Below are 56,282 nucleotides of genomic sequence, written 5' to 3'. Positions count from 1 at the left end.
GATTCCGCCCCAGGGCCCTAACGCGCCAGGTTCCGACCCTCTAAACTGGCGGCTTGGAGCCTTCCATGCTGGACGCGGGCCGACCCTTTCCCGATTTCGAACTCCAAGACCAAGACGGGCGGACCGTCACGAAGCAGGACCTCTTGGGTTCGGCGACCGTGGTCTACTTCTATCCCAAGGACGATACGTCCGGCTGCACCGTCGAAGCCTGTGCGTTCCAAGAGTCGGTCCCAAAGTTCACGGGCGTCAAGGTCGTCGGCGTTTCGCCGGACGGCGTGAAATCCCACCGAAAGTTCGCGGACAAGTACGGCCTGACCTTCACCCTGCTCGCCGACACGGACAAGGCCTTATGCGAGGCCGTCGGCGTCTGGGTCGAGAAGAGCATGTACGGACGGACGTACATGGGGGTCGAACGCACGACGTTCCTGCTCGATGCCGAAGGGAACGTGGTCAAAGTGTGGAACAAGGTCAAGCCCCAGGGCCATGCGGACGAGGTCGGGGCCGCTCTGGCGGGGCGATGAGGGTCACGGCACCGGCGCTCCGGGCGATGAAGGCACAAGGCCGCAAGGTCGTGTGCGTCACGGCGTACGACACACCGACCGGTCGCACCGCCGACGGTGCCGGCGTCGACGTCGTCCTTGTCGGAGATTCCTTGGGCTCCGTCCTGATGGGCCGGTCCACGACCGTCGGCGTCACTCTCGAGGCCATGGCGCACCATGTCCGGGCGACCCGACCGGGCGTCGGACGCGCCTTATTGGTCGCCGACCTCCCGTTCGGGTCGTATGGGGCGTCCGTTGCCCAGGCCGTCGAGTCGGCCGCGGTGCTGGTCCAGGCGGGTGCCGACGCGGTCAAACTCGAAGGCCGCTACACGGCCGAGGTCGAGGCGATCGCCAAGACCGGCGTGCCCGTCATGGGGCACGTGGGAATGACACCGCAATCGGTGAACGCGTTCGGCGGACACCGGGTCCAGGGTCGGGACGGAGGCGCCGACATCGTCGACGACGCGGTCGCTTTGGACCAGGCCGGGGTCTTCGCGCTCGTCATCGAACTCGTGACGGCCGAAGCTGCGGCCGCCGTCACGCAGGCCGTGGCATGCCCGACCATCGGCATCGGGGCGGGCCCGCACTGCGACGGTCAGATCCAGGTCTACCACGACCTCTTCGGCCTGTCCGAAAGGACGTTCAAGCACGCCAAGCTCTACGGCGACGCGGGATCCGTGATGTCAGAAGGGATGAAGGCGTACGTGGACGAGGTCCGGAACGGGGTCTTCCCCGGACCGGAGAACACGTTTTGAAAGTCCTGCGCACGGTCGAGGAAGCACGGACGTACCGCAAGTCCGTTGGCGACGTCGCGTTCGTCCCGACGATGGGCGCGTTCCATGAGGGCCACTACGAGTTGATGCGGGAAGCGAAACGGCTCTGCCCGACGACGGTCGTGTCCCTGTTCGTCAACCCGATGCAGTTCAACGACCCGACCGACCTGGATCGCTATCCTCGCCAAGAAGAGCGGGACTTCTCCGGGGCTCAAGCGGCAGGCGTCGACGCCGTCTTCGCCCCCTTGGCCGAAGACTTGGTCTCTACGGATTCCGTACGGGTCCGGGTCTCAGGCGTCGCCGATCGATGGGAAGGAGAGTCCCGTCCAGGCCATTTCGAGGGCGTCGCGACGATCGTCCTTAAACTATTCAATATTATTAGTGCATCTACGGCGGTCTTCGGATTGAAAGACCTTCAGCAGTGCGCGGTCGTCAGGACCATGGTCGAAAGCCTGAACGTTCCGGTCAAGGTCCATACGGTCGAAACCGTACGGTCGCCGGACGGGCTCGCACTTTCGAGCCGGAACGCCCTTCTCACGGAAGTCGAGAGAGCGACAGCCCCGAGACTCTACGGGTTTTTGACCGAATGTGCCGAATCGCTACGGACGGGGAACACGGACGTCGCCTCGGCGGTCGCGACCGCACGCGAACGGTTAGAGACGTCAGGTTTTGTCGTCGGCTATGTCGCTTTGGTCGATCCGAAGACCATGACGGAACTCGGAGCTCCCCGTCCCGGATGCCGGTTGATCGCAGCCGCAAGCCTAGGTAACGTGCGACTAATAGACAACATTGACGTCAAGTATTGTTAGGCCCTATTGTCTTTTTTCGGAGATCGTCGGCATAATCGGGCCCTAACGGTCAATTGTGGCCGCGAACCTATCGGAGTCCATCGGATGGCAAAATCGCTACAAAAAATCAAATCCTCTCTGAAGCTGCGGACACAAGAGAAGAGCGGCGCTCTCACTCTCCGGCTTGGCGTGAAGAAATACGTCCTCCCGTTCGAAGTCCGATTGTTGACTTCAAACGACTTCGTGTTCGTCCACGTGCCGCCCAGCGCAGAGATCATGAAAGTCACGAAGAGCGGCCTGGAGGTCGTCACCGACGCGGATTCGGCCGAGCAGGCCGCCAAGAGCTTCCGGCGCAGCCGAAAGCGCACGTCGGCGAAAGCGTCCAAGTCGGTCGAAATGCCGACCGAGCTCGCCAACGCGCTGAACAAGGTCCCGGCCGGCTACAAGCTCGCCTACGGGCCTGACGGCCAGCCCAGGCTCGTCAAGACGCGGCGTCGCCGCAAGAAACAGGGCTGAAGTCCTGACACGCGCCGTCCGAGAAGCACGTCCGATTTTGTCGGACGTGCTTCTCGGCGTGTGCGGTAGAGTTCCATGTCCGCCGCGTTAGCTCAGTGGTAGAGCAACCGCCTTGTAAGCGGTAGGTCGTCAGTTCGAATCTGTCACGCGGCTCCGAACACCGGTTCTTTGATGTTCCGTGACGCCCGCCAGCCCCACGCTGCTACGGCGACCAGGCAGGCGCCCCCGGTCATCAGGGACACGTGCGTCCCCCAGACTTCAGAGACTTGGCCGAACAGCAAGACACCGAGGGGGGCGACGCCCGAAATCGCCCACATATGCATCGAGATCACCCGGCCACGAAGCGCGGGCGGTGCGATCAACTGGAACAGCGTATTCGTCGTGTTGAACTGCATGATCATGCAGACGCCCATGACGAGCAAGAGGGCGAACGCAGGCAGGGTCGAGCGCGTGAGGCCTAACAAGAACGTGGAAACGGCCATGACCGACATGGACACTCGGATCAGCGTCGGCTTGAACGGCTTCGCGCTCAACGACGCTGTCGTGAACAGCCCTAGGAGGGCTCCCACCCCACCGATCGCGAACGCCGTGGCCAGACCCGCTTCGTTCGACTTTAACTGCTGGTAGACGATGGCCGACATCTGGGCCAGATAGAAAGCACCGAAGACCGACGTGGCCGACTCCATCAGGAAGAGCGTCCGCAGGTCCGGACTGCGCAACGTGTACAAGAAGCCTTCGGCGACGAGGTCGCGGACGGGCTCGACCCTTCGCTCCACGGGCCTCAAGTCGGCCTTGATCACGAACGCGGCGAAAGCCAAAGCGAAAAAGCTGATCCCGTTAAGCCAGAAGCAAGACGCCGGGCCGAACCGAAGGACAAGCGGGCCCGCCACGGCGGGCCCCAGGATTTTGGCCAGGTTGAACGTCGAAGCTTGTGCCGGGATCGCCGCGGCCAGATCGGATTCGTCCACGACCGCCCTGACCACGGATTGCCGGGTCGGCACCTCGACACATTGGACGAACCCGGCCACGAACCCGACGAGCAAGAACATCCAATACGCGTGGGACTTGACCGACATCGTGGTCCCAAGAACGATGGGGCCGATCGCGCTCACGAGCATGCAGGCGATCAGGACCTTGCGCTTGTCGTACATGTCGGCGACGACTCCGAGGAACGGGCCGAAAAGGGACACCGGAAGCATGATGGAGAACGAGACCATCGAGAGCATGAACGGACTGCCCGTCGACTTGATGATCAGGTCTTGCTGGGCGACGTTCTGGATCTGAGAGCCGGTGAACGAGAAGAACGCGCCCAGCCAGAGCCACCGGAAGTCGCGGTGCCGCATGGCGCGGAGGGCGGGCACGCGCTCCAGTCCTCGACGCTCCATAAGACTGAGTATGACGATGCCGTCCGGGGGTCACTGGTACACTCTTGTCCTGATTCCGACCGGATCAGACAGTCGTGAACGGACGGTCGTTGCGCATTCTTCAAGTCGTGTCGAGTTCGGCCACGTCCGGGGCCGAGCACCATACGCTCGTGCTTGCCAGGCGCTTGGCCGCCCATGGCCATTCGGTCGAAGTGGCGTGCCCTCCGATCCCATGGATGCTCGACGCGTTGCGCCAATCCGGCATCCCGTGCCATCCGCTGGATTTTAAGGAGAAGGGCGGCTTGACCGGACAGGCCAAGATCCTAAAGATCGTCAAGGAGGGCCGATTCGACCTCGTCCACGCGCATCTGAGCCGGGCGACGTACACCAGTTTCGTCGCGGCCGGTCTGTACCGGATCCCGCTCGTCAGCACGGTCCACGTCGAGACGCGGGAACCGATCTACAAGTGGATCGGCCGGGGCCGGAACAGGCTCGTAGCGGTCAGCAACTACATCCATGGCGTGCTCAAGGGCCGTGGAGCCCGCGCCGATGCGATCGACGTCGTCTACAACGGCACCGACTTCGCCGACGTCGAAGTCGAGGAGGCCCATGAAGTCCACGGAGAGTTCGGCATTCCACACGAGCGGCGCCTCGTGGGGCTCGTAGGCAGGGTGGCACCGGAGAAAGGCCACCACATCGCCCTCCAAGCGCTGCCCAACGTCCTGAAGACACAACCGGACACCCAACTCTTGTTCGTCGGCCGGACGGACGGGGGTTTCCACGAGAAGCTGATCGCCGAGGCGGGCCAACTCGGAGTCCGCGACCACGTCACGTTCACGGGCAACCGCGAGGACGTCCCACGGTTGTTCGACGCGATGGCGTTTTCGGTCCTTCCTAGCGTCATGGAGTCGTTCGGCCTGGCCGTCATCGAATGTATGGCGAGGGGCCGGCCCGTCGTCGCTTCGAACGTCGGTGCTTTGACCGAACTGGTCGTCCACGAAGAGACCGGTCTCCTGGTCGAGCAGACGCCCGAGGCGTTCTCCTCAGCCATGGAGCTCCTGCTGTCCCGACCTGAATGGTGTCAGACTTTGGGCAGGAACGCGAGGATGGTCATCCAAGAGAAGTTCACGGTGGCTCAAATGGTCGAACGCCTCGAAGCGGTCTACGTGAAGACGATCGACACGGCCCGATGAAACTCCTTCTCTGCAAACTCTGCGAATACGCGACGCAGCAACAGAACGGCCGCCACTCGATGATCGGACTGTTCGATAACATCGTGGCCCCGTCGTTCCCGGTGGACCATCCTCCGATGTTCCTTTGCCTTCAGTTCGAATTCGACCCTTCGGAAGCAGGAGAACCGATGGACGTGACGATCAAGCTGATCGACGCCGACGCCAAACCGCTCCTGGACTTTTCTGCAAGCGGCGAGATCCCACGGGACGTAGGCGGCGGCCGCATCCGCCTCTTCATGCAGTTCCACGTCCCGCCCGTAAGGCTGGAACGACCAGGCGACTATCGGTTGGACGTCCACTTCAACGGCAAACTCTTCGGTGAAGAACTGTTGCCCGTCCTGAAGGCTTAGACCTGTTCGGAACGCCCGATCGCACGGGCCCAGGCGACCCAGTCGGTGTCCTCAAAGTCGTCCCAGCCCTCCGTTTCGGCGATACCACGGAGATGGCCCCTATGGTACGTCCCGTGGTTGACGACATGGCGGACGACGTCGCTCAGGACGGTGGAATACCGAGTGCCGTCGAAACGCGCGAACGTCATGCGGCTGTCCAAGTCCGCCGTCGGCAACCATGCGAGCCAACGGTCGCACGACTCCTGGAACAAGTCCAGCGAGGGCACGGGAACATGGTCGGGGCCAGGATAGGTCAAGTCGCGGCCCTCGATCCTATCGAGCCAGACCGTCTCCGCGAAGAGGACGTGGCCCAAGACGCGTTCGGCCCGGGGCCGGTCCTGGAACAGCGGGAGCGCTTCGAGCCACTTCGTGTTGGCCCAGAGACCGTACAGAAAACCGTCGGACGACCAAGTGTTCACGGAACGATTGTGGACGATGCCGTCAGAGTTCGAACTTCTTGTCGACGGGAGGCACGGGCCGCTCGAACTTCTTGGGTTGGACCCTCTTCGCTTTGGCGCTCGCTTCGGCGATGCCCACGATCCATGCTGCCGCCATGAGGAACAACGGGACCATGACCGCACCGTTGAAGTCCACCGTGCCTCCGCGGAAGAGGAAAGGGATCTTGCTCAATCCGTTCGGAACCGACACGGCCCAGGCGAGCGCTAACGCCCAGATTCCGAGAAGGACACCGCCGAACACGGTCGATCCGCTCGCCAATTGACCGAGCCCCGGGATCAGGAACGACAGGATGGCCGAGGCCTTCCCACTGGCGAACGAGCCGTCGTCCGGGGCCAAAGCGAAGGCCGGGTCGAGGGCGATCTGGATCGCGAGGACGGCTTCTCCGTACTTGCGCTCAGCGGAAGCGTTCGAGGGGTCGAGCCGGACGGCGGCGTGGTACGCCTCCTTGGCCTTGCGCACTTGCCGGCGCTCGGAGTAGGCGTCGCCCAACGCTTCTTGGACGGTGCTCGATCCCGGGGCCACGGAGGCTGCCTGCTCCAAAAGCCTTTGGAACCCGTCCTTGTCGCCTCGGATCTTAGCCAAGTTCGCCTGTCGGACCAGGTTTTCTGCCTCTTCCGCTTCGGCCGGAGTCGGCGGATCCGGCAACGGTTCCGGCTCAGCGTCCGCGTTTTCGGGCCCTCCCTCCGGACTTAGTCCAGTAGGGTCGGGTCGGGCGGCGTCGTCTTCCATAGGGTCTCCAGGTCGTAGAACTGCCTCTTCTCCTCAAGCATGACGTGGAACACGACGTCCCCGAAATCGTAATAGATCCATCCACCGCTGTTGGGGCCGGCGTTCGTCCTCATCGGCTTGATGCCGAGGTCGCGCAGACGATCGGCGACTTTGTCCGCGATGGCGCCGACATGGGTGTCGCTGTTGCCGGAACAGACGACGAGAAAGTCGGTGACGGGCGTTTTCGAACGGACGTCGATCACGTCGATACGTTCCGCCTTGATGTCGTCCGCGAACTCACGGACGAGCTCCGCCTTTTCGGCGGCAGGGGCGTTCTTCTTACTCTCTGTAGAGGCCAATGTTTTCGATGTACTCCCGAACGGCCTGTGACAGCCACTTGGTCGCGACGAGTCCGCGTGCGAACTCCTCTCTGATCTTAGACGATGAAACGGGGACTTCTGTCATGGGAACCTTGTCGACCGAGTACTGAAAATCGGGCCCGAGCCCGGCGATCGTCGTGTCCAACGCGACGTCCTCACGGGCCACGGCCGCGATCCGGCACAGGCCGGCGAGCTTGCGAGGCTCCCGCCATTCCGGCAACGTGTGCAGGGCGTCCGCGCCCAGGATCAGCCAGTAGTCCCCTGGCCGAACCATCTTCAACTCTTCGATCGTGTCGACCATGTAGCTCGGCCCGCCCCTGGTGATCTCGATGTCGGAGACGGTCAGACCTTCCTCTCCCGCCACGAGGAGCGAGCACATTTTGAGCCGGTGAGTCGCGGAGGTGGCCCTGCGCGTCTTGAGGGGGTTCCGGTTGGCGGGAACGATCACGACCTCGTCCAGGCCTAAGGCGGCCCGCACGGCCTTGGCCGCTTCGAGATGTCCGAGGTGTGGCGGGTCGAACGTGCCTCCGAAGACGCCGTATTTCACCGGCCCTCCATAAACGTGAACTCGAAACCGCCGACCCTGACGTTGTCGCCGTCTTCGGCACCGGCCTCTCGGAGCTTGTCGATGACCCCCATGCGATGAAGCCTGCGGTGCAAATGGCGGAGGGACTCGGAGTTCGAGAGCCGCGTCATCTCCACGGCGCGCTCGATCCGCTTGCCCTTGACGATAAACGTCCCGCCTTCGGACACGATCTCCCATGCATCGTCTAGCCGGTCGACGGCTTTGGGCCGGACGACCGTCGTCTTCGGCTTGGCGTCCTCCCGGGCCAGAGCCTCGGCCGCGGCGTACAGCAAGGGCTGAAGCCCTTGGCCCGTCGCGGCGGAGACGACGAAGACCGGATGCCCGGACCCGGTCAGCGACTCTGCGAGCGGATCCGTCGAACCCGGCGGCCCTAAGTCCGATTTGTTCAACGCGATCAGACGGGGCGCCGAGGCCAAATCTTCGGAATACTTCGCGAGCTCGGACTCGACGGTCTTGTAGTTCTCGACCGGATCCGTCCCGTCCAACGGGAAGGCGTCCACGACGTGGACGAGCACGCGCGTCCGTTCGACGTGTTTGAGGAACTGTACGCCGAGTCCGACACCTTCACTGGCCCCTTCGATCAGGCCGGGCATGTCGGCCATGACAAACGTGACGTCGCCGATGCTGACGACTCCGAGGTTCGGGACGATCGTGGTGAACGGATACGCTCCGATCTTCGCTTTGGACGCCGTGCATGCGCTGACGATGGTCGACTTCCCAGCGTTCGGAAGTCCGATCAACCCGACGTCGGCCAGAAGCTTCAGTTCGAGCCGGACGGCGACCGTCTCGGCAGGCTCACCGTTCTCGGCGATGGTCGGAGCCTGCCGGACGCTGTTCGTGAAGTGCAGGTTCCCCCGTCCACCACGACCGCCCTTGGCGACGACGAACGAGGCGCCGTCGGTGTCGAGGTCGACCATCGTCTCGCCGTCTTCTTCGAAGACGACGGTGCCGACAGGGACGCGGATGGTGAGGTCGTTCCCGTCCTTGCCGCTCTTGTTACCGTGGGCGTCGGTCCCGTTGGGGGCCTCGTAATGGTCGCGGAGTTTGAAATCATAGAGGGTCCGGGCGCCGCGGTCGGCCACGAACACGATGTCGCCGCCGCGTCCGCCGTCCGCACCGTTCGGCCCACCTCGGGGGACGTGCTTCTCCCGGTGGAAGCTGGCCGCCCCGTTTCCTCCCTTGCCCGAAGTCAACCGGACGATCGCAGAGTCAATGAACTGACTCACCGGACTTCGACCGCCTCTTCTCCGGGAAGCATGCCCTCGACAGGGTCGACGACGATTTTCCGTTCCTTCACGTCGATGTCCAGAACGAACTCTTTGATCGCCGGAATCAAGACGTCACCGATGCGGAAAAGGTCGTGGGCGGGCGACGCCACGACTTCGTCCAAGGTGCCGATCTTCCGTCCGTCCGGTGTTTCGACGGCCATCCCGATGAGGTCGGACGCGAGGTATTCGCCATCGTCCAATTCAGGAAGGTCTTCGATGGGGACCGAAAGGGATTCACCACGGACCGCTTCGGCGGTGGTCACGTCGGAAATCCCTTCGAGCTCGATACGGGCCTGACCTTTGTGCCAACCGCAGGCTCGGATCTTCCGGGCTTGACCAAGGAGGTAGACGACGGAACCGGGGTCGAACCGTTCGACGAAGTCGGTCAAGGGACGGACTTTCAGACCGCCTTTGAGGCCGTGGGTCCCGACGACCTTGCCGACCGGCCGGAAGGACCCGGAGGGTGCCATAGGGTCAGTCCGCGAGGATCTTGACCGCCGTCCGCTGATGGGCTTTGGCCCCGACCGCCGAAACGAGCTGGCGGATGCAGGAAATGACGCGGCCGTCCTTTCCGATCACCCGTCCGACGTCGTTCGGGGCGACCGTGACCGAGAACAGCTTCGTGCCTCGGTCGTTGCGCTCGTCCACCTTGACGACGTCCGGCTCGAACACGGTCATCCGGACGAGCTCTTCCACGAACCGCTTGAGGTCCATCAGGCTTCCTCGGCCGGAGCCTCGGCAGGAACTTCGGCAGGAACTTCGGCAGCGGCCTCAGGTGCCGGCGCCTCTGCGGCTGCTTCGACCGGGGCGGCCTCTTCGACCGCAGCCGGGGCTTCCGTCGCGGCAGGGGCTTCCGGAGCAGGCGCGGCGGCTTCGGTCTTCGGAGCGTCCTTGACGACCGACTCCTTGCTCATCATCGCCGTGCGCTTGTCGAGGAACTTGTAGTCGCCCTTGGCGTTCGGTCGCGCTTCAAAAAATTTGTCGAGCACGCCCTCCTTGCGCAGGATGTAAGCGACGGTCTCCGTCGGCTGGGCCCCGTTCATGAGCCACTCGAGCGAGCGCTCGCCGTTCAATGTGACCGTGGACGGCTTGGAGACGGGGTTGTACGTTCCAAGGATCTCGATAAAGCTGCCACCGCGACCGGCCGTGCTCTTGGCCACCACGATCCTATAGAACGGGCGGTGCTTCTGCCCCATCCTTCGAAGTCGAATCTTCACCATGTGTCTTGTTCTCTTCGCCTGTCCGCCCCACGGCGTGCGGCCCGGTCGGCGTACCAGGCCTTACCGTCGGCGGAACCGCTTCATCCGCTTCTCCATGTGGGAGAGCTGCTTCATTCCTTTGCGCATCTGGTGAAGCTGTTCGATCAGTCGGTTGACTTCTTCCTGACTGGTCCCCGAGCCTCGGGCGATGCGCCGCCTACGGGAGCCGTTCAGTATATCCGGATTCGAACGCTCGTGTGGCGTCATGCTGAGGACGATGGCCTGGACCCGGTCCATCTGCTTCTCGTCGATCTGGTCCAGCGCCCCCTCAGGAAGCGCCGTCGCCATTCCCGGCATCAGTTTCATGACGTTCTTGATCGGGCCCATCTTCCGGAGCATCCGGAACTGCTGGAGCAGGTCGTTGAAGTCCATCCTCCCCGTCCGCATCTTCGTCTGGAGGTCCAGCATCTCCGTCGGGTCTTCCCCTTGGAACGCCTCCTCGGCCTTGGCGATGATCCCCATGACGTCGCCCATCCCGATGATCCGCTCGGCCATGCGGTCCGGATGGAACACGTCCAGGGCTTCGACCTGCTCGCCGACGCCGATGAACCGGACCGGCACCTCCGTTGCGGACTTGACGCTGAGGACGGCCCCACCGCGGGCGTCTCCGTCGAGCTTGGTGAAGACGGCGCCGGTCAGGGTCAGCCTCTCGTGGAACGCTTGGGCGACGTTCACGGCTTCTTGGCCCGCCGTCGCATCAAGGACGAGGAACGTCTCCGAAGGCCGCACGGCCGCCGAAACCGACTTCAACTCGGCCATCAACGGTTCGTCGATGCTCAGCCGGCCGGCCGTGTCGACGATGACCACGTCCAGGAAGTAGTGCCGGGCATAGTCCATGGCCCGTTTGGCGACGGCCACGGGATCGGTCGACCCGCCCACAGCAGCCGAGGTCGGGCCCTCGCTGACGCCGTTCGGACCGAAGACCGGGACTCCGACCTGCTCGCCCAAGACCTCGAGTTGTTTGACCGCAGCCGGACGTTGAAGGTCGCAAGCCACGAGCAGAGGCTTCTTGCCTTGCTTCAAGAGCCACTTCGCGAGCTTCGCGCACGTCGTCGTCTTGCCCGAGCCCTGCAATCCCGCCATCAGGACGACGGTCGGAGGCGACGGGCTCCACTGGAACGGCACGTCGTGGCCCCCGAGCAGGTCCACCAGCTCGTCTCGGACGATCTTAAGGAGCGTCTGGTCAGCGGTCAAGCTACCGAAGACCTCTTCACCGATGGCCTTGTCCTTGACCTTGGCGACGAAGTCCTTGGCCACTGCGAAATTGACGTCGGCCTCGAGCAACGCGACCCGGACCTCACGGAGCATCGCCGTGACGTCGTCCTCGTTGAGCCGGCCCTTCTTCCGCAGTCCGGCGAAGACACCGGCAAGGCGCCGGGTCAAGTTGTCGAGCATGGGCCGGGAGTGTACCGGCGGCCCTTCGAGGCGCCACCGACCGGCGCGCCCGTCCAACCGCTATACTCGCGGCGATGAAGAGGTTCACCCATCCGGCCGTCATCGGACTGGCCCTCTTCCTCGTCGCTTTTTTGATCCGGTCGGCCGGCGTCGGTTGGGGACTGCCCGACGACCGCCATGACTGGAGCTACCACCCGGACGAGCCGGTCATCTGGTCTTATAGCCGGCAGGTCAAGCCTGCTGAAGGCAAGTTCGCTCCTGGTTTTTACAACTATGGAACCCTTTACCTTACGTTATTGAGCGTTTCGACGGACTTTGTGAACGTCTATGGCGGAGCACCGGATCCGAAAGACCCTGAAGCTCAGGTCCGTGCGCTCGGTAAGTACCACCTGGCAGGGAGGGTTCTGGGTTGCCTGGCCGGGGCCGGCATAGCCTGGGTCGTGTTCTTGATCCTATGGAGCCGCACACATTGGGTCGGTGCCGTGTTCGGCGGCCTTGCGACGGCGGTAGCGCCGGGACTGGTCGTCCACTCCCGGTTCCAGACCGTCGACGTCCCTGCCGTCTTCTTCCTGACCCTCGGACTTCTCTGGTGCTTGCGCATCCAAGGTGCGGACAAGGTCCGTGCTGCCGTTTTGGCGGGCCTGTTCTTTGGCTTGAGCGCAGGGACGAAGTACACGGGGTTGCTGGGGCTCTTGCCGCTCGCCGTTGTCTGCGGGATGGAGCGTAAGTGGCGCGACCTTGTGGCCGGGGCCGGGGTCTGCTTGGTCGCGTTCGTCGTCACGACGCCGGGAATTCTCATTGATAACGCTAAGTTCATGAGGGATTTCCTATACGAAATGGCGCACACATCGGAAGGCCATGGACTCGTTTTCGCCGGAACAGCCCCAGGCTTCCTGTATCACCTCACGAACCTCTTCATAGGGTTCGGGCTCATCCTTACGGGCCTGGGCTTGGCCGGTCTGGGCCGGGCGGCCGTCAAAAGGCACGTGTGGGCCGTGGCGCTCGCCGTCTTCTTCGTCGCTTACTTTGTTTTGATCGCGCGTGCGGAAGTCAAGTTCCTGCGCTATGCGCTGCCTCTGGTCCCTGTTCTCGCCGTCGGTGCGGGCTGGATCGTCGGACGGGCGCACGTCCATCCGAACCGAAGGTGGGTCGGTCTCGGTGCCTTGGGGGTGATCGGACTTGGCGGGATACCCGGCGGTGGGCTGCTCACGACGGCGCAGGCCACGATGGCGATGGTCGGTAAAGATCCACGCGACGTCGTCGTCGATACGTTCATCGAGAGATTCAAGGCTGGTGACGACAGGACGATCGGCCTCGTCAGCGACCCTTGGTTCTATACGCCGCCCTTCTACAGGCAGGTCGGACTGCCGCGCGCCGTGCCGTTCGACAGTCGGCGCCAGACCATGATCGAGGAGTTTGGGCCCGGCCTCGTCCAATACTTGCCCGAAGACCACTCCCAGCGCAAGAACTGGGACGTCCGACTGCTCGACCTCAAGCCCGGTTACGTCGTGTTCTCCAGCTTCGAGACCGAGGGGCTTGACCGGGTCGCGGCGTCCGGACGGGATCCGGGCCCCTTCACGGCACAGGTCGCCGACTACAAGGCCTTCGTCCAGAAGTTGCAGGCCGAATACGACCTCGATCTGAAGGAGCCGTACCTGCCTGCGGCGTGGGCCGAGGTGCACGACATGATGTACGTCCGTCCTACGATATGGGTATGGAAGCGCAAGACGGGTTCGCCGACGCCGCCGAGTGGTTCCTCGACCACCTCCGGGGCCAGCGTGACGCCAGTCCCCACACGGTGACGGCCTACCGGAACGACCTGGAGTCGGCCGCGTCGTTCTTCCGCGGTCTTGGCCTCTCGGACTGGAGCGAAGTCGACCCGGCGGTCCTGGCCCGTTACCGTTCGTCGCTCGGACCGCCGCTCAAAGTGACGACGCTCCGAAGGAGGGTCTCGAGCCTTCGCTCGCTTCTCAAATTCCTCAAGCACCGACACCAGGGACCCGAATGCGAGCTGCCGTCGGTCAGCGGGACGCGCTTGCCGAAGCGCCTTCCCAAGGCGCTGCCTCTGGAACTCCTCGAGCGGCTCTTGGACGCCCCCGATCTCAAAACGCCCCAGGGGTTGCGCGACCGTGCGCTGATGGAAACGGTGTTCGGAGCCGGATTGCGGGTGAGCGAGGCTTGCGGCCTGCGGTTCGAAGAACTCAGTCTGGACACGGCCGCGCTCCGGGTCACGGGAAAGCGGGGCAAGACCCGATGGATCCCTCTTCCCGCCCTGACTTTGCCCTGGATCGAGCGGTATCTGGTCGAAGGGCGCCCGCACTTGGTCAAACGCCCGGTCGGGGAGGTCTTCGTCGACGGGCACGGCCGGGCCCTGAGCCGCTCGATGGCCTACAGGATTCTGGAGAAGCACGCGAAGGCGGCCGGGATCGAGCGACACGTCGGGCCTCACGTCCTGCGGCACACCTACGCCGTTCAACTTCTCAAAGGCGGGGCCGACCTCCGCACCGTACAAGAACTACTCGGGCACGCGAGCGTCAGCACGACCCAGGTCTACACGCAGCTCGACACCGAAGAAGTCCGCCGCAAGTACACGGCCGCCCATCCGCGCCGATAGCTCAGCGCTCGCCGTTCAGGATCCGTCTCCAAACGCGCTCGATCTCCCTTCTCAGTTCGGGCGAGGCGAGAGCCATTTGTTCCTCGACGTACGGCCAGGCGTCCTTGCCCATCACCAGCAAATCGCGTTCGGCCATTTTGCGGACGATCGGGTTCTTGTCGAGCAACAGGGTGCACTGACAGATAGGGCGGACACCAGGCTTGATCGTGTCCGACTCCCGGACGGCGGTCAGTTTCGCCTTGCCTCCTTGGGCGACGGCGAACGTCAGCGTCGAGACCAGTGAGCCCGTGTCGCCACCCTTTTCAACGACGGGAACCTTGGCGGTGACGGTCAAGGAGCCTGACGCCGATTTGACGATGACGTTTTCGGGCTGGACCGTGAACTTGAAGAACCCGTCCTGGCTGAATTCGGCCGAAGCACGGGCGTAACCGAGGGCCAAGTCGCGGGCCTGCCCCTCCGACCCGACCGGTGCGACACGGGCGACGAAGGCTTTGGCGAAGTCTTCCCTCTTCGTGAAGAGAGCGACCTTTCCGGATTTGTCGACGAGGAAGACGCTCCGGACGGCCATCGGGCTCTTCGGAACGGCTTGCACCGGGAACTCGCGATAGTGGACCGCTTGCACCGAGACGCCCGGCATCAGAGCTTTCAACCCCTCGGTCATCACGACAGAGGGCGTCGGGTTCTGGCTCGAACCCGTCGTCTTCTTCATCCACTCGACGATTTTTTGTGTCGAAGCGTCCATTTGCTGCTCCTTCGATAAGCTTTGACAGCCCAACAGGGATGTGACCAGAAGCGCGGCGACGATGCTCATACGTTTCAGACGCGTCAAAGAAGCTGCTGCATCACGGAGCAAGGCGCTCTATGACCCACTGGCCACCGGTCAGTCGGTAATGAAACCTGTCGTGGAGTCTCGCAGGTTGCCCTTGCCAGAATTCGAACCTGTCAGGCGTCAAAACGAAGCCGCCCCAGTTGGCCGGTCTCGGCACATGGTCTGGAAACTCAGATTTGAGGCGGACGATCGTCTCTTCGACTTCGCCGGGATCACTAATGACGCGACTTTGCGGGCTGGCAGCCGATGCCAGTCGGTTTTGATACGGCCTTCCCGCAAAATAGGCGTCGGAGTCCTTTGCCGAGGCTCGTTCTACGCTGCCCTCGACGCGGACCTGACGGTGCAGGGCGGGCCAATAGAAGGTCAAGGCGGCCCACGGCGCGGTCGAGAGTTCGAGGGCTTTACGGCTTTCGTAGTTAGTGAAGAAGGTCAGCAAGCCAGGATCTAGAAGTCGAATCAATACCATGCGGCCGCTGGGTCGGCCGTTCGGACCGACTGTCGAGAGGCAAGCCGCATGGGGTTCGGTGACGCCCGCCGCGAACGCCCCGTCCAGCCAGGTCTTCCATTGGGCCGCGGGGTCGGGATCTAGGTCGCTCAACTGGAGATGCGGTGCGACGTAATCGGTCCTTATGTGTGCATGACGGTTTGTCAATTTCCCAGGAACCATTTGAATCGGTCGAATCGCGCCCGCCACATGTTCAGAGGCGCGACCTGGTTCGCCTTCGAAGCAAAACGCACTTTGATCTCCCCTGTAAGAGAATTCACGAATTGGTCGACAGGCCCACTGGGCGTAATCGTGAACACCTGATCAATATCGCTTAACATTAGCTGCTTGATCGTGACCCATGTACCTGCAACGTAATCATAAAGGCTAACATCAGTCTGCAATCCGATTCCAGGCGCAGAACCTTCAATAGCTAACGAAAGGTACTTAGGCGTTAGAACGAATGAAGTGCCTTTCAGTATGAATTGAACAGGAGCCTCACCTTGAAAGGCGACGAAACCATTTTGAACCTCAAACCTGTCATCGTCACTAGAGACTAGAGACTCCAGAGTCCCCCTCTTATGAATACCTCTCTGGATCGAGTAGGACTCGGCGAGCGAACCGATGGCTTCTATGATTTGCAATCCATCGACCAGTTCGGCTCCTGAACCTCCGCTCGAGGCTGCGACGATTTCTAGGTAGGGGTAGTCCGGCCCAAAGAACGGGTCAGACCTGACGTCAGTCCAATGATCTGTGTTCACGAGTCGTGACGGTATGATCTTTACTCCATTAAACCGGAATTCGACCGGAATCCCGTTCGTTCCGATGGTCGAACGCATCATCAAGCAACGCAACGCATAGGTTTTGCCAGTATCCAGAGGGCCGATGAGCTGAGCAATTTTCCCGGACTTCTGCAAGAACGAATATTGGGTTCCTTCCCCAGCTCCATTACCCCATTGCGTCAAACCGTTCGCAAGGCCAGAACTAGCGGAAAACTGCCACGAGAGGCTCAAAGAAGTGGGTTGCAGCTTCCATTCGCCTTCGGCCATCACTGGAAGCTCGAATCCAGGGTTTGGCACCGATTCTACTGGTGGAGGTGGCGGCCAACTCTCCAAGACGATATCGTCCAGTTCGGTCGTCAGGAAGCTTCGGTCATCGTTAACCGACCAAGTAAACGTCTGATCGGATGCTCCAGCAAAAAACCAGTCCGTAGCAAATTCGATCCAGTTCCTACTGAACGGCCTCAAAGCGGTAAAGACGTCCAAGGACCCGTCCTTAGTGACTAGTATCGGAGTTCCGATCTCACCCGGTCTTTGCCTGAGCCAAAACCGGAGTCTGTACTTGTTCCCTGGGGTCAGGCCATGGAGCGTTTGGGTCACAGATCCAGGTGTCCAAGTACTTTGCAGGAGGGCGAACTGTTCGCTCGAATGTCCGCCGTTTCCCCAGACCGTATTGCCGTTGGCTAATCCAGAACTTCCGTTCAGCGTCCAACCTGGAACGTCCGGAGTGTTGAACGACCAGTTACCTGAGCCAAGGCCAGGTATCTCGAAGTTACCGTTAGTGACATCGGCGTTTGCAGGGAACAACAGTGCAGAACACACGCAGAGAGCCGTCAACCGCGCGGACATGGTTCAGTCTAACACAAGTTTCGGCACCTATCGTCCGGGGATGCCAGGTTCGGTCAGCAAGGCCGGATCAAGGGCTTTAGCCAACGTCTCTTCGTCGAGCAGTCCCTTTTCCCGGACGACCTGTGGGATCGGCTTCTTTTCCTTGAGCGCGGTCTTGACCACGTCCGCCGCGGCCTTGTACCCGATGAACACGTTCAGGGCCGTCGCCAACGAGGGCGACGTCTCAGCGTAATGCCGGCACACGTCTTCGTTGGCGGTGATCCCGACGATGCAGTTGTCGACGTACGTGTGGAGCGCGTTCGTCAGGATCTGGATCCCGAACTGCGCGGAGAACGCCATGCCCGGCATCATCACGTTGAGTTCGAGCTGTCCGGCGCGGACGCACTCGTCGATCGACTGGCACTGTCCGAGAACCTGGAACAGGACGATGTTCATGTTCTCGGCCATGCTCGGATTGACCTTGCCGGGCATGATGCTCGAACCGGGTTGGACTGGCGGCAGAACGATCTCGGCCAGACCCGTGAGCGGCCCGGAGCAGAGGATTCGCAGGTCGTTGGTGATGCGGGTCAGTTCGTTGCAGAAAAGCCTCAGGCCGGCGGCGAGGGCGCCCATGCAGAACTGCGACTGCATCGCCTCGCGCATGTCGTCGGTCGCCCGGAACGGAATGCCGGTGTACTCCTGCAACCGCTTGACGACGATGAAACGGTAGCGGGGATGCGTGTTGAGCCCGGTTCCTGCGGCACTGCCGCCGATCCCCAGCTCTTCCAGCCCGCGGGCCGCGTCTTCCAGCCACTTCTTGGCCCTCCGGACGGCGACCGCGTACGCCGTGAACTCCTGGCCCAAGCGGATCGGAACGGCGTCCTGCAAGTGCGTCCGGCCGCTCTTCAGGACGTGGTCGAACTCCTTGCCCTTCGCTTCGAACGCCTCGGCCAGTTTGTCGACGGCGGGAAGGAGGTCGGCGAGCATGAGACGGGCCATGACCCTCATGGCCGTCGGGAACGTGTCGTTCGTCGATTGTCCGTAGTTGACGTGGTCGTTGGGGTTGACCTTCTCGTACCGACCGAGGTTGCCGCCGAGGATCTCTTCGGCCCGGTTGGCCAAGACCTCGTTCACGTTCATGTTGAAACTCGTGCCCGCGCCCATGTGGAACACGTCGACCGGAAACTGGTCCCGGAGCTTGCCTTCCAACACTTCGTTCGCCGCCTGGACGATCGCGCTGCCCTGCTCGGTGCTGATCAGGTCGAGCTCGGTATTGGCTTCGGCGCACGCCTTCTTCAGCATCACGAAGGCGTCGATCATCTTCGGATGCTCGGTGAGCCCGGAGATGCGGAAGAGGTTGCGGGTCCGCTCGGCCTGGCTGCCCCAGTAGGCGCCCTCGGGCACCTGCACGTCGCCAAGCGAGTCCTTCTCGATGCGGAAACTCATGCTGACCCGAGGTTACCGGGCGTAGTCGGAGGGCGGAGGGTAGTTAGGGGGCGGGGAGGTCGATGGTCTGAAGTTGGCAGTTGGCAGTTGTCAGTTGGCAGCCGGCAGACAGCAGATAGCAGATAGCAGGCCTAAGAGGCTGATGGTAGTCGGCACTTTGGCACCCTAGCCGCCGGTCTGCTTCCAGCGTTTGCCGTCGAACTCCCAGGTATCGCCGAGGACGTCCGTCCGCGTCGCGCCGCCGAAGAGGACGGCGACTCCCCGGGCTTCATCGAACGCAAAGCCGTGCACCATGCGCCCCGGGGGCCCCTCCTTGGCCACGACTTTCCACGCCTTCCCGTCCCACGCCCAGGTGTCCGAAGCAAACGTCCAGTCCTTCGAGCCGCCGAACAGCAGGACGCGCTTCGCCTTGGTGTCCCAGCACATGCGGACGGACGTGCGGTCGGCAGGAGCACCCTCCGCAAGCCGACGCCAGGACTTACCGTTCCAGCCCCAGGTCGCGGAGTCCGGCCCGGCGCCGACCATCAGTGTGAGCTTGCGCAGGGGGTCGTAGACCATGGCACAGTGCGCCCGGGGGGCGGGCCCGGCGTCGGCCGCTTTCGTCCAATGATCGTCGGCCCATTCCCACGTGTCGCCGAACAGGGTCGTGCGCCCGGTGGGATCGGCGTCGCTGCCGCCGTAGAGGACGAAGACCTTCCGGGCCGCGTCATAGGCGACGGCATGGTGGTCGCGGAACGCAGGCCCGTCGCTCGCGACCTTGCGCCACCCTTCTCCGTTCCACCACCAAGTCCCGCCCGTCACGTGGAAGCGGCTGCTCCCGTCGGCCTCCTTCGAGCCGTTCGCGCCGCCATGGACGAGGAGGTTGCCCTCCGTGTCACAGGCCGCCGCGGCCAAGGAGCGCGCGGGCAGGTCGCTCCCTTCGACCGTGTCCCAGTCGTGCCCCGTCCACTTCATGAGCGGGGTGACGCCGAACTCCTCGCCCCCGACCCGGACGACGGCTTTGAGGCGGGCGCTGTAGACCATCGCATGCCCCGCGACGCCCTTCGGTGGATCTTGGAGCGAAAGCGCGGCGACAGGCCAAAAAAGCACGCTGAAGGTTAGCATCGGCCCCCGCGGACCTGGAAGGAGGCGGGGGATTTGGGACTAGCACTCATGTCAAGAGCCGATGAGCGCCAGATCTGTAACTCGGTCGCACACCCTTGCTAGACCGCTCGAAGACCGATCAACGTCCGGTCAATGTCCGGTCAACGACCGAAAACGACCGGATCTCGGCCTGGCTTCGCCTGGAGTCCGGGCCCCGGACGTCCGATGATTCATAGAAGTGCGGACGGTGGACCAGGCATGTCCTGTAAGGCGCAGTTAGGCCGGTTCGGAAGTCCGGAAGTTCGGCTAGTTCGGGAGTTCGGAGGTTCGGGTGGTTCGGGTAGTTCGGCGGGCAGCCGCAGGAAGTGACACATGGCAATCTTGAAGACAAGCGGCGGGTTGGGTTCGATGTCGGGACGGGTGGGCAACGTGGTCTACGCCAACACCGACTGCGGGGTCGTCATCCGCGACCTTCCAAGTCGGCACGGACAGATATCGGACGCCCAGCGGGGTTCGGTCGACGCCCTGCGCCGGGCCAACTTCCTTTGGCAAGGGCTCAGCCTGGCCCAGGTCGAAGCTTGGAACGCCTATGCCCTCCGGCACGCCGAACGGAACCCCCACACCGGGTTGCTGCGTGTGCCGAGATCGGTCAACCTCTTCGTCGGACTCGCGGCCAAGTACCTGCAGGTACACGGCGGGTTCGACGCGCCCTCCGACCCTCCGACCGGGGTGTTCGTCGGTGACGGCGTCGGGGTCGGACTCGGCGTGGGGGAGGAAGGAGGACTTGTCTTTACGGCGGATGCGGCCAACCGGCCGGGGGTGCTGACCGAGTTGCTCGCCCAGAGGCTCCGGAACGCGAACAACCGCCCCCAACCCAAGGCCTACAAGAGCTTGGGTTTCGTCGCGTTCACCGGGCCGGGCGGTTCCGCCGCCTTCGACGGTTTGCTCAAAGGCACGTACGTCGGTGCCACGCGGTTCGTGGAAACGGCGACGGGCCGGGCGACCGGGCTCGTCGAGATCGGCCGAGTGACGACCATAGGCCGCTGAGCGGGGACAAGAGCGTGCATCACGCAAACGAGTCGGCCCCATGGACAACCGTTGGGGCCGACGGTCTGTAGAGCTTTACGCCTTATGTCTTAGCGACAGACGATCCGGTCGATCTTGGCGTGCCAGAGTTGCTCAGAAGCCGAATCCTCCTCGTACCAAGTGAACCGGAACTTGGCTGTCCCGGAACTCAGGTAGTTCGCGACGTTCGTGGAGATCGAAACGGTCACGGTCGAGTCGGTGCTCGTCGCCGTCCGGAGATCCTTCTGTTCCCATGCGGACGTGCTCCAGTTGTAGATCTCGATCTTCTGTTTGACGTCGGATCCGGACGCTACTTCCGGCACTTGGGCCTCGAGTTTGCACGTGAAGGCGGCCCAAGTTTCGACGTACGTGTTCACGACGAACTGGACGCCCGTCCCATAAGCCGGCGGATCATGCTTGATGACGAGCCTTTGCTCGTCGCTCACGGTCGTCTCGTCGACCCAGCCGTCGATGACGTTGCCGTACCAGGGCTCGAAGTAGTAGATCGGGAAATCCCCTTTGGCGAACGTTCCCGACTTGACGCCCGCGATCCACAGCTTGCTTTTGCTCACCCGAGCGTCGCCGAAGAACGAGCCGGTCCCGCCTCCACCCGAAGAGTGGATGCCGGCGACTTTGGGCGAGCCGTCCGTGTCGTAGATGAAGGTCGGCCCCCCCGAATCTCCGACAGCGACACCACATTCGTCATAGGTCGGGCCACCGTCGTTCAAAGTATCGATCAGTTTCCCGGCGCAGGTGTAGCCGTCGAAGTCCCCGCCGATCGAAGACCTTTGTACATAGCTGATCGTGTTCGTACCGTCGCGGTTGACACCATATGTGCCACCGAGGTCTTCCCATCGGCAAGAGTTGGTGTTGTACTGGCCACGGATCCCGTAACCCTGAAGGAAACACAATTGGCCAAGCTCGTCCGAGCCTTCATAGATGTCGTGGTAGTCCGTTACTCCAGGCTGTTCGCCGTCCAGCTCGATCAGGCTCAGGTCGGCCCATCGGTGCCTGTAGAGCCAGACTCCGTTGTACGTGGATCCTCCGTCGAGTTGGTACTTGGGATGGTCGGAACTCGTCCCGTGGCTGGAACTGAGCACCCAGTGTTCGCCGATCGCGACGCCGCTCACGGTGTAGGTGGTCGGGGTGAAGAACCCCAGCTTGCCGACTCCGCTCCAAGTCCCTGTGGTCGTACCCGGGTTGATGGCACGGACTGCCGCAAGCGAGCTTGCCAACACCGTGCCGACGATCAGAAGGCTGTGCGTTTTTCGCATATTCGTCTCACTTAAGGACGCTGTCAACGCAAACAGACCAAGCCCGCAATGGTGGCCCTCGTCCGCTCCGAGGTGGACAGGAGGAGGAGCAACCTCAAATTCTACAGAACAGGGAACATTCCCTGATGGAGTGTAACCGATGTTCGCGCCAGGGAGCCCACTTCGGTTTCGCAGGAAATCGACCCTCCAGCCGTCTGCCCGCGGCCTGTCCCCCAAACCGACGACCGCCTCTTGCGGCGAAGCGTCCCTTCCCGCGTGCGCGGCTCGGTAAACTGCCTGCCGTGAACGTCCCCTCCGACCTGCGGTACACGAAGTCGCACGAATGGGTCCGCCTTGACGGCGACACGGCCACGATCGGCATCACGGACCACGCCCAGTCCGAACTCGGCGACATCGTCTTCCTCGATCTGCCGGCCCCGGGCCGCGCGTTGAACGCCGAAGAGACCTTCGGCACGGTCGAAAGCGTGAAGACCGTTTCCGACGTTTATTCGCCCGTGAGCGGCGAAGTGACCGCGGTCAACGAGAGCCTGGGAGCGCAAAGCGAACTGGTCAACTCCGATCCCTATGGGAGCGGATGGCTCGTGAAGGTCAAGCTGAGCGACCCGGGTCAGGTGGACGCCCTCATGGACGCGGACGCCTATACGGCGTCCCTCGGCTGACGACATGCCTTACATCCCCCATACCGAAGCCGACCGCCAGGCGATGCTCGAGACCATCGGCGTCGCGACGATCGACGAACTGTTCCGGGAGATCCCGGACGACTTGAAACTCAAGCGGCCTCTCGACGTGCCCGAAGGCATGGACGAGTACGCCCTGTACCGACACTTGAAGGTCCTGAGCGAGAAGAACTCCGATCTCAGCGAGGTCGCGTGCTTCCTCGGCGCGGGCATCTATGACCGGTACATCCCGGCGACGGTCGGTGCCGTCATCTCGCGCGGCGAGTTCCTCACCGCCTACACGCCGTACCAGCCGGAGCTGAGCCAAGGCTATCTGCAGTCCATCTACGAGTTCCAGACGATGGTCGCGGACCTCTACGGCATGGACGTCGCGAACGCCTCGATGTACGACGGCGCGACGGCCCTGGCCGAGGCCGCGCTCATGGCCTGCAGCCTGACGAAGCGCAAGGTCGTGGCGGTGAGCCAAGCCGTGCATCCGAACTATCGGCAAGTCCTCGACACGTACTGCTGGTCGATGGGGATCGAGGTGAGGACGTTGCCGCTGAACGACGGCGCGTCGCACGATTACGGCATGCTCGACGGTGACACGGCCTGCGTACTGCTCCAGCAACCGAACTTTTTCGGGATCATCGAAGACCTCGGTAAGGCCCGCGCGGAGTCGTCGTCGCACGGAGCGATGTTCGTCGTCAGCGGAGACCCGACCGCCTTCGGAGTCTTGCCCCCTCCGGGCGAAGCCGGTGCGGACATCGTGACGGGCGAAGGCCAGCCTCTCGGGATCCCGATGGGGTTCGGCGGGCCGATGCTCGGCCTCTTCACGTGCAAGCGCGAGTTCGTACGCAGCATCCCTGGCCGCATCGTCGGCCGCACCACGGACCACGACGGCCGCTCAGGCTATGTGATGACCCTGCGGACCCGCGAACAGGACATCCGGCGCGAAAAGGCGACTTCCAACATTTGTACCAACCAGGCACTGATGGCCCTGGCCGCGACGGTCTACATGATCGCGGTCGGCAAGAACGGGATCCGTTCGGTCGCCGAATCGACGGTCAAGAACACTCAGTACGCGATCAAGAAGCTCACCGAAGCCGGTGGCAACCTGAGGTTCCATGGCAAAGTGTTCGGCGAGTTCGTGCTCGACCTGCCAAAGCCGGCTGAACACGTCCGCGATGCCCTGTTGAAAGACCACGTATTGGCGGGACTTCCGCTCGGCGGTTACTATTCGGATATGGACCATAGCCTCTTGGTCGCGGTCACCGAAGTCCGGACCAAGGCGGAGATCGACCGCTACGCCGAGTTGCTCAAAGCCGCGTTGGCCTAGCCATTGCCCGTAAAACGGACGACTTGGCCGAGACCTTTCTCGGCCAAGTCGCCGTCCCTCACGGCGAACCGACCGCCGACGAGCGTGTGGACGACCCGTCCCGTCAACGTCCGCCCCTCGTACGGCGACCAGCCACATTTGCTTTGGAGCCATTGGGGCGTGACCACAAAGGATGCGGCAGCGTCGACCAGGGCGAGGTCGGCGTCGAAGCCCTCCCGCACCTCGCCCTTGCCGACGACGCCGAAAAGCTTGGCCGGATTGGAAGCCGTCAGCCGCACGATGTCGGCCCATCCGATCCGCCCCTCTCGTGCGCTCCAATCGAGCAACATGGGCAGGAGGGTCTGGACACCGGGCATCCCGCTCGGGGACTGTGGATACGGCTTGGCCTTCTCTTCCAGCGTGTGCGGGGCGTGGTCGCTGCCGACGACGTCGAAGAGGCCGTCGACGACGGCGTCCCACAGCGCTCGCCTGTGCTCCTCGCTCCGGATCGGCGTGTTCTGCTGAATACGCGTCCCGAAGGCTTCGTAGTCGTCGCTCGTGAAGGTCAAGTGTTGAGGCGTGACCTCGCACGTCGTCCCGAGGCCGTCGGCCTTCGCCTGGGCGAGCATCGGGAGTTCGACCGCGGTCGACACATGGAGGACATGGACGGGCCGTCCTGTCTCAGCGCTCAAGCGGAGAATGCGCTCAGTGGCCAGTCGAGACGATTCGACATCGCGTAGGTTCGGGTGTTCCCGGACGTGGGGCTCGGCGCTGAGCAGCGCCTTGCGCTCGCGCAGACGGAACTCGTCTTCGGCATGGACCGCGACGCGGCGCTTCCCGTTTTCAAGGACACGTCGAAGGGACGGATCATCGGGCACGAGAAGGTTCCCGGTAGAGCTGCCCATGAAGACCTCGCCGATCCCGGGGGTTCCGGGGAGGCTTTCTAAACGGGCGAGGTCGTCAAGGTTGTCCTGAGAAGCTCCGACCCAGAACGCGAAATGGGCCCACGAACGCCCCTCGGCCCGCAGGACCTTGTCGGCCAGGGCCTCGGCCGTCGTCGTGGTGGGATCGACGTTCGGTTCGTCGAAATACGTCGTGACGCCGCCCATGACAGCGGCCCTGGAACCCGATTCGAGGTCTTCCTTGTGGGTGAGCCCAGGCTCGCGGAAGTGGACCTGGCTGTCGATCACGCCAGGCAGGACGTGGAGGCCCCGGACGTTCACGGTCTCGACGGCCGTCGCTCCGCTCAGGTCACCGACCGCTGCGATCTTTCCGTCTCTGATCCCGACGTCGCCAACGGCCATGGCCGGAACGAGCGTCCCTCCGGAGAGCACAAGTTCGAAAGGTCGCTCCATGCCGTACCGAGTTTACGCGCGGCCCGGTATCCTTCGCGGGCAGATGCCCCAAGGAGAGGCGCCAGACGTCACCGTCCTGATCCCGGCCAAGAACGAGGAGGACACGATCACGGAAGTGGTCGAGCGGGTCCTGGCCGTCCCCTTCTCCAAACAGGTCATCGTGATCGAAGACGGAAGCACCGATTCGACTTCCGAGAAGCTCAAAGCGTTCGGTGACCGAATCGTCGTCCTCCACAACGAAGCTTCGATCGGCAAAGGCGCGGCGATCCGGAAGGGGCTCACGGTGGCGACGGGAAAGGTCGTCGTCATCCAGGACGCCGACCTCGAATACGTGCCCGAAGAGCTGCCGGCGCTCGTCGGCCCGATCTTGGACGGCACTTACGGCGTGGTCTACGGCACCCGGTTCCATCACGGGTTCCCCCCGGGCATGGCGTTGCCGAACAAGATCGTCAACCGGTTGCTGGTCTGGGCGGTACGGCTCCTCTACGGCCATCGCATCACGGACGAAGCCACGTGTTACAAGGCCTTGAAGCGGTCGTTGCTCGAAGAGATGTCGCTACGGTCCGAACGGTTCGAGTTCTGTCCCGAGGTCACGGCGAAGGCCGTCCGGCTCGGTGAACACATCCACGAAGTTCCGATCCGGTACGAGCCGCGGTCGAAGGCGGCCGGTAAGAAGATCCGGTGGACGGACGCCCCGGAAGCGTTCTTGACCCTTTGGAAGTACCGTCATTGGCGGCCTTGACCCTGGCCGCACGGGGATGCGCGTCCTGCCCGTCGCGGTCAGGACGCCGTCGCGAAGTTCCAGTTTTTCGACCTTGACCGCGCCATAGAGCCCCAGGTCGGAGTCGAAGTCCACGACCGGGTTCAGGGTCTTGAGCAACGTTTCGGCCGCGAACGGATCGGCCCGACGCCCGTCGAACCAAACGGTGGCCTCTCGCAGTTCGAGCCTCTCTCCATCGACGGGGACCAAGGACGCGATCACCGTGAAGTCCGTCTTGACGATGAGGAACTCGCCATAGCCGTCCACCCGTACGATGCCGCTCCGCACTTGGACTCTGGCCGTCTTGATCTCGGCGTACTTGGCCTCCACGAACGCCGACAGGTCGTCTTGCAGGATCCGAACGGTCCCGGATCCGGTTCCCGAGCGGCTCAAGCGGAACGTCTTCGATTTCAGGGCCAAGGACCGGTCATAGCGGCAGGCCGGAATGCTCGCGTCCAGCGATTCGACGCGGAGCCCCTTCAACTTAAAGTCATGCAGCCTTAATGTCAGGTTTCCACATCGTCCAGCTTGAGAACGCTCCGGTTCCACGAAGAGAGGGAGCTCGTCCACCGAGAATCCCGAGGCCGTGATGGTCGCACGGTCGAGCGCGCCCCAAAGGACGCCCAGTCCGTCGGGCTCGGCCTCCACCTTGACGCGGGCCGCTTCGCCTTGTAGCTTGGACCGGATTTCTTTCGCGGCCGCGCGCTCGAAGACCTTGACCTCCCGGTCGACGAGACCGAGCGAACCTCCCAGAACGGCGAAGACGAGCAACGGGCCCATCGTGAGCGGCGCAGGTGGGACAATCCCACTGCGGATGCGAGGATACACGGACCTGACCGGACGGGGCGCCGTCGTGCGGATCGAAGGAGCGCTCGTGCGGTTGTCCGGCGCCGATGTGGAGACATGGTTGCAGGGCCAAGTGACGAACGACCTTCGGCGGCTCGTCGGCCGGTCGTTCCTCGACGCCTGCCTGACGAAGGCGACGGGGCAACTCGAGGCCGTCGTCCGTGTCTGGAAGGACGACGTCGCCTGGATCCTCCAGACGTCAGACCTTGCCGTCCTCGAACGGCGCATCTCGGACTTCGTGATTTTGGAAGACGTGGTGCTCGACGTCCTGTCGACCGAAGTCTGGACCTGGCAGTCGCCAGTCCCTGTACCCGGCGACCGACCGTCTCCCCGAACCGGACCCTTCGGATCCGACCTTGCGACAAGGCCCGCCGACGTTCCCGAAGCCGACGTGGAAGCGTGGCGGACGGTCTGCCTCGAACAGGGCCTGCCCGTCGTCGGGTCCGATACGGACTCAAAGACGCTACCACCCGAGCTCGGCGTCCGTTTCGAGAAGGCCCACGTCGCTTACGACAAGGGATGTTACGTCGGACAGGAAGTGCTACAGCGCATCCATAGTCGAGGCCACACGAACCGGACATGGGTCGTGCTGTCTTGCGGCGCCGACGTCCTGCCTGGTTCCGACGTCGTCCAAGACGGTGCGAAGGTCGGTAACGTCACGAGGTCGTGCACAAGCCCCCGGTTCGGCGCTTTGGCCGGGGCGATGCTCGCGAACCGGGCCACCGAGACGGGTACGGTCCTGTCGGTCGGCGATGTCCCGGCGCGCGTCGTCGATCCGCCTGGCTTAGTACTTTGAAGCGTCGGGCCGTAGCCGATGGTAGCCGCCCATCGATTGGATGCGGTGCGCCACGGCGGCCATGACGCCCTCACCGTACAGCCTTCCGATCACGGAGACGCTTCGAGGCTGGCTGCCGTTCAGGCCCCATGGCACGATCGCTTGTGGATGGCCCGTCCCGTTGCAGACCGTGAACGCGCTGTCCCAGAACTTGTCGGTCACGACGACGTCGAAGTCGCCGAACTCCTCTTCGAAGGTCTTGGCCATCAGGGCACGCGCCCGGTGGGCGTTGATGTATTCGACGGCGGGCAGGTATCGCGCGGCCAGGAACTCTGGTGGCCAGAGTTTGCCGATCCTTTCGATGTCTTCGGACCGGGTCAGGCGGTCGAAGGTGGCCGCCGCTTCGGCCGTCAGCAAGGTCCAGATCCCTTCGGGCGGGTCGGAGAACTTGACGGGGCGGACGACGGCGCCCGCATCGCGCAGCGGTTTCAAGAACTCGGCCTTGTCCATCGGTGCGGGATCGTCGACTCTTTCCCGCTCACCGTACAGGAAACCGATTTTGAGCTTTTTGACGTCCGTATCGAACCTATAATCGAAGGGTCGGTCCACGGAAGCCAGGTCGCGAGGGTCCGCACCATGGATGCAGGACAGGACGACCGCGCAGTCCTCGATCGTCCTACAGATCGGTCCGACCTTGTCCATCGTGTACGTCAAGACCATGCCGCCGTAACGGCTCACGCGCCCATAAGTCGGTCGAAGGCCGGACACGCGGCACCTGTTCGAGGGCGAGATGATCGAGCCCAGCGTCTCGGTCCCGATCGAGAACCCGACAAGGCCCGCCGCCGTCGCGCACGCCGATCCGGCAGAGGAACCGCTTGACCCCTGCTTGGTGTTCCAGGGGTTCTTCGTCTGGCCTCCCCACCAAACGTCGTCGTAGGCCAGGGCGCCGCACGACAGTTTGGCCAGGCAGACGGCACCGGCTTCCGTCAACTTCTCCACGACCGCTGCATCGTGGTCGAACACCTGGTCTTTGAAGGCTTCTGCGCCCCACGTCGTTCGGTAACCCTTCACGGCGAACAGGTCTTTGATGCCGTAGGGCACTCCGTGGAGCGGTCCGCGGACTTTGCCGGCGGCGAGTTCGGCGTCCGCTTTCTTCGCTTGGCTTCGGGCCAGTTCCGCGGTGAGCGTGACGACACAGTCCAGCTTCGGCCCGTACGTTTGGAGACGCTGCAGGTACAGCTCGGTCAGATCGGTCGACGTGACCCTTTTCGAGCGAAGCAGCGCGCCGATTTCCGTGACGCTGAGAAAGGCCAGGTCTTCGCCGACCGGTACCGAAGAGACTCTGACAGGCGCTGTCTTAAGGGACGACTTTTTGCCGGGTTTAGGTTGTCGTCCGACCGGAGTGAAGACGGTGTGGGGTTCGACGTCGTTCGGCATGTCGAGCGCGCGGATCCCAGGGAAGTTCGCGACGCTCTGTTTGACTCCAGGTACCGCCAGTTTCCGGTGGGCGTCGTCCAGCGTGATCCCCGCCACCTTTTCTGCTGCAGCGAGGTCAGCCTCGTTGAGGTCCGGCCCTCGCGAAGGCGTCTGGGCGCCGGCCTGTCGGGGGGTCAGCGCAAGGAGGGCTACCGTGCCGAGGAACTCCTTCCGCGTCAGACTGCCGTCGATTCCCATGGGGCGGATGTTAGCAGTTATCGCGTTCGGACGGAAGCGGTCACGCCGAAGGCTTCCGGCCGTCGTTCGACCTTGGGGAAGCCCGCTTCGTGCAACCGGCGGATCACGCCTTCGGTCACTTTCTTGCCCAATCCGCTGTCCGGGTCACCGATGTAGTGGAACAGACGTCCCTTCGTACAGAGGACACGGCGCAACCGGCGATAAAACTCCAGCGAGTACAGCTCGCCGGCAAGTTGGATCGTGGGCGGGTCATGAAAGACGGCGTTGAAACGAGCCGGCGGAAAAGCCTCTACCGCTTCGAACGCGTCGCTGACGAGTTGTGTGATGTTGGGAGCGGTGAACAGTCGTTGCGACCACGGGTTCAGGCGCGCCACGTCCAGCCCCGCCGTGTCGAGCTCGACGGTGACGACTTCGTCCGCCTGATCGGCCAGGAGCACGGCCGAGTATCCCAGTCCGGTCGCCGTATCGAGCACCCGGCCGTGGACTTTTCCGAGTGCCCTGACCTTCGCTTCCGTGTCGGCCCACGGCTCGGTGTCCTTGATGCGGTGCATCGGGATTCCTGATACGAGCATCGTCGGTGCCCCGGTGGTCGGACAGAGCGATCGGACCCACCCGGTCGTCTCGCTGAAGACGCGGATCTCGACGGTGCCGTCCGAGTCGCACACGAAGCACTTGCGCTCGGCTTTGCGGACAGTAAGGAGCGTGTCCTTCGACAGGCGCGTCCCGTCAGGGAACACGGCGTGCAGGCCGTCAAAAGAGACGGGCACGGTGGTCAATCCCAGGTCCGGAGACTCGATAAGGCCTGGCCGCCCCCAAGAGTCTAGGATCCGACCGGCTTGAAAACGGGACATCCAGACGGCCACGGTCGTCTCGGAGCATACTGGAGGCAGACTTCCAGATGCCGCACCCTTTCGACAGCCACATCCCTTGGAACCCCGAACGTCCCCACGTCCTCGTCGTCGCGTGCTCGGACGGCCGTCTGCAAGAGAACTTGGACGAGTTCCTCGACGACCGCCTCCAGGTCAAGAGGTACGACCGCTTGTACCTGCCGGGCGGACCAGGAGCGCTCTCGGCTTCCGGCGCCGAGTTCGTCCGCTCGGACGGTCACCGCAAGGAACTGGCCTTCCTCCTTCACGCTCACGAGATCGAAATGGTGCTGCTGATCTTCCACGGCCCTTCGTCTGACGGCCCGGCCGAAGCCTTGTGCGCGGACTATGCCCGATTCATGGCCGGCGCGACGGTCGAAGCGGTCCGGGACCAACAGGCCAAAGACTTTCAGGAAGTCCGCGACTACATCCGTGTGGCGCGACCGACGGCCGAGGTCCGGGGCTACCGACTCGAGGTCAAACCGAACGGATCGATCACGTTCGTCAACCTCGATCCGGCACAAGGGTCCGTCGTCCCGCAATCGCGGGGCGAGCAGGAAGCGGCGACGGCCGTCTGAGCGCCTGTCAGCCGGCGAGGTCTTTCTTCGAGTTGGCCGCAAGCCGCAAGTCGGCGGCTTCCCGGCGGGCCCGCTGCCAGACTTGGAGCATTTCGGGGACCGTGATGAACCGATACCCTTTAGCCGCCAAAGTCGACATGATGCGGGGGACCGCGGCCGTCGTCCAAGGTTTGATATCGTGCATCAGAATGATCGCTCCGGGCCGTGACTGAGCGATGACGTTCCGGTAGACAGCATCGGAGCTTTGAGTCCGGCAGTCCCCGCTGTCGCCGGTCCAGATCACGGAGGGCATGCCTTGGCTCTTGGCCAGTTTCGCGGTCCACGATTCGGCGAATCCTCCCGGGGGGCGGAACACGACCGGGAACTTGCCTGTGGCCTTGAACACGGCGAGGTTCGTGTTATGGACCTCGATCGCCGCTTTTTCGGCGCTCGGGTGGTAGGCGTGCGAGAACGTATGGTTGCCGATCACGTGGCCGTCGGCGACCATGCGTCGGAGCAGTTTTTCCCGGCCCTTCACCATTTCACCGACGACGAAGAACGTCGCCTGCGCGTGGTAGCGCTTTAGGGTCGCCAACACCTGCGGCGTGGTGAAGGGGCTTGGCCCGTCGTCGAAGGTCAAAGCGATGACTTTTTCGCCGACCGAAGGGCCGGAGTGCACCGTCTTGCCGCGGAAATCCGTCGGTACCATTGTCGACACCTTGGGCATACAAAGCTGGGCCGCGACGGCCACGGTGGCGACAAAGATCATAGGGGTGCTCTCGAACTTCCAGCATACCGTACGGGCAGACGTGCCTGCGCGCCCGTGACAAAGGTCATACGGACTTGAAACCCGGCCGGCTCCCACTCAGTATCGTGCGGCATGGCCCGCATTCTCGCATCCCTCGCCGTCCTGGCCGCCGTGGCGTCCGTCCAGGCCCAGACCGTCAAAGTCGAACCCATGAAGCCCAAGGCGGGCGACACTTTCGTGTGGGGGCTCGAGATGAAGTTCACAGCGATGGGACAGGAGGGCCGGTTCACAGGAAAGCTCTCCCGCAAAATCCTCTCCGTCGACGACAAGGGCGTGATGGAGATCGAGAGCAAGATGGTCGACGGCAAGGTCCACATCATGGACAACGACATGGACCAGCCCTCCGAACCGTCCGTGTCCAAAGTCGACGCTGACGGCGAACCGGTCGGCGACCATCCCGAGCCGGGCAGCGAGATCGAGAACGTCATGTCCGCCTTTGCCCGGGTGAAGTGGCCGAAGGACGGAGCCGCGCCGGGAGCCAAATGGACGCTCGCGAAGGCGAAGGGCAAGTCCGAGATCGAATACGTCGGACCGGGCAAGTGGAACGAGCGCGACTGCCTGATCACGACAATGACGTTCCAACCGGAAGGCAGCACGGGCACGTCCGAGGGCAAGGTCTATCTTGACGCCAAGACCGGTGTCTTCGTAGGTTACGAAGTCACGTTCACCGGGATTTCCGTCGCCCAAGGCATCACGAGCGACGGGGCGGCGACCATGATCCCTCTGAAGTCAGGATCGTAACCGCCGCTAGGCCCTTGAACGAGCCGCCGGATGACGGACACTCAAGGACATGCAGACTTTGCGTTCCTCTCCGCTCCGCGACCGGCGGTCGATCGTTTGGGCCGGCTTGGCCCTGTCGTCCTGCGCCTTGGTCGTGACGACCGGTTGCGGCCGGACCGCCCGCGCCGAACCGGTGTCCAAGTCAGAACGGACCGGCATCGAACTCTCCGTCTACAAGCAGGACTTCGCGATGGTCCAGGAGTCCCGGGCGGTCCGCCTCGCACAGGGCAAGACGAAGGTCAGCGTGCGTGACGTGAGCCCGGTCTTGGATCCGGAGTCCGTCCTCTTCGGATGGAAGGGCGCCGTCAAGGCTGACGTCGTCGGTAACACCTACGACCTGGGTTCGGCCGAATCGGGCCATCTGTTGAAGCGGTATCTCGGACAGGAGGTCGAACTCGTCTGGTACGGCGAGAACGGCCGCGAGGGGCAACGACTGAAGGGCATGCTCCAGTCGGCCGGAGAGGGGGGCACCGTGTTCGAAAGCGGCGGCAAACTCTATGTGAACCCTCCTGCGACCGTGGTCGTACCGGACACTGGCGACGTCGTCCTGCGTCCGAGCCTCAAGGCCGACGTCCAATCGACGACGGCCGGAGACGCCGAAATGACGGTGAGCTATCTGACGAGGGGCCTGTCTTGGAGCGCGGACTATGTCGCGACTCTGGACGAGGACGGCGAAAAGGCCGCACTGGAGTGTTGGGCGACCGTCACGAACACGACAGGCACGGTCTTTCCCAGCGCGGCGGTCACTCTGGTGGCCGGATCTCCAAACCGTGCCGTACGGGAAAGAAGGTTCGAAAGCCCACAGCGATCGGCCACCTTGTCCGAGTCAGAGGACAAAGACATGTCCGGATTTTCGGCGCGCAAGACGCAAGTCAGTGCACCCGAGGTCGTCGGAGAGCTTTACGAGTACAAAGTCCAGTCGACGTCGACGATCGCATCGGACCAGATGAACAGACTGAAGATGTTCTTTTCGGACTCGGTCCCGATCGCCAAGGACTACAGCGTAAGGCTTCCCGACACCTACATGTACGGGAGCGACCGGCCCCAACGCCAGAACGCCCAGCTTGCGGTCAGCTTTTCCAACTCGGTCAAGTCCGGGCTAGGGATGCCCTTGCCCCAAGGGGCCGTGCGCGTTTACGACAGTGGCCGCTATGTCGGCGCCGCCTCGATACCGGACTCGCCGAGGGACGACCGCATCAGTCTGACCCTATCGAGCGTCTTCGACGTCCGGGCCGAAACAAAGAGGGTCAAGACGACCCGGCTCGACAAACGCCATCTCCGCTATGACGTCGAGTCGACGCTGACCAACCAGAAGAAGGGCAGCGTCGTCGTCCGGGTCGTCCAATCGTGGTACGGCGCCAAGCTCGTGTCGGAATCCGAGAAGAGCGTCAGGCTCGACGCGTCGACCGCCCAGTGGAAGGTTTCTGTAGAGCCTGGAACGACGAAGACGCTGAAGTTTTCCTTGACCGTCGAAGGCTGACCTTCAGTCGCTGTACTTGGCGATGCAGAACACGTTCCCCTCGGGGTCGATGACGCGGGCGATGTCACCGACCCCGGGGATCGTGACCTTCCCGGACTGGACCGTCCCTCCCTTGGCCTCGATTTCAGCGAGGACGCGGTCCACGTCGTCGACCGATACGGTGCACTCGAAGGCCCCGACCCGCGTCGGGACAGGGTGGTCCTGGACGCCCTGAAGCGCGCCATGGATCCCGTCGCCGGTCGTGATCAGGAAGAAGCCGGGAGGGCCCCACGGCTGGCACGTCCAACCGAACACGCTACCGTAGAAGTCGGCGGCGCGGTCGACGTCATGGGCGTTCACGGCGAAATGGGAAACGTTGAAGGGAGCGGCGTGTTTCGACACGACAGGATGTTACAGGGCTCCGGGCATGGCAGAATATCGAGGTTCTGACACTTTATGCCGATTTTACGCCAAACGGTCGAGCGGGGCGTCCTTGTCCGCTTCTGGTCGACGGACACCGCTAAGGGCGCGACCATGCGGTGGGACGCGGCGGCATGGCCCCGGCTCGTGTACTCCGTCCGAGGAGCAATGTGGGCCACCGCCGCCGAGGCGCAGTGGCTGTTGACGCCCGATTCCGGCCTGTGGGTGCCGGAAGGACACCCGCTACGGGTCGCCCACTCGGGCCCGCTCCACCTTCGGACGGTCTATCTCGCGCCGGAACTTGCGCGGCCGCGCGCTCTTGCCGTCGTCACGGTCGAGCCGCTCCTCAAGGAGCTGGTCCTCGAAGCGTGCCGCATCGGGCCGCTGACAAAGTCCTCGCCGGGTGAAAGGCGCCTGGCCGTCCTTCTTTCCGAACGGACGGCGACGGCCCGTGAGGGCGCAGGCGGGCTGCCCCTTCCCCGATCGAAACGGCTTAGAGCCGTCGCCGAACTGGCCTTGCGGAACGTCAGGCTGGGCTCGGACGCCCTGGCCAAGGAGGTCGGGACGTCGCGCCGTTCCTTGGAAAGAGACTTTGCGGGAGAGACCGGGATAAGCCTAGGACGGTGGCTGCGCCGAGCCCGGCACCTTGAAGCCCTCCGCTTGATCGCCGAAGGCCGCGACGTCGGACAAGCCGCCTGGGCGGTCGGCTACACGAGCCCGAGCGCGTTCACACACGCCTTTCATAAGTCGTTGGGGCTGAAGCCGGGAACGTTGAAGTTCGAGAAAGATGGTAGCGACGGACAGACTCGAACTGTCGACCTGACGGGTATGAACCGTCTGCTCTAACCAACTGAGCTACGTCGCCGGGACGACCCGATTATGGCAGGACAAGGTCGGAGGATCAAGGGACGCAGACGTCGAAGGCCCGGATCCACTCGATCAGGTTCGCCCAACGCCAGACCGCGGGCCCATAGGCGGCCTCCCCGGACCGGACCCGGTTCCAGTGCGCCAGGGCGGCGTCGGCCTTAAGGGGCCCGGCTCGGCGGGCCGCGTCAGAGTTCAACGTTTCGTCGATCCAAGGCGCCAGCGCTTTCATCCATTCGTCCTCGGGAGTCTGGAACGCGACTTTGTCTCGGCGGTCGAGGACCGCGTCCGGCACGATCCCCCTCATCGCTTGCCTTAGAAGCGTTTTGGTCTCGCCTTGCGGCCCGATAAGAAACTCCTCGGGCAGCGACAACGCGAATTCGATGACGGGCCGACTGACGAACGGGACGCGGCTCTCCACGCCGAACGCCATCGAGTTCCGGTCTTCATAGCGCAGCAAGTGGGTCAGCCCTGGACCCTCCAAGCCGCGGGTCAGGGCCGTTTTCAACGTCTGGGTCCCGCCCGCCGTCCGGTACGGGTCGGGGGCGACGCCGTGACGGTCGCACCAGTCCGTATCGAGCCACGCCGGGACCAGGCTCTTCCCTGCCGCGTTCCTTGCGAACGACCTGAATCCGGCCGGAAGCACATAGTCCATGGCGTTCGACCAATGACGCTTCGTCGTGAGGCCTGCGTTGCCGTCGGCCTGACGGGCCAAGGTGAAGGCTGCGCCCAGCCGCCCTTGTCGGACAAGCGAACCGATCCGTGCCCCGATGTGGAAGCTGTACCCTCCGAAGAGCTCGTCGGCGCCTTGACCGTCCAGCGTCACCTTGAGCCCGGCCTGCCGAAGGGCTTCCATGACCCTGTACTGGGCATAGATGCTGGTCGTCGAGAACGGTTCTTGCTGGCAGCGGATAAGGCGCGGAAGGTCCCGGGAAAGGTCTTCGGGCGTGCTTTGAACCTTATGGGGGACGGCGCCGCACGCCTCGTTGACCATGTCCATGTAGCGCTCTTCGTCGAACGCGGTCCCTCGCGCCAAGTGACTGAAGCTATGGATCTCCGTCTGCGGCCCGCCGACGTGCCGCATCAACATGGCGATCGTCGACGAGTCGATACCTCCGGACAGGCAGGTCGCGACGGGGACGTCGGCCCGAAGGTGGAGGTCGACGCTCTCGCAAAGGACGTCCTTCAGCGCCGTCGCCGCTTGCTCCCGGCACCCTTCGAACGGGGCCCTGGGTGCGAACGTGAAGGTCCGGACAGACGGCCTGACCCGGCACGTTTCCAGTTCGACCGACATGTGCGACCCCGCCCGGAGCTGGTTCACATCCGCGAAGAGACCGGTGTCCCGGTGGTCGGTGAAGCCGAACCGCAGATAGTCGACCAAGCCTTGCGGATCGGCACCTCGCCCGACGCCAGGCCACTCCAGAAGGACGGCCGGCTCGCTAGCGAACGCGAATCCGGCATCGGTCTGCACCCAATAGAGAGGCTTGATGCCGGCGGGGTCCCTTGCGAGGAACAGCGTCTTCTCCGAAAGGTCCAGGACGGCCAGCGCGTACATGCCGACCGCTTCGTCCAGGCTCGACGGTCCGTCCAGGGAGAACGAACGCAAGAGCACTTCGGAATCTGACTGGCTTTGGAACCTCTCGCCTCGAGCCTCGAGACGGGCCCGAATCTCCCGATAGTTGTAGATCTCTCCGTTAAAGGCTGATACAAAACGTGCTTCTGGCGAGACCATGGGCTGCCGCCCCAACGGGGACAGGTCGATGATCGAGAGCCGACGGTGGACGAGGCCTGCGAGACCGTCCGGCGGAACCTCGCCGATCCGACCGATCGCGAGTCCGGAACCGCTCCAAACAGCGTGGCACGAGTCGTCAGGACCACGGTGTTCGAGCGTACATTCCGCGTTCCGAGCCCAGCCCGCTGCGACCGGAGAACCTTTTGTTCGGACGTAACCGGCGATCCCGCACATGGGCTATCCGAGCACGAGGCCCATCTTTTCGAGGATCCCTTCCAACTCGTCCTCAGAAAAGTATTCGATGCTGATGCGGCCACGGTTCCGGCCATGGTCGACCTTGACCTTGGCCCCGAAGTGTTCCGACAGCCGCGACTGGATACGGACGACGTTCGGATCTTCGCGTCGTTCTTCTGCGGACTTCGGCGCTTGCGGGGGCCGGGCCTCGCCACGGGCGAGACGCTCGGTTTCGCGGACCGAGAGTCCTTCGGCGACGATCCGCTCGAACAGGGCACGTTGCCGGACAGGGCTGTCCACCATCAAGAGTGCCCGGGCATGGCCCTCGGTGATGCGGCCGTCTTGAACGGCGGCCTGGACGTCCTCGGAAAGTTTTAACAGTCGGAGCGTGTTGGACACGGCGGCCCGTGACTTTCCGACCTTGGCGGCGACTTGGTCTTGATTGAGGCCGAACTCTTCGGCGAGCATACGGTACGCCTCGGCGCACTCGATCGGATTGATGTCTTCGCGCTGTACGTTTTCAATGAGGGCGATCTCGAGCGAGGCTTGGGCGCTCGCGGTGCGCACGGAGACCGGCACCGTCTTCAGGCCCGCCAACTTTGCGGCCCGCAACCGACGTTCGCCTGCGATCAGTTCAAAGCGTTCGTCTCCGACCGGACGCACGACCAGTGGTTGCAGCACACCGTGTTCCCGGATCGAGGCGGCGAGCTCGGCCAAGGCCTCCTCGTCGAAATGGCGTCGGGGCTGACGGGGGTTCGGTTGGACCGCTTCGACCGCGACGTCGGCGGGCGGAGCCTCCAACGGTTCGTCCAAGAACTGGGTCAGGCCCTTTCCGAGCGCGCGTCGCATCTGTCGATGAGGATACCGGTTAGTCCCCGACCTTCCATACAGGCTTGTAAGACCATTGCTTGGCGAGGTCGAGTTGGTCGGAAGTGTGCGGGCCGGACTCGCTGACGCCAGGCGAAGCGACGCTCCGCGCGGCGGGGACCGTCGTCAGTTCGGTGATCTGGATGTACGTGCCTCGGTCGCCGTACAGGACGGTCGACCCGTCCGGCCCTTTGAACGTTCCGACACCCGTGACCCATGCCGCCGGTTCGTCTCCAAGCTGCGCGGCCAGCCCCTTGTAGGCGTCCTCCGCCGAGGCCCGCAAAACGTCGTTCGCCTTTCGTCCGGCGAGATAGTCGAATTTGGTCTGGCCCTTGATCGCCTTCAGGAGGACGCTCGGTTGCACGACGCGGGTGAACAACGCGTCGCTCGTGAAATTGCCCGTGTGCTGTTGGAAAAGCGTCTTCCGCAAGACCGAAACGGTCTGCCGATAGAGCAGGGCGGCGGGCGACGACTGGACGTTCCATTCGTCCGCTTGGCGCAACAGTCGCGCCGCAGGCGTGTCGTCACCCTTCATAGCGTTCTGGAACAGGGGGACGAACGCCGAGTTCGTGTCGGTGTCCTTTCGGGCGATGTCCCAGGCCGCCTTTTCGAGGTCCCATCGCCCCAGTCTTTCGCCTTTCAGCGACCGCCACAACACCTCGTTCCGGAAGAGCGCGCCCCAGGCCGGCGTGTCCATGTTGGGCCACCACGTCGCCGGCTTGTTGTTCCAGTTCGCGATGATCCCGGAACCCGGGTTCCGCAGATGGGGCATTTCCGCGGCGTTCATCATGCGGCCCCAAGCGTTCCTGGGCGTGGCCTCGACCGGGAACCGAGGATCGGTGCCTTCCGCTCGCATCGGGAACGCACCCAGGTACTGCCATCCGGTCTCCCCCGACGTGGTCGCGTAGAAGAAGTTCATGTTCATCGCGATCGCCGGCAGGGTCTTCGTCAGTTCTTCGACGGTCCTGGCGTGGTACATCTCATAGAGCGTGCTCCAACCGGCGACCTCTTTCATCCAATAACTGCTGCGCTGGGCAAACTTCGCGCCGGACGAACGGGATTCGAACACGACCGGTCCGTGCGCGGTCCGGACGACCTCGACCTTCGCAGGTGCAGCGTCTTTGACCTTGACCTCCACCGTCCTGCGGACCACGCCGGTCTCGCCCTTCGACCAGACGATGTCGGCAATGTCCGCGACCCCGGTGGTCAGACCCCAGGCGAAGTGGGGCGTGTTTCCGATCACGATTGCGGGGATCCCAGGGACGTCGATACCGGCGACCTGAAGTCCCGGGGCGTTCAAAGCGATCTCGTGGACGATGCTGGGCGAACTGTGCCCCATTTGAGGTGCGCTCATCAAGAACGGCTTGCCCGTCTTCGACCGCTTGCCGGACACGACGACGCAATAACTTCCGGTTTCATACGGGGCCTGGACGGACTCCGCGATCAACCGCGACTCGTCACCGTTCGCAGCACGGATGGCCGGTGCCAGTTCCAGAAGGCTGACCGGGGGAACGGCTTTCAATTGAGCTTCGGTCTGGGCACGGGCCGGTTCCGAAAAGACGACATGGGACTTCGCCAAGGGGTCGTCGGCTTTCGAGGCCGTAGGGACGGACGCCGGATCGTTCTGCCATGCCAGGTCGTCGATCACGTCCAACACCTTGGCCTTGCAGGGCTGCGTCGAGAGATAGAGATAGAGCGCGTAGTTGCGAAGTTCGCCGGCACCGCCCGTACCGAACCGTCGCGCGAGCATGACTTCGATGGCCATCGAATCGGTCACGGTCCACGGCCGCGGCGCGAACCCCGATTGGGCGTAGTCCGGCGGTAGCGTGCCTGCCGCCCTCCTGGCTTCGATGGCCTCGTTCACGCCCGCAGCGTATTCGGTGAAAGCGGTCTGGGCCTCCCGTGAGAGCCGACGGAAGAACGCGTCGTATTCCTCGTCCGAATATCCCGTCTTCACGGTCTCTTTGTCCGCGGCGAGTGCGGACGGGCCCATGATCTCCGCCATCTGACCGCGTGCGACACGGCGGCTGGTCTCCATTTGCCACAGGCGGTCTTCGGCGACCGTGCGGCCCATCAGGCGGAAGGCTTCCGCGGCGGTCGGAGCCGTGATCTTCGCTACCCCGTAACCGTCGCGTTCGACCGACGCCGGAACGGTCAGGACGCAAGCCAAGGCGAGCAGGTGCATCGCCCGGTTGTACCCAGCAGTGGGCCTGCGTCACGGCAGGATGCCGCGGTCTTTGCTGCCGAGGACCTTCTTCTCCGTGAGCTTGAACACCACGAAGACCAAGCAGGCGACGACGGCGACCGGCAAGACGAACGACAGGATCCCGCCCAGAAGCCAACCCAGCAGTCCGACGGCGAGTTTGAACGCCAGGAAAGCGGCGATGGCGCCGATGACGACGACCAGCAGAAGACGTCCGATGCGCATGTGTCTTGACCTCAGTACAGGTGATATCGGAAGTCGGGCCGAAAAGATGCGAGCATGGGCCCTTTTCGGCCCCCGTGCTGCCGTTAAGTACCATCGGGAGGCATGAAGGTGGTCCGCGCGCCCCAAGCCGATCCGAACGGTGACGAAGGCCTCCGCATCGACGCCGCTGCGGTCGCGGAATGGCTCGTGCGGTTCTTGGTCCAAGAGTGCACCGTCCGTCGGAAGACCGGACGCGCCGTGATCGGTCTGAGCGGCGGCGTGGACTCGGCCGTCGTCGCGGCCCTCTGCGCCCGGGCGTTCGGGCCAGAGAACACCTTCGCCTACCGGCTTCCCTATCGTCTCAGTTCGCAAGCCAGTTTGGACGACGCCGGACTTGTCGCGGACCGCTTCGGCCTGAAGCTTCAGACGATCGACATCACGCCGATGGTCGATGGCTATGTCGGCTCGGCCGAACCGGACCTCGCCCCTCTCCGGCTCGGCAACGTCTGCGCCCGTTGCCGCACCACCATCCTCTACGACCAGTCGGCCGAGCTCAAAGCCCTCCCCATCGGGACGGGTAACAAGACCGAGCGCCTCTTCGGTTACTTCACGTGGCACGCCGACGACGCCCCGGCCATCAATCCGCTCGGCGACCTGTTCAAGACTCAGGTCTGGCAGCTGGCGCGCGAACTCGACGTTCCCGAACGGGTCGTCGAAAAGCCTCCGACGGCCGACCTGGTGCAAGGTCAGACCGACGAGGGGGACTTCGGCATCACTTTTGCCGACGCCGACCGCATCCTGCTGAGGCTCGTCCAAGGCGTCTCGCCCGAAAAGCTCGTCGAACGGGGTTTCGACGAGGCCAAAGTCCGGCTCGTCGCCAAGAAAGTCGGGGCGACACACTGGAAACGCCACCTTCCGACCGTAGCCATGCTGAGCGATACCGCCATCAACGAGTACTACCTCCGTCCGGTCGACTATTGACGATGACGGTCACGTTCCTCGTCACGGGTCATGTCCAAGGCGTCGGGTTCCGGGCGCACGTCCGGTATTCGGCAGAGGGGCTCGGACTTGTCGGCGAAGTCTGGAACCGAAGGGACGGGTCCGTCGAAGGATGGGCCGCAGGGGCTCCGGAGGCTCTCTCGATGTTCGAGACCAAGCTGCGCGAAGGGCCCGGACGGGTCGACGGCGTCGCCACTGCACCCAGCCCGGAACGGGCGGCCGACAGGTTCACGGTCGGACCGACGCAATAGGGGTAAGCCCTACCTCGGTTCCCAGCCCTTGTCGCCGCCCATCAGGTCCATCATCGGCCAGATCGGACAGAAGTCGTCGCCCGGGCCGAAAACGGCCGTGCCCGTCCGATAGATTTTCCCGCCCTCACGGACGAAGGCGGAAACGCCGGGCCACCACCCGTCCTTCTCGTTCCAATAACCCATGTCCGACGTGAAGGTGCGGTCCCGGTCGCTGACCATCCGGAACGTCCATCCGCGGGACTCGGCGAACGCTCTCTGTTCGGCCGGGCTATCGGGAGACACGACGACGAAAGCGGCCCGGTCTTCCAAGTGCCGCACGGAACCGTTCAGCCCGTCCGCCCAAAGCGTGCAATAAGGGCAGCTTTGTCCCATGTTGTGGACCGTCCACAGTTCGTCCTTGTCGCCGAAAAGTTCGTCCAGCCGGACGTCTCCGTCGAGCGTGGCGAACGAAGCGTCGCCGACCTCTTGTCGCGGCGCGGCTTGCCGGGCCTTTTGAAGGTTCTCCTTCAGTTCGAGCAGCCGCCTCTCCAACTCTTGGATTTCAGGGGTCATAACGTCGCCAAGGTTACCGGACAGTGATGGCGACGTTCGAGCGCGAGGCCCCGAAGGCAGCCAGGAGCACAAGTTCCGGCCCTTGACGGTTAAAGAAGGGTTTCGACTTCGATAAGCCGCAAGGGCCGCAACCCGTCAGAAACTCAGTAATTGACCGCGTTCATCCGGTGCAAGTGGTCGAGGCCTTGGTGCCACTCGGGCAGCGTCATGACTTCGACTTTCCCTTGGTTCCGCAAACGGGCGATGTAGTCCACGATCTCCGTGAAGAAGGCGGTGGAGTTCCAGTTGTTCGCGACGTTGAACGACTTCATCTGCCGCGAGACGTCGTGCCAGATGATGTGTCGCGGGGCCCCCTCGATGACGCCTTCGTCGAGCCAGTCCTTGAACTGTTCGACCGCTTGCTCGGGGTTGAAGCCGTTGATCCCGTTCTCGGCCGCCGCCGCGTCATAGCCCGTGCCCCAGTATTGGTTGCGGATCGAGTGAGTGTCGCCGTTCGGGTCGCCGTCGAAGCCGCCGCCACGGGCGAAGGGGATGCCGAGCTCCGCTGCGGCCGCGAACACCTGGGCGTCGGCCGCGCCGCCCGGGTAGACGAGGTACTTGTAACCGTCGTTCCGGGTGAAACCGAGGTTCGTCAGGGCGTTCTGCCCTTTCTTGATCTCGGTCAGAAGCTCCTCGAAAGTCCAAGGGTCGGTGGCGTCGTGCAACGGCCTGTGCTGCCACGAATGGTTCACGAAATCGAACATCTTGCGACCGTTCTTCATCTCCGCGTAGTAGAGCGCGGTCGCATGCCACCGGCCCATGGAGCCGTTGGGCGGATTGTCGTTCAGCCGGTTGCCGATCATGGCCAGGCTCGCCTTGAGGTTCCTTTGGGCGAGAAGCGGCGCGACGGTGTCGTAGACGCCTTTGTACCCGTCGTCGAACACCATGACGATCTGGCACGAATCGACCTTCTGGAGCTTGAAGGAGTTGAGCCGGACGCGCGTGACGTTTTCGTCCGCGTCGAACCGGATCTTCGCTTTTGCGATCGTCCGACCGGGCGTCCCGACCTTCTCGAAGTGGAAGGCCCGCCGATGGACCGGAAAGTCCGGCGTGACGTGCTCGTTCTGAGGCGGGCCGGCCACGAGCGCGAACTTGAGCTCGTTCCAACCTCGACTGACGAGCCGCGTCTCTTTGCTCCGGTAGACGAAATCACCGTCGGCATCGAGCAGGTCGATGTTCACGAGCCAGGCGTGGGTCTCCCGGCTGAACGGCTCCGTACCCGGACTGATTCCGGGAAGACCGTCGATATGAACCCAGAGGCACAGCTCGTACCCCGGGTAGTTCTCGAACTTGAACTTCGGGCTCAGGTCGTAAGTGACGCTCGTTTCGGCCGAACGGACGACCCGGTCCAGGCTGGTCGAGCGGGGGTTGAGGCCAGGAAGGATGAAATCCTCGCCGACCTGGATGTTACAGTTGTCCGCGACCACCGGGTGTTTCGCCGAGAAGTCGACAAGATTGACGTCTCCACTGGCCGAAGCGGACGCGGTGAAGACCGCGGCTAAAAACAAAGTGTACGATGCCCTCATGATTGGTGCGAGTATAGCGGGCAAACGCGGTTCCCGTGTCAAGAGCGGGCGTACCTGGTTTCCCACTCGCGACGCGAGTCAGGCAGTATTACGGGCGGCATGTGGCCGTGTGCCGAAGTTTGTCCCGCCCAAAGACTTGGGGCTCGAAAGGATCGCTCGAGCAGACGGCTCCATATCTCTGACCCTCGAGCCAGTTTAAAAATGCCGTAGCGCTCGGGGGTTCCGCGACAAGACGACGTCCCGGTCTGACCTCGGAACCCTCGGGTTCGCGGACGTTAAGCCTTCGCGACCTGGCTGAGTCCCTCCAAAGCCCTGAGAACTCCCTCGGCGCCCGGATTCACGCCGATCGGCGAAACAAAACTCCAAACGATTTCGCCGTCCTTGTCGATGACGAACAGGGCCCGGTCGGACTCTCCCGCGTCTTCCCGATAGACGCCATAGCTTTTCGCGACTTCGCCCTTGGGATGGAAGTCTGCCAACAGGGGGAACCGTAGGTTGTCCTGTTTGGCGAAGGCCAAGTGACACCAGACGCTGTCCACGGACAAACCGAGGAGCACCGCGTCGAACCTTTGAAATTCGGGAAGGATTTCATTGAACAAGGCCATTTCGCTGCTGCAGACCGGGCTGAAGTCGGCAGGATAGAACGCCAAGATCACAGGGCGGCCCAAAAAGTCGTCAAGGGCGACCTCTTGGTCGGGCGTGCACTTGAGGCAGAAGGCTGGGGCGCGTATCCCGGCGGCCAACGGCGTGCTTTTGATCACAGAGGCTGCTCCCGTAGGGCTTGGATCAAAGACGCGTACTCGGCGGGGCCGTTGTGCCGCAAGCCGTTGACGAAAAAGGTCGGAGTTCCGTTGACGCCGCTCCGGACCCCCATCATGAAGTCTTCGTGCACCCGTTCGGAGAGTTCTTGCGTCCTGACGTCGCCTTCAAACCGCTCAAGGTCGAGACCGAGCGAATCCGCCAAATCCAAGATTTTTTCGGCCCGCAGGTCCCGTTGGTTTTCGAGAAGAAGGTCGTGCATCGGCCAGAACCGCCCTTGACGTGCGGCCGCTTCTGCCGCAAGGGCGGCGGACTTGGCGTGGGGATGGATCTCGCTGAGGGGAAAGTTCCGGAACGAGAACTTCACCTCGTCACCTGCGTCTTCGAGCAAACGCTTGACTTCGATGTGGGCTCGCCCACAGAACGGGCACTCGTAGTCTCCGTATTCAAGAAGCGTAAAGGGGCCGTCCCGCTTTCCGGTGATGTGGTCCCTCCCGTCTTCGGGAACCGTGAGACTGACAGTCTGCCGAGTGTTCACGACGGCGTCTCCTCTCTGATCTGACGCTTTAATTCTACGATTTTGGGATCTTTCGGAGAGGCTTCTTCGAGCGCCCACTTCGCGAACGGGTACTCCTCGTCTTCGACCACGAGGGGTTCGTCTCCTGTCGGAAAGCCGTCTTCAGGGGTCCAAAAAGCCGGTGCATGGAAAGTCGGCGCCTCCTTTGGCTTTCGGAGCCATCCCAGTTTTGAGAGCAGTTTCTTCATTTTGATCCACCTCCGGCGTCGCGGCGATTCCTATCACGACGACCATCGGACACGTGCATTCTCGCGAAGTCCGGTTCTCGTTCCGTTCCGAACAACGGCTCTTAACCGTTCCGAAGGAGCGCGAACAGAAAAACTGCACTAAGATGTCCACGTGGCACGCTCGTTGCACATCGAGCTGTTCGGACCGGTGCAGGTCGTCATCGACGGCCTGCCGATGCAACGGATGCGGAGCCGACGAGGGCTTTGGTTGATGGCGCTACTGACCCTCCGGAAGGGCAGACCCGTGACGAGGGACTGGATCGCGGACGCACTGTGGCCCGGAGCCGAGGGAGGGCAAGGCTTGTCGAACCTTCGACCCCTCCTCAGCGAATTACGATCGGCGCTCGGAAGCGAGACGGACCGGCTTAGCGTCAGCAACCGGACCGTTACGTTTGACTGCGATGGGGCCAACGTCGACGTTTTCGAGTTTGACGACGCTATCCGTACGGGTGACTTCGCCCGAGCCGTCGGACTGTATAAGGACGGCCTCCTTGAAGGGTGCGAAGATGACTGGGCGGTCCACGAGCGCCGCACGAGAGAGGCAGAGTGCCTCAACGCGCTTCAGACCCTCGGTGAGGCCGCGCTGGATCAAGGCCGACCTGACGATGCCCTCGCCGTTTACACGAGAGCCATTGGTCTGGATCCTCTGAGGGACGCACCGCGCCGTGGTCTCATGTCGGCTCTGACGGCATCCGGAGACGTCAATGCCGCGCTTCAGGTGTATCGCGAGTTCGCCCGATACCTCAGCGCCGAGGTCATGGGTTCGCCCGACGAGGAGACGGAACAACTCTATGAGCGGCTCCGAAGCGGACTTCGCAAGCCGTCCTTTAAAGATGCCAGACCTGTTCCCAATAACCTTGTCCAGGACTTGAGCAGCCTGGTCGGCAGAGAGGACGAACGCGCCGACATCGAGGGGCTGCTCCGACGGCACCGATTGGTTACTCTGACCGGCGTCGGCGGCATCGGCAAGACCCGACTGGCCGCCAGTGTCGCGTCGGCCGTGATGCCCGAACATCCCGGCGGCGTGTGGTTCGTGCGGTTGGACTCGATTGACGACGAAGGGGCCATCATTGGCGCCGTTGCCGGTGCCATGGGTGTACCGGACGTTCCCCAACGGCCACTGGCCGCAGGTATCACGGACCGTCTGCGAACAGGGCGGGCACTGCTCGCATTGGACAATTGCGAGCACCTCCTTTCGGCCGTCGCACGATTGATCGTCCGGCTGATCCTTGAGTGTCCGGAATTGCGGGTCCTGGCGACAAGCCGGGAAGCGACCGGCGTGGAAGGAGAGATCGTCTGGTCCGTCCCACCGTTGGCAGTACCGGCGGAAACGAACCTGCCCACGGGGCGTGCGACCCGCCGTCGGGTGGCCGAAGGGTACGAAGGGGTCAGGCTGTTCGTAGAGCGGGCCAAAGCGGTACATCCTAGCTTTGAACTGAACGACGATACGCTAGCCCCCGTTCTGGACGTATGCCAACAAGTCGAGGGCCTTCCGTTAAGCCTGGAGCTTGCTGCAGCACGAGTCCGGACGTTGTCCGTAACGAGTCTGAGCGAGCGGCTCAAAGACCATCATCTCGAAACGCTCCAAGGCAAGGCACACGGCACGGCCGACCGAAAGTCCACGCTCCGGTCGACTCTCGACTGGTCGTACGCCTTGCTCGACGACCACGAACGCGAGACCATGGCCGAACTCTCCGTGTTTTCTGGAGGATGGACAATGGAGGCGGCAGAACACGTTTGTCAAGGGGACGACACCGCCGCGACACTTCAATCGTTGGTCGAGAAGTCCATCGTCGTGTTCGACCGACAGAACGACCGTTACCGGTTCTTAGAGACGGTCAGGCAGTACGCGCTAGAAAAGCTCGCTGCATGCGGTCGCCTCGACTCTGTCAACAGCGCGCACAGAGCCTGGTGCATGGAGTTTGCAGAGATCGCCTGTCGAGGGTACCGAAGCTCCGACCAGGCCGAGTGGTTGAAGAAGACGGACAATGAATGGCCCAACCTCCGAAAGATCCTTGATCAGGGTGACAGCCATCCTGAAACTGCGCTTCGGCTGGCAGCGGAGGTTTGGTACTACTGGTACATCCGCTCTTGTCGTGAAGACTATCACTACTTGCGGGACGCTTTAGCGAGGCCCGGAGCGGACGACCCGAGGTCGCGGGCCGGCGTCCTCTGGGGCATCGGATCGATCGCTTACAGCGAAGCCGATTGCGAGGTGTCCAGGTCGACCCTTGCCGAGAGCCTCGCACTTTTCCGTTCCCTCGGGGACACAGGAGGAACGGCCAGCGTCCTCTATGCGCTCGGCAATCTCGCCCGCATGGAACAGGACGACGACAAGGCCATCGCCTACTACGAAGAAAGCCTGGTCATGTTGGAAGAGCTCGGCGACCGGTATTCGTCCGCATTGGTCCACCATAACCTCGCGTCGACCTGGGTCAAGCTCGACGAATTCGACAAAGCCAGGGCCAGCTTTGAGACGGGGCTCACGCATAGCCGTGATGTCGGATCCGAGCGACTCGTGGCATGGGCGCTGATCGGATTGGCGGTGCTCGCCCAGCGGCAGGGCGAAGGGCCCCGACCAGATCTGGAGGTCGAAGCCATCGACCTCTTCGAGAAGCTCGGTGACAAGCGCGGTATCGCCGTCTGCCTTCGCCACCAAGGCTTTGGGCTCCGCCGTCAAGGAGCACCGCACCTTGCGGTTGCGAAACTGGAACAAGCCAGAGACCTCTTCGACGAGATCGGCGACCATTCGAACCGGGCCTATGCTACGACGATCCTGGCCCTCGTGAAGATGGATCTTGGCGAATGGGACGAAGCCGAAGATTTGGCCAGGGACTCGGTTCGCCGCACGCGGGAAATCGACGAAAGGATGCGTATCGCTGACGCCCTCTACGTTTTGGGCCGGATCCTTCGGGACAGACGGCAGACCGCCGAGGCGTGGGACTGCGCCCACGAGTCGCTGACGGTCCGGACGGAGATTCTTGACAGGGCCGGCATCGTCGACTCGCTCGATTTGATCGCCGAAATGTCCATTGGTACCGGTGACGAAGAAAAGGTCGCGTTCATCCTCGGTGCTTCCGAGGCACTTCGGGACTCTGTCGGCGCAAAGCGGTTCGAAGTCGATGAAGCCGACCACCAGCGACGCCGAGCCCAGGCGAGATCAAGGTTGGGGGACGAGTCTTTCAGATCCAGCTTCGGTGAGGGACGGGCGGCCGGTTGGGCGGCGGCGTCCGTGAGGGCCAGAGAGCTGACTCCCATGCCGCCTTCTGTCGAGAAGTGACCCGGAACGCCGTTCCCTTCGGTCCGGAACGTCCGCGGAACTTCACCCGCCGGACACTGGAGCCGCCGCACGAGACGGATGCGGCAAGGATACGAACCTATGTTCAAGAACACAACCATCGGCGGCTTCGGTCGCTTCACGCGCACTTTCATGACGGGTGCCTCTGGCGCGGTCGCGGCCATGTCCGCAGTCGTGCCTTCCGAAGCGCGAAGCCAAGTTCCTGTCTCCCCGGCGTCCGCGGTCAAAACGTCGGACGGCACGACCGGCAGCTTCGTGGTCGCCAAGGACGGAGCGCAGATCTTTTACAAGGACTGGGGGATCGGCGTTCCGGTCGTCTTTGCACACGGCTGGCCCCTCAACTCCGATGCTTGGGAAGACCAGATGTACTTCCTGGCTGCGAAAGGATTCCGCTGCATCGCCCATGACCGCCGAGGACACGGCCGTTCCACACAGACATGGGGCGGCAACGATATGGACACCTACGCGGACGACTTGTCCACGCTGATGGAGAAACTCGACCTCAAAGGCGCCGTACTCATCGGGCACTCCACAGGTGGCGGTGAAGTGAGCCATTACGTCGGTCGGTATGGCACCAAGCGCGTCTCCAAAGTCGTTTTGGTCGACGCCGTGACACCAGGGCTGGTCAATCCCGGCGGAGTCCCGATCAAAGCGTTCGACGACATCCGGACGGCGATCCTTGCGGACCGCGCTAAGTTCTTCAAAGAGTTCAGCATCCCGTTCTTCGGGGCGAACCGTCCAGGCAGCAACGTTTCCCAAGAAGTGCTCGGAACGTTTTGGAGGCAGTGCATGACGACTGGAATGCCCGCTGCTTACCAGTGCGTCAAGGCCTTCTCGGAAACCGACTTCTCGGAAGACCTGAAACGGTTCGATGTGCCGACACTGATCGTGCACGGTAACGACGACCAGATCGTGCCCTTCGATCTCACCGCCGTGCCGGCGTCGAAGCTGATCAAGGATGCCGTGCTCAAAGTCTATGCCGGAGCCCCGCACGGCCTTCCCGTGACGCACAAAGACCAACTCAACAAGGACATTCTCGACTTCATCAAGAGTTAAGGACGTCTTCGACCACCCCCATCTGAAGACTAGAACAATGAACGTTGTCGTCATAGGCGGAACCGGCCTTATCGGTTCGAAACTCGTCAAAAAACTCGGTGAACACGGACATGCCGCGATCGCGGCGTCGCCGGACACGGGAGTGAACACCTTGACCACCGAAGGGTTGGACGAAGCCCTTCGAGGTGCCGACGTCGTGATCGACGTCTCGAACTCGCCTACCTATGAAGCCAGGGCGGTGATGGACTTCTTCACAACGTCCACGCAGAACCTCTTGCTTGCCGAAAAGAAGGCAAGAGTCAAACACCACGTGCTCCTCTCGATCGTCGGAACGGACCGACTTGCCGACAGTGCCGTGTTCCGGGCCAAGATGGCGCAGGAGGACCTGATCCGGAACTCCGGCCTTCCTTACTCGATCGTGCACGCCACCCAGTTCTTCGAGTTCGTCAAGGCGATCGCGGCCGATAGTACGCAAGATGACACGGTGCGGCTTGCTCCGGTGCTGATCCAGCCGATGTCGTCGGACGACGTCGCGAGCGCCCTCGGCCAGGTCGCGGTCGGTGCGCCACTGAACGGAGACGTCGAAGTCGCCGGACCCAAGGAGTGGCGCCTCGACGACCTCGTACGGAAAGGGCTGAGCGCTCGAAACGACCCTCGACAGGTCATGAGCGATCCGAAGGCGTCTTACTTCGGTGCCAGGCTGGACGAACGGACGCTTTTGCCGGCGGCCGGCGCCAAGATCTTCGAGACACGATTCGAAGACTGGCTTGCTACGGCCTGACGCCGATCCTCATCAGGCGGGTCGGACCCTGTCCGGCCCGCCTCGTCGTTCATGAGCCCCGAAAGGTCAGGGTCGCGGCGATCCTTGAGTCTTGACCGGGAACCTCCGCGCGTCTTCGCTCATCGTCTGAGGCTTGCCGTAAAGTTCTGGCCTCAGATAGGTGCCCTGAACGGACTCCGGCTTTTTGGCTTCCACCGGCGCACCGTATCTCTGCACCCATCGGTCGTTCCGGCGGGCTTCGACGCGCCAGAAGACTCGGACTCCTGGCTTCGACGTCCTGATGAGGAACTTGCGTCCGACGACTTCCTGTGCGACCTTCGCCATGACGAAGTCGTCAGAGGGGTCCGAAACCGTGAGTTGGACGGTCGGGTCGATGTTGATCTCGTCGAAGTAGTCCGGAAGCGTGACCCAAGCTTGACCCCGGCCGTCCGTCACCGTCCGGCCGCGATAGACGTTGAGAGGCTCCGGGCCCTCGGTGCAGTAATGGCTCAGAGTCTTGTTCGTCGGGTCCAACGGATGGTCGATGACGAACGACTTTGTGCCCGTCGCTCCTGTCTTCCCTTCGGCGAAAACGGCATAGCCGTCACTGTCAAAGTGCCGGCCGTACACCCCATAACCCGAGCTGACGGCCTGGTTGTTGGCCCCGCGGCAAGCGGTTCCTCCTGTGTTGTTCTGCACCTGGAAGTTTCCGCCGTTGGCACCCCGGCCTTCGACGCCGTAGTCGAACTGTCCCCCTCCTCCCTGCGCGTAGATGCCGGTCGGCCCGGCGGCATAGATGGCTTGTCCGTTCGCGTTGTTGTTCAACGCCAGCAAGCCGGTGCTGCCTCCGTCCGTGCGCGAGACGACCGCGGTCCCGAACGGGTTGTATCCGTAGACGCCTGCGATCGTCGATGTCGACGATTCACCGAAGACCCCAGCCGCAAAGTCCGCGCCGTTCGAAGTGGACGTACTCTTGCCGTAGACGCCGGCACCTGAGGGACTCCGGGTTTCTCCGTACACCCCGAACGTACGGCCGACCGTGGCCGCAGCCGTACCTCTCACGCCTGTCCCTGACTGTTGGGAACTGCTGAAGGAACCGCCCATTGCCGATCCCGCACCGACCGCCGTGTTGTTCCCAATGACCGGAATTGTTGATGCCGTAGATTGAGAAACATGGATTTGTCCAGCTCGGAACGTGCCGCCGATACTGGCATGTCCGGCCTGAACCGTGCCAGGAGTCGTGTTCTGAAGGAAGACGTTGCCGATGACCGACCGGACACCGGAGTCTTGGGCCAAGGCGACGCTGGCCATGGCGAGGGCACCAAGGGAAAGGACGAGCCATAAGCGCTTGCTCATGCCAGCATTTTAGGACACATTCGTCGTCTCCGGAACCTGACTTAAGTCAGCGATGCCCGACGGCGCGGGTTTGGAACCCGTTCATCGCCGGAGCTCGCTCGTGAGCGGCCCTTCCTTCGACGGCTCCTCGGCTGAACCTTTTGTTAAGCCAGGGGCTTCGAAGTGCTTGACATAGCATCGATTTGTGGTATCTTAGTCTCATAACTTTCGTCGGTTTCGACCGGCGTGCGATCATTCGCGGTCACATGACGCCTTGCGAGGTATGGCAGTCCAGGTGGACGGCACAGTGCGACCTAAAGGCACGGCTCCTTTCAGGAGGGCCGGAAAAACAGGGGAGACGGGGAGCCTGCCGGCTAGTGCCCGGTCTGTTCCGCTCAAGACCCGTCCAGAATATCCCAGTTTCAGGCGTCAACTTATCGGAATAGGCGCGACGCTCCTGACGATCGGCTTGTTCGAACTGTTGCCGGTTTGGGCGAGGCTTCCCGGCTTACGAGGGATCGTCCTGATCACGGTGATCGCCTTCGCCGGTTCCTATGGCGGGCTTCGGGCCGGGATGATCAGTACCGCCTTCCTCACGGCCTATGTCTTTGCCGTCCACACCTGGCCGTTCAGCGTCTATGGATTCGTCCCGGCCACGCGGACGCGGGAGACCTTGGTCGCAGGGGTCTTCTTCTCGCTCGTCGCCCTCATCGCCGGAGTCGTCCAGGGCAAACTTCTGAACGCAAGGGTCCGGGAGTTCGACGCACAAGCCGCCGCCCGAAAGGCTTCCGACCGACAACTGCAGACGGAATCGAGCCTGAAGCGAAGCCGCGAACTTCAACGGCTCGTCGTCGAATCGGCTCTGGACGCGATCGTGGCCATCGATTCGGAGGGCGCCGTCACGATGTGGAACCCGGTCGCAGAACGGATGTTCGGTTGGTCCTCCACCGAAGCTGTCGGCCGGCCCTTGACCGACCTCATCGTGCCGGACGGCGCCCGGAACGAACCGGAAGACGGGATCGTGCGATTTTTGGCGACCGGCGAGGGCCGGCCGTTCGGTCGCCCGCTCGATTTCAAGGCCGTCGACCGAAACGGCACGCTGCACGACGTCGAAGTCTGCATCCTCCCCCACGAGACCGACGACGGCCACGTGTTCGTCGGCTTTATCCGCGACGTCGGCGAGCGTAAACGACAGGACGCCGCGATCCGCAAATTGAACGAAGACCTGGAGCTCCGGGTCGCCCAACGCACGCTTGAGCTGGAAGAGCAGCGCAAGATCGCGGTCGAAGCGAGCCGCATCAAGTCGGAATTCGTCGCCAGCATGAGCCACGAACTGCGGACGCCGCTCAACGGAGTCCTCGGTTTCGCTCAGATCCTGCAGATGCAGTACGGCGATCCTGAGATCCAAGAGTCGAGCGCGGCGATCATCAAAGCCGGCAAGCACCTGCTCAACCTCATCAACGAGATCCTCGACCTTGCCAAGATCGAATCGGGGCAGATGACGGTCTCGCTCGAGCCGGTCCGGGTGGACGAGGTCGTGAGCGAAGCGCTCGACCTTCTCGGCGCGGAAGCCGCCCGGGGAAAGATCTCCGTCTCGGCCGAAGCCGCGACCTTCCGCGGCATCAACGTGCTCGCCGACCGCCGACGCTTCCTCCAAGCGGTCCTGAACGTCCTCGCCAACGCTGTCAAGTACAACCGTCCGGGAGGGAGCGTCATCGTCTGGGGGGCCGAACAAGCGGACTCGAGGTTCGAGGTCTACATCGCCGACACCGGCCCAGGTATCTCCGAGAGCGATCAGAAGTCCCTGTTCCAAGCGTTCGTCCGGTTCGGCGACGGCACCGTCGAGGGCAGCGGTCTCGGATTGACGCTCAGCAAGAACCTCTTGGACCTCATGGGCGGCAAGGTCCGAGTCGTCAGTTCCGGGCCGGAAGGCACCGTGTTCGCCGTCAGCCTCAAGACGGCCGCCGCCTATGGTGCAGGCGTCCATCTTCCGTCAAGGGAAATGTCCGTCTCGACGCCCTCCCTCGACGGCGCTAAGGTGCTCTACATCGAGGACAACGCGGCCAATTTCCTGCTTTTGGAGAAGGCGTTCGCGAACTGGGGCAACGTTCGGCTGACCGGAGCGCGCACGGGCGAGGAAGGTCTCGAAGCGGCGCTCGCGAGCGTTCCCGACCTCATCTTGCTGGACCTTCATTTGCCCGACGTGCCTGGAGAAGACGTGCTGCGCCGTCTCAAAGGCGACCCGGTCCTGAAGGACGTGCCTGTGGTCGTCGTCAGCGCCGTCGCCGGCCGTGACTCGATCGAGCGGCTCGTCTCGCTCGGTGCGGACGACTACGTCACGAAGCCCGTCGACCTGTCCCGACTTGCAGCCGTGGTGGAAGGCTTGCTTTCTGTGAGACGGCCGATGTCCGTCCCGACGGCGGACCGGGCCGTCGCGTTCTTCCAAAACGGCCATCACGGAACTGACGACCGTCCTTCCGGTCCGAGCCCGGCCGACGCGATGAAGGACGACCGCCGTCCCAGCCTAGGACCTGCCGACTGACGTACAGTCTCCCAGTGGAAGCCTGGGCCCGGCGCCTTCCCCACCCCGCGCTGATCTTCATGGTCCTCGCTTGGGGCCTCAACTTCAGCGTGATCAAGATCGCGTACAGGGACGTCGCGCCCGCCGCCGTCGGCCTGACGCGCTACGTCCTCATGGCCCCGCTCCTCGTGGCGTGGTGCCTGGCGGCGAAGCAGAGCCTCAAATACCCGCCGGGCCTTTTCTGGAGGCTGAACATCGCGGGCTTCGTCGGAAGCGGCGCCTACATGGTGCTGTTCCTCGAAGGCATGAAGACCGCGCCCGCCGCGATCGGGGCCATCGCCCTCGCCACCGCGCCGATCATGGCGACCGGGCTCAGCGTCGCCCTCAAACAAGAGCGCTTCACGTGGCGGTTGGTCTTGGGTTCGTTGATCGGGTTCTTCGGCGTCGCGCTGTGCGTCCTCGGCGGCGAACAGCGGCCGGGCGGAGAGCTGACCGGCGCCCTGCTCGTCGTCGGATCGGCGGCGTTGTGGGCGCTCTCGATCGTGCTCTACCGGCCCCTCCTCGGCAAAGTCGAACCGCTCCGGACGCTTACGCTGAGCTTTCCCGGCGCCCTCGTCGCCCTCTTGCCCTACGGCTGGGCCGCGACCGCAGCGACCGATTGGACGCGAGTGACCGGCAAAGGCTTCGGCGCGCTCGCGTATCTGGTCGTCGTCGCCGGAGTGGCCGCGTTCGCGGCGTATTACCGGGCGCTGAAGGACGTCGGCCCGGCAAGGACCAGCCTCGCCCAGTACTTCGTCCCGCCGACGGCCGCGGTCTTCGCCGTGTTCGTCCTCCACGAAAAGATCGACTGGCACGAGCTCGTCGGCCTGGCCGTCGTGATCTGCGGCGTGGCGACCGCGGTCTGGAAGGCCCCTGCGCCTATTTCCGAAGGAACATGTACAGACCCACCGCAACCAGAAGGGTCGCAAAGCTTCGGCGCATCACGTCCTCAGGAAGGCTGAGCGCCACTTTGGAGCCGATCCAGGCGCCGAAAAAGAACCCGGCCGCGACCCACGCACCGCTCTTGAGGTCGGCGTTCCCTTCCTTCCAGTAGTTCGCGACGCCGAGCAGACCGACCGGGGCCAAGAGCGCCACGAGCGACGTCCCTTGCGCTTTGTGCTGCTCGAATCCGAGGGCGAACACGAGGAACGGAACGATGATGATCCCGCCCCCCGTTCCGAAAAGGCCGCCGAGGACGCCTGCCGCGAGGCCACCGACAATGAGGAGGGCGGTTTGCATGGAGCCATTCTGGCATTTGCCCCGCTTCAGCTCAATCGCCGCAGCCGAACCAGAGCACGTTACCGTCCCGATCTTTGACCTGCATGTCGACCGCGTAGGTGTTCTTGGTCGGCGGATAAAGCACTTCCACCGGTTCGGGCTGGGCCATGAGTTTCTCGTAGATCGGCCGTACGTCGTCGACACCGATCCAGACCAGACAGGGCCCGGTGCCGTCCAAGGTCGACACCATGACGGGTACGTCGTCGCGGCGGAGCCCGGCGATCCCTCCCGGCGGTTCGCCCTGCCACTCGATCTCGAAGCCCAGGACTCCGACGTAGAACTCCAGACTTTTCGCCATGTCCGTGACGCGCAAGACAGGGATCGCGTTCTCTAACCGGTACGTCATTGCTGGACTTTACCGAGGGGACCTGGGATCGTTCACAAGGGCCGCAGGCACGACCAAGCGTGACCTCTTGTCTTGGTTCCCATGGAACAGGCTTTGACAAGGCGCCTCCGCGGAAAGGTCGGGTGGCCCGGTCTGGCAACGCTCGACCTTCTCCTCGTAGGTCGAAACAGAGCATGTGAAGTGCGAAGTTCAAGTTTCATGCTGAAAAGTTGACCACATCACAACCTCACTTTTCTCGATGACGGTAAGAAAGGGCCACTTCTTGCCATGAAAGGGCCATTTC

At 63.2% G+C, this 56,282-nt stretch carries 57 protein-coding genes, 2 tRNA genes and 1 pseudogene (1 of these 60 running past the window's edge); 25 read left to right on the top strand and 35 right to left on the bottom strand.

Annotated features, from left to right (window positions below; translation table 11 throughout):
• The 6 genes from JST30_08755 to JST30_08730 form a co-directional block, all read left to right on the top strand.
• A protein-coding gene (locus tag JST30_08755) for a CBS domain-containing protein (protein MBS1714411.1) crosses the window boundary here: on the top strand, positions 1-21 show its final stretch. It extends 378 nt beyond the left edge of the window; only the last 21 of its 399 coding nucleotides appear in the window; the start codon falls outside the window, past its left edge; the stop codon is at positions 19-21.
• A gap of 44 nt (positions 22-65) precedes the next feature.
• On the top strand, positions 66-521 hold the full coding sequence (gene bcp / locus JST30_08750) for a thioredoxin-dependent thiol peroxidase (GenBank protein MBS1714410.1): 456 nt from the start codon (positions 66-68) through the stop codon (positions 519-521).
• Positions 518-1,294 carry a 3-methyl-2-oxobutanoate hydroxymethyltransferase gene (gene panB, locus JST30_08745; protein ID MBS1714409.1) on the top strand — a complete coding sequence of 259 codons (777 nt, stop codon included), beginning with the start codon at positions 518-520 and terminating at the stop codon, positions 1,292-1,294. The genes bcp and panB overlap by 4 nt, the downstream gene beginning before the upstream one ends.
• Positions 1,291-2,121: a pantoate--beta-alanine ligase gene (locus JST30_08740; GenBank protein ID MBS1714408.1), complete on the top strand. Its 831-nt coding sequence runs from the start codon at positions 1,291-1,293 to the stop codon at positions 2,119-2,121. The genes panB and JST30_08740 overlap by 4 nt, the downstream gene beginning before the upstream one ends.
• Before the next feature lie 84 nt (positions 2,122-2,205).
• On the top strand, positions 2,206-2,616 hold the full coding sequence (locus JST30_08735) for a hypothetical protein (protein ID MBS1714407.1): 411 nt from the start codon (positions 2,206-2,208) through the stop codon (positions 2,614-2,616).
• 81 nt (positions 2,617-2,697) lie between these two features.
• A tRNA-Thr gene (locus tag JST30_08730) sits at positions 2,698-2,769 on the top strand.
• Here JST30_08730 and JST30_08725 read toward each other — a convergent pair.
• Entirely contained in the window at positions 2,760-4,001 is a 1,242-nt protein-coding gene (locus tag JST30_08725; GenBank protein ID MBS1714406.1) for an MFS transporter, read from the bottom strand. The genes JST30_08730 and JST30_08725 overlap by 10 nt on opposite strands.
• A 74-nt stretch (positions 4,002-4,075) precedes the next feature.
• Between JST30_08725 and JST30_08720 the strand changes: the two genes are divergently transcribed.
• Positions 4,076-5,173: a glycosyltransferase family 4 protein gene (locus tag JST30_08720; protein ID MBS1714405.1), complete on the top strand. Its 1,098-nt coding sequence runs from the start codon at positions 4,076-4,078 to the stop codon at positions 5,171-5,173.
• Positions 5,170-5,562: a hypothetical protein gene (locus tag JST30_08715; GenBank protein ID MBS1714404.1), complete on the top strand. Its 393-nt coding sequence runs from the start codon at positions 5,170-5,172 to the stop codon at positions 5,560-5,562. Before JST30_08720 ends, JST30_08715 begins: the two co-directional genes overlap by 4 nt.
• Here JST30_08715 and JST30_08710 read toward each other — a convergent pair.
• From JST30_08710 to ffh, 9 genes are read right to left on the bottom strand one after another with little or no spacing between them, the layout of a single operon-like run.
• A complete protein-coding gene (locus tag JST30_08710) occupies positions 5,559-6,020 on the bottom strand; it encodes a DinB family protein (GenBank protein MBS1714403.1) in 462 nt (153 codons plus the stop codon). The genes JST30_08715 and JST30_08710 overlap by 4 nt on opposite strands.
• A gap of 22 nt (positions 6,021-6,042) precedes the next feature.
• Complete coding sequence (locus JST30_08705) at positions 6,043-6,789, bottom strand: hypothetical protein (GenBank protein ID MBS1714402.1); 747 nt, start codon at positions 6,787-6,789, stop codon at positions 6,043-6,045.
• Positions 6,750-7,127, bottom strand: coding sequence for a ribosome silencing factor (gene rsfS / locus JST30_08700; GenBank protein ID MBS1714401.1), 378 nt, complete (start codon positions 7,125-7,127; stop codon positions 6,750-6,752). The genes JST30_08705 and rsfS overlap by 40 nt, the downstream gene beginning before the upstream one ends.
• Entirely contained in the window at positions 7,108-7,695 is a 588-nt protein-coding gene (gene nadD / locus JST30_08695) for a nicotinate (nicotinamide) nucleotide adenylyltransferase (protein ID MBS1714400.1), read from the bottom strand. The genes rsfS and nadD overlap by 20 nt, the downstream gene beginning before the upstream one ends.
• Positions 7,692-8,948, bottom strand: coding sequence for a GTPase ObgE (gene obgE / locus JST30_08690; GenBank protein ID MBS1714399.1), 1,257 nt, complete (start codon positions 8,946-8,948; stop codon positions 7,692-7,694). The genes nadD and obgE overlap by 4 nt, the downstream gene beginning before the upstream one ends.
• An 8-nt stretch (positions 8,949-8,956) precedes the next feature.
• Positions 8,957-9,472 (bottom strand): 16S rRNA processing protein RimM, encoded by a 516-nt coding sequence (rimM, locus tag JST30_08685; GenBank protein ID MBS1714398.1) that lies wholly within the window; start codon positions 9,470-9,472, stop codon positions 8,957-8,959.
• A 4-nt stretch (positions 9,473-9,476) separates the two neighbouring features.
• On the bottom strand, positions 9,477-9,716 hold the full coding sequence (locus tag JST30_08680; GenBank protein MBS1714397.1) for a KH domain-containing protein: 240 nt from the start codon (positions 9,714-9,716) through the stop codon (positions 9,477-9,479).
• A complete protein-coding gene (rpsP, locus tag JST30_08675; GenBank protein MBS1714396.1) occupies positions 9,716-10,222 on the bottom strand; it encodes a 30S ribosomal protein S16 in 507 nt (168 codons plus the stop codon). Before rpsP ends, JST30_08680 begins: the two co-directional genes overlap by 1 nt.
• A 60-nt stretch (positions 10,223-10,282) precedes the next feature.
• Positions 10,283-11,656 (bottom strand): signal recognition particle protein, encoded by a 1,374-nt coding sequence (gene ffh, locus JST30_08670; protein MBS1714395.1) that lies wholly within the window; start codon positions 11,654-11,656, stop codon positions 10,283-10,285.
• A gap of 74 nt (positions 11,657-11,730) precedes the next feature.
• Here ffh and JST30_08665 point away from each other — a divergent pair, with 74 nt between their 5' ends.
• Together JST30_08665 and JST30_08660 are read left to right on the top strand one after the other, a co-directional pair.
• Positions 11,731-13,458: a glycosyltransferase family 39 protein gene (locus tag JST30_08665; GenBank protein ID MBS1714394.1), complete on the top strand. Its 1,728-nt coding sequence runs from the start codon at positions 11,731-11,733 to the stop codon at positions 13,456-13,458.
• Positions 13,371-14,270: a tyrosine-type recombinase/integrase gene (locus JST30_08660; GenBank protein MBS1714393.1), complete on the top strand. Its 900-nt coding sequence runs from the start codon at positions 13,371-13,373 to the stop codon at positions 14,268-14,270. The genes JST30_08665 and JST30_08660 overlap by 88 nt, the downstream gene beginning before the upstream one ends.
• Before the next feature lies 1 nt (position 14,271).
• Here the strand turns inward: JST30_08660 and JST30_08655 are convergent, their stop codons facing one another.
• The 5 genes from JST30_08655 to JST30_08635 all read right to left on the bottom strand — a co-directional run bounded on the left by JST30_08655 (position 14,272) and on the right by JST30_08635 (position 19,725).
• The gene (locus JST30_08655; protein MBS1714392.1) at positions 14,272-15,081 is read right to left on the bottom strand and encodes a hypothetical protein; all 810 of its coding nucleotides are present in this window, start codon (positions 15,079-15,081) and stop codon (positions 14,272-14,274) included.
• Between the two features lie 31 nt (positions 15,082-15,112).
• Positions 15,113-15,766, bottom strand: a complete 654-nt coding sequence (pdxH, locus tag JST30_08650) for a pyridoxamine 5'-phosphate oxidase (GenBank protein ID MBS1714391.1) — start codon at positions 15,764-15,766, stop codon at positions 15,113-15,115.
• Positions 15,748-17,211 carry a hypothetical protein gene (locus tag JST30_08645; GenBank protein MBS1714390.1) on the bottom strand — a complete coding sequence of 488 codons (1,464 nt, stop codon included), beginning with the start codon at positions 17,209-17,211 and terminating at the stop codon, positions 15,748-15,750. Before JST30_08645 ends, pdxH begins: the two co-directional genes overlap by 19 nt.
• 27 nt (positions 17,212-17,238) lie before the next feature.
• The gene (locus JST30_08640) at positions 17,239-18,636 is read right to left on the bottom strand and encodes an aspartate ammonia-lyase (GenBank protein ID MBS1714389.1); all 1,398 of its coding nucleotides are present in this window, start codon (positions 18,634-18,636) and stop codon (positions 17,239-17,241) included.
• Positions 18,637-18,801: 165 nt separating this feature from the next.
• The gene (locus JST30_08635) at positions 18,802-19,725 is read right to left on the bottom strand and encodes a hypothetical protein (protein MBS1714388.1); all 924 of its coding nucleotides are present in this window, start codon (positions 19,723-19,725) and stop codon (positions 18,802-18,804) included.
• Positions 19,726-20,091: 366 nt separating this feature from the next.
• On the opposite strand from JST30_08635, the gene JST30_08630 reads away from it, so the two are divergent.
• On the top strand, positions 20,092-20,766 hold the full coding sequence (locus JST30_08630) for a hypothetical protein (GenBank protein ID MBS1714387.1): 675 nt from the start codon (positions 20,092-20,094) through the stop codon (positions 20,764-20,766).
• A gap of 89 nt (positions 20,767-20,855) precedes the next feature.
• Here the strand turns inward: JST30_08630 and JST30_08625 are convergent, their stop codons facing one another.
• On the bottom strand, positions 20,856-22,058 hold the full coding sequence (locus tag JST30_08625; protein MBS1714386.1) for a hypothetical protein: 1,203 nt from the start codon (positions 22,056-22,058) through the stop codon (positions 20,856-20,858).
• A gap of 281 nt (positions 22,059-22,339) precedes the next feature.
• Between JST30_08625 and gcvH the strand changes: the two genes are divergently transcribed.
• On the top strand, positions 22,340-22,717 hold the full coding sequence (gene gcvH, locus JST30_08620) for a glycine cleavage system protein GcvH (protein MBS1714385.1): 378 nt from the start codon (positions 22,340-22,342) through the stop codon (positions 22,715-22,717).
• Between the two features lie 4 nt (positions 22,718-22,721).
• Complete coding sequence (gcvPA, locus tag JST30_08615; protein MBS1714384.1) at positions 22,722-24,053, top strand: aminomethyl-transferring glycine dehydrogenase subunit GcvPA; 1,332 nt, start codon at positions 22,722-22,724, stop codon at positions 24,051-24,053.
• Here the strand turns inward: gcvPA and JST30_08610 are convergent.
• Positions 24,050-25,387 carry a dihydroorotase gene (locus tag JST30_08610; GenBank protein ID MBS1714383.1) on the bottom strand — a complete coding sequence of 446 codons (1,338 nt, stop codon included), beginning with the start codon at positions 25,385-25,387 and terminating at the stop codon, positions 24,050-24,052. The genes gcvPA and JST30_08610 overlap by 4 nt on opposite strands.
• A 556-nt stretch (positions 25,388-25,943) precedes the next feature.
• Positions 25,944-26,927, bottom strand: coding sequence for a DUF2993 domain-containing protein (locus tag JST30_08605; protein MBS1714382.1), 984 nt, complete (start codon positions 26,925-26,927; stop codon positions 25,944-25,946).
• 34 nt (positions 26,928-26,961) lie between these two features.
• Between JST30_08605 and JST30_08600 the strand changes: the two genes are divergently transcribed.
• Positions 26,962-27,789 (top strand): hypothetical protein, encoded by an 828-nt coding sequence (locus JST30_08600; GenBank protein ID MBS1714381.1) that lies wholly within the window; start codon positions 26,962-26,964, stop codon positions 27,787-27,789.
• Here the strand turns inward: JST30_08600 and JST30_08595 are convergent.
• Positions 27,778-29,442, bottom strand: a complete 1,665-nt coding sequence (locus JST30_08595; protein ID MBS1714380.1) for an amidase — start codon at positions 29,440-29,442, stop codon at positions 27,778-27,780. The genes JST30_08600 and JST30_08595 overlap by 12 nt on opposite strands.
• Before the next feature lie 17 nt (positions 29,443-29,459).
• A complete protein-coding gene (locus tag JST30_08590; protein MBS1714379.1) occupies positions 29,460-30,305 on the bottom strand; it encodes a spermine synthase in 846 nt (281 codons plus the stop codon).
• 35 nt (positions 30,306-30,340) lie between these two features.
• Here JST30_08590 and JST30_08585 point away from each other — a divergent pair, with 35 nt between their 5' ends.
• Positions 30,341-30,886, top strand: coding sequence for a hypothetical protein (locus tag JST30_08585; protein ID MBS1714378.1), 546 nt, complete (start codon positions 30,341-30,343; stop codon positions 30,884-30,886).
• A gap of 7 nt (positions 30,887-30,893) precedes the next feature.
• On the opposite strand, the gene JST30_08580 is transcribed toward JST30_08585, so the two are convergent.
• Positions 30,894-31,634, bottom strand: a complete 741-nt coding sequence (locus JST30_08580; protein ID MBS1714377.1) for a polysaccharide deacetylase family protein — start codon at positions 31,632-31,634, stop codon at positions 30,894-30,896.
• Between the two features lie 111 nt (positions 31,635-31,745).
• Between JST30_08580 and JST30_08575 the strand changes: the two genes are divergently transcribed.
• Together JST30_08575 and JST30_08570 are read left to right on the top strand one after the other, a co-directional pair.
• The gene (locus tag JST30_08575) at positions 31,746-32,414 is read left to right on the top strand and encodes a hypothetical protein (GenBank protein ID MBS1714376.1); all 669 of its coding nucleotides are present in this window, start codon (positions 31,746-31,748) and stop codon (positions 32,412-32,414) included.
• 49 nt (positions 32,415-32,463) lie between these two features.
• A complete protein-coding gene (locus JST30_08570; protein ID MBS1714375.1) occupies positions 32,464-33,933 on the top strand; it encodes a DUF4139 domain-containing protein in 1,470 nt (489 codons plus the stop codon).
• Positions 33,934-33,936: 3 nt separating this feature from the next.
• Here JST30_08570 and JST30_08565 read toward each other — a convergent pair whose 3' ends face one another.
• Positions 33,937-34,314 carry a VOC family protein gene (locus tag JST30_08565; GenBank protein ID MBS1714374.1) on the bottom strand — a complete coding sequence of 126 codons (378 nt, stop codon included), beginning with the start codon at positions 34,312-34,314 and terminating at the stop codon, positions 33,937-33,939.
• A 216-nt stretch (positions 34,315-34,530) separates the two neighbouring features.
• Here JST30_08565 and JST30_08560 point away from each other — a divergent pair.
• Positions 34,531-35,103, top strand: a pseudogene (locus JST30_08560) (helix-turn-helix domain-containing protein).
• 17 nt (positions 35,104-35,120) lie between these two features.
• Here the strand turns inward: JST30_08560 and JST30_08555 are convergent.
• The 5 genes from JST30_08555 to JST30_08535 all read right to left on the bottom strand — a co-directional run bounded on the left by JST30_08555 (position 35,121) and on the right by JST30_08535 (position 40,457).
• A tRNA-Met gene (locus tag JST30_08555) sits at positions 35,121-35,197 on the bottom strand.
• 36 nt (positions 35,198-35,233) lie between these two features.
• Positions 35,234-37,162: an asparagine synthase (glutamine-hydrolyzing) gene (gene asnB / locus JST30_08550; protein ID MBS1714373.1), complete on the bottom strand. Its 1,929-nt coding sequence runs from the start codon at positions 37,160-37,162 to the stop codon at positions 35,234-35,236.
• 3 nt (positions 37,163-37,165) lie between these two features.
• Positions 37,166-38,011 carry a ParB/RepB/Spo0J family partition protein gene (locus tag JST30_08545; protein MBS1714372.1) on the bottom strand — a complete coding sequence of 282 codons (846 nt, stop codon included), beginning with the start codon at positions 38,009-38,011 and terminating at the stop codon, positions 37,166-37,168.
• A gap of 19 nt (positions 38,012-38,030) precedes the next feature.
• A complete protein-coding gene (locus JST30_08540; GenBank protein MBS1714371.1) occupies positions 38,031-40,214 on the bottom strand; it encodes a penicillin acylase family protein in 2,184 nt (727 codons plus the stop codon).
• A 30-nt stretch (positions 40,215-40,244) separates the two neighbouring features.
• Positions 40,245-40,457, bottom strand: a complete 213-nt coding sequence (locus tag JST30_08535) for a hypothetical protein (GenBank protein ID MBS1714370.1) — start codon at positions 40,455-40,457, stop codon at positions 40,245-40,247.
• A gap of 102 nt (positions 40,458-40,559) precedes the next feature.
• Here JST30_08535 and JST30_08530 point away from each other — a divergent pair, with 102 nt between their 5' ends.
• Positions 40,560-41,417 carry an NAD+ synthase gene (locus tag JST30_08530; protein MBS1714369.1) on the top strand — a complete coding sequence of 286 codons (858 nt, stop codon included), beginning with the start codon at positions 40,560-40,562 and terminating at the stop codon, positions 41,415-41,417.
• Between the two features lie 2 nt (positions 41,418-41,419).
• Positions 41,420-41,686, top strand: coding sequence for an acylphosphatase (locus JST30_08525; GenBank protein MBS1714368.1), 267 nt, complete (start codon positions 41,420-41,422; stop codon positions 41,684-41,686).
• 9 nt (positions 41,687-41,695) lie between these two features.
• Here JST30_08525 and JST30_08520 read toward each other — a convergent pair whose 3' ends face one another.
• The 5 genes from JST30_08520 to JST30_08500 form a co-directional block, all read right to left on the bottom strand.
• Positions 41,696-42,238: a DUF899 family protein gene (locus JST30_08520; protein ID MBS1714367.1), complete on the bottom strand. Its 543-nt coding sequence runs from the start codon at positions 42,236-42,238 to the stop codon at positions 41,696-41,698.
• A gap of 143 nt (positions 42,239-42,381) precedes the next feature.
• Positions 42,382-43,803, bottom strand: coding sequence for a polysaccharide deacetylase family protein (locus JST30_08515; GenBank protein MBS1714366.1), 1,422 nt, complete (start codon positions 43,801-43,803; stop codon positions 42,382-42,384).
• 275 nt (positions 43,804-44,078) lie between these two features.
• Positions 44,079-44,561, bottom strand: coding sequence for a redoxin domain-containing protein (locus JST30_08510; protein MBS1714365.1), 483 nt, complete (start codon positions 44,559-44,561; stop codon positions 44,079-44,081).
• The gene (locus JST30_08505) at positions 44,561-45,046 is read right to left on the bottom strand and encodes a thioredoxin domain-containing protein (protein ID MBS1714364.1); all 486 of its coding nucleotides are present in this window, start codon (positions 45,044-45,046) and stop codon (positions 44,561-44,563) included. The genes JST30_08510 and JST30_08505 overlap by 1 nt, the downstream gene beginning before the upstream one ends.
• 50 nt (positions 45,047-45,096) lie before the next feature.
• Positions 45,097-45,327 (bottom strand): hypothetical protein, encoded by a 231-nt coding sequence (locus tag JST30_08500; GenBank protein ID MBS1714363.1) that lies wholly within the window; start codon positions 45,325-45,327, stop codon positions 45,097-45,099.
• Between the two features lie 151 nt (positions 45,328-45,478).
• Here JST30_08500 and JST30_08495 point away from each other — a divergent pair, with 151 nt between their 5' ends.
• The 3 genes from JST30_08495 (at position 45,479) to JST30_08485 (ending at position 50,501) form a co-directional block, all read left to right on the top strand.
• Entirely contained in the window at positions 45,479-48,646 is a 3,168-nt protein-coding gene (locus JST30_08495) for a tetratricopeptide repeat protein (GenBank protein ID MBS1714362.1), read from the top strand.
• Between the two features lie 150 nt (positions 48,647-48,796).
• Positions 48,797-49,720, top strand: a complete 924-nt coding sequence (locus tag JST30_08490) for an alpha/beta hydrolase (GenBank protein MBS1714361.1) — start codon at positions 48,797-48,799, stop codon at positions 49,718-49,720.
• 37 nt (positions 49,721-49,757) lie between these two features.
• Positions 49,758-50,501, top strand: coding sequence for an NAD(P)H-binding protein (locus JST30_08485; GenBank protein ID MBS1714360.1), 744 nt, complete (start codon positions 49,758-49,760; stop codon positions 50,499-50,501).
• 66 nt (positions 50,502-50,567) lie between these two features.
• On the opposite strand, the gene JST30_08480 is transcribed toward JST30_08485, so the two are convergent.
• Positions 50,568-51,836, bottom strand: a complete 1,269-nt coding sequence (locus JST30_08480) for a hypothetical protein (protein ID MBS1714359.1) — start codon at positions 51,834-51,836, stop codon at positions 50,568-50,570.
• Positions 51,837-52,284: 448 nt separating this feature from the next.
• Here JST30_08480 and JST30_08475 point away from each other — a divergent pair, with 448 nt between their 5' ends.
• Positions 52,285-54,357 (top strand): PAS domain S-box protein, encoded by a 2,073-nt coding sequence (locus tag JST30_08475; protein ID MBS1714358.1) that lies wholly within the window; start codon positions 52,285-52,287, stop codon positions 54,355-54,357.
• A 14-nt stretch (positions 54,358-54,371) separates the two neighbouring features.
• Complete coding sequence (locus tag JST30_08470) at positions 54,372-55,337, top strand: DMT family transporter (protein MBS1714357.1); 966 nt, start codon at positions 54,372-54,374, stop codon at positions 55,335-55,337.
• Here JST30_08470 and JST30_08465 read toward each other — a convergent pair.
• Together JST30_08465 and JST30_08460 are read right to left on the bottom strand one after the other, a co-directional pair.
• On the bottom strand, positions 55,255-55,614 hold the full coding sequence (locus JST30_08465; GenBank protein MBS1714356.1) for a sulfite exporter TauE/SafE family protein: 360 nt from the start codon (positions 55,612-55,614) through the stop codon (positions 55,255-55,257). The two genes, JST30_08470 and JST30_08465, sit on opposite strands and share 83 nt — an antisense overlap.
• A gap of 31 nt (positions 55,615-55,645) precedes the next feature.
• Positions 55,646-55,999, bottom strand: coding sequence for a VOC family protein (locus JST30_08460; protein ID MBS1714355.1), 354 nt, complete (start codon positions 55,997-55,999; stop codon positions 55,646-55,648).
• Between the last annotated feature and the right edge of the window lie 283 nt (positions 56,000-56,282).

Source organism: Armatimonadota bacterium (assembly GCA_018268395.1).
Classification (GTDB): domain Bacteria; phylum Armatimonadota; class Fimbriimonadia; order Fimbriimonadales; family Fimbriimonadaceae; genus JAEURO01.
This window is presented reverse-complemented; position numbering and strand designations above follow the sequence as displayed.

Bases quoted from the DNA above. Each gene is read 5' to 3' on its own strand.
- bcp (MBS1714410.1), top strand. From the start codon at position 66: ATGCTGGACGCGGGCCGACCCTTTCCCGATTTCGAACTCCAAGACCAA.
- panB (MBS1714409.1), top strand. From the start codon at position 518: ATGAGGGTCACGGCACCGGCGCTCCGGGCGATGAAGGCACAAGGCCGC.
- JST30_08735 (MBS1714407.1), top strand. From the start codon at position 2,206: ATGGCAAAATCGCTACAAAAAATCAAATCCTCTCTGAAGCTGCGGACA.
- JST30_08725 (MBS1714406.1), bottom strand. From the start codon at position 4,001: ATGGAGCGTCGAGGACTGGAGCGCGTGCCCGCCCTCCGCGCCATGCGG.
- JST30_08715 (MBS1714404.1), top strand. From the start codon at position 5,170: ATGAAACTCCTTCTCTGCAAACTCTGCGAATACGCGACGCAGCAACAG.
- JST30_08705 (MBS1714402.1), bottom strand. From the start codon at position 6,789: ATGGAAGACGACGCCGCCCGACCCGACCCTACTGGACTAAGTCCGGAG.
- rimM (MBS1714398.1), bottom strand. From the start codon at position 9,472: ATGGCACCCTCCGGGTCCTTCCGGCCGGTCGGCAAGGTCGTCGGGACC.
- JST30_08680 (MBS1714397.1), bottom strand. From the start codon at position 9,716: ATGGACCTCAAGCGGTTCGTGGAAGAGCTCGTCCGGATGACCGTGTTC.
- rpsP (MBS1714396.1), bottom strand. From the start codon at position 10,222: ATGGTGAAGATTCGACTTCGAAGGATGGGGCAGAAGCACCGCCCGTTC.
- ffh (MBS1714395.1), bottom strand. From the start codon at position 11,656: ATGCTCGACAACTTGACCCGGCGCCTTGCCGGTGTCTTCGCCGGACTG.
- JST30_08665 (MBS1714394.1), top strand. From the start codon at position 11,731: ATGAAGAGGTTCACCCATCCGGCCGTCATCGGACTGGCCCTCTTCCTC.
- JST30_08660 (MBS1714393.1), top strand. From the start codon at position 13,371: ATGGAAGCGCAAGACGGGTTCGCCGACGCCGCCGAGTGGTTCCTCGAC.
- JST30_08655 (MBS1714392.1), bottom strand. From the start codon at position 15,081: ATGAGCATCGTCGCCGCGCTTCTGGTCACATCCCTGTTGGGCTGTCAA.
- pdxH (MBS1714391.1), bottom strand. From the start codon at position 15,766: ATGGTTCCTGGGAAATTGACAAACCGTCATGCACACATAAGGACCGAT.
- JST30_08645 (MBS1714390.1), bottom strand. From the start codon at position 17,211: ATGTCCGCGCGGTTGACGGCTCTCTGCGTGTGTTCTGCACTGTTGTTC.
- JST30_08640 (MBS1714389.1), bottom strand. From the start codon at position 18,636: ATGAGTTTCCGCATCGAGAAGGACTCGCTTGGCGACGTGCAGGTGCCC.
- JST30_08630 (MBS1714387.1), top strand. From the start codon at position 20,092: ATGGCAATCTTGAAGACAAGCGGCGGGTTGGGTTCGATGTCGGGACGG.
- JST30_08625 (MBS1714386.1), bottom strand. From the start codon at position 22,058: ATGCGAAAAACGCACAGCCTTCTGATCGTCGGCACGGTGTTGGCAAGC.
- gcvPA (MBS1714384.1), top strand. From the start codon at position 22,722: ATGCCTTACATCCCCCATACCGAAGCCGACCGCCAGGCGATGCTCGAG.
- JST30_08610 (MBS1714383.1), bottom strand. From the start codon at position 25,387: ATGGAGCGACCTTTCGAACTTGTGCTCTCCGGAGGGACGCTCGTTCCG.
- JST30_08605 (MBS1714382.1), bottom strand. From the start codon at position 26,927: ATGGGCCCGTTGCTCGTCTTCGCCGTTCTGGGAGGTTCGCTCGGTCTC.
- JST30_08600 (MBS1714381.1), top strand. From the start codon at position 26,962: ATGCGAGGATACACGGACCTGACCGGACGGGGCGCCGTCGTGCGGATC.
- JST30_08595 (MBS1714380.1), bottom strand. From the start codon at position 29,442: ATGGGAATCGACGGCAGTCTGACGCGGAAGGAGTTCCTCGGCACGGTA.
- JST30_08585 (MBS1714378.1), top strand. From the start codon at position 30,341: ATGCCGCACCCTTTCGACAGCCACATCCCTTGGAACCCCGAACGTCCC.
- JST30_08580 (MBS1714377.1), bottom strand. From the start codon at position 31,634: ATGATCTTTGTCGCCACCGTGGCCGTCGCGGCCCAGCTTTGTATGCCC.
- JST30_08575 (MBS1714376.1), top strand. From the start codon at position 31,746: ATGGCCCGCATTCTCGCATCCCTCGCCGTCCTGGCCGCCGTGGCGTCC.
- JST30_08570 (MBS1714375.1), top strand. From the start codon at position 32,464: ATGCAGACTTTGCGTTCCTCTCCGCTCCGCGACCGGCGGTCGATCGTT.
- asnB (MBS1714373.1), bottom strand. From the start codon at position 37,162: ATGTGCGGGATCGCCGGTTACGTCCGAACAAAAGGTTCTCCGGTCGCA.
- JST30_08545 (MBS1714372.1), bottom strand. From the start codon at position 38,011: ATGCGACGCGCGCTCGGAAAGGGCCTGACCCAGTTCTTGGACGAACCG.
- JST30_08540 (MBS1714371.1), bottom strand. From the start codon at position 40,214: ATGCACCTGCTCGCCTTGGCTTGCGTCCTGACCGTTCCGGCGTCGGTC.
- JST30_08535 (MBS1714370.1), bottom strand. From the start codon at position 40,457: ATGCGCATCGGACGTCTTCTGCTGGTCGTCGTCATCGGCGCCATCGCC.
- JST30_08530 (MBS1714369.1), top strand. From the start codon at position 40,560: ATGAAGGTGGTCCGCGCGCCCCAAGCCGATCCGAACGGTGACGAAGGC.
- JST30_08525 (MBS1714368.1), top strand. From the start codon at position 41,420: ATGACGGTCACGTTCCTCGTCACGGGTCATGTCCAAGGCGTCGGGTTC.
- JST30_08520 (MBS1714367.1), bottom strand. From the start codon at position 42,238: ATGACCCCTGAAATCCAAGAGTTGGAGAGGCGGCTGCTCGAACTGAAG.
- JST30_08515 (MBS1714366.1), bottom strand. From the start codon at position 43,803: ATGAGGGCATCGTACACTTTGTTTTTAGCCGCGGTCTTCACCGCGTCC.
- JST30_08500 (MBS1714363.1), bottom strand. From the start codon at position 45,327: ATGAAGAAACTGCTCTCAAAACTGGGATGGCTCCGAAAGCCAAAGGAG.
- JST30_08490 (MBS1714361.1), top strand. From the start codon at position 48,797: ATGACGGGTGCCTCTGGCGCGGTCGCGGCCATGTCCGCAGTCGTGCCT.
- JST30_08485 (MBS1714360.1), top strand. From the start codon at position 49,758: ATGAACGTTGTCGTCATAGGCGGAACCGGCCTTATCGGTTCGAAACTC.
- JST30_08480 (MBS1714359.1), bottom strand. From the start codon at position 51,836: ATGAGCAAGCGCTTATGGCTCGTCCTTTCCCTTGGTGCCCTCGCCATG.
- JST30_08465 (MBS1714356.1), bottom strand. From the start codon at position 55,614: ATGCAAACCGCCCTCCTCATTGTCGGTGGCCTCGCGGCAGGCGTCCTC.
- JST30_08460 (MBS1714355.1), bottom strand. From the start codon at position 55,999: ATGACGTACCGGTTAGAGAACGCGATCCCTGTCTTGCGCGTCACGGAC.